This window comes from Arthrobacter sp. 9MFCol3.1, assembly GCF_000620385.1.
GTDB lineage: Bacteria > Actinomycetota > Actinomycetes > Actinomycetales > Micrococcaceae > Arthrobacter.
Genome location: NZ_JIBJ01000010.1, coordinates 115343 through 163467, shown reverse-complemented (window position 1 = coordinate 163467; position 48125 = coordinate 115343). Strand labels below are relative to the sequence as shown.

49 protein-coding genes, 1 other RNA gene and 1 riboswitch (1 of these 51 cut by a window edge) are annotated in these 48125 nt (G+C 67.4%); of the genes, 24 read left to right on the top strand and 26 right to left on the bottom strand.

Features of this window, described 5'->3' with window-relative positions; all coding sequences use genetic code 11:
- A partial coding sequence (locus C560_RS21710; protein ID WP_043423045.1) for an HNH endonuclease occupies positions 1–793 on the top strand: 793 nt, incomplete at its 5' end.
- Positions 794–860: 67 nt separating this feature from the next.
- Here C560_RS21710 and C560_RS21705 read toward each other — a convergent pair.
- Positions 861–1733, bottom strand: a complete 873-nt coding sequence (locus tag C560_RS21705) for a sulfurtransferase (RefSeq protein ID WP_043423043.1) — start codon at positions 1731–1733, stop codon at positions 861–863.
- Between the two features lie 48 nt (positions 1734–1781).
- Between C560_RS21705 and C560_RS0112500 the strand changes: the two genes are divergently transcribed.
- Complete coding sequence (locus C560_RS0112500) at positions 1782–2900, top strand: PLP-dependent cysteine synthase family protein (RefSeq protein WP_026538468.1); 1119 nt, start codon at positions 1782–1784, stop codon at positions 2898–2900.
- A 70-nt stretch (positions 2901–2970) separates the two neighbouring features.
- On the opposite strand, the gene C560_RS0112495 is transcribed toward C560_RS0112500, so the two are convergent.
- Positions 2971–3627 carry an MBL fold metallo-hydrolase gene (locus C560_RS0112495; RefSeq protein WP_026538467.1) on the bottom strand — a complete coding sequence of 219 codons (657 nt, stop codon included), beginning with the start codon at positions 3625–3627 and terminating at the stop codon, positions 2971–2973.
- A 114-nt stretch (positions 3628–3741) separates the two neighbouring features.
- On the opposite strand from C560_RS0112495, the gene C560_RS0112490 reads away from it, so the two are divergent.
- Complete coding sequence (locus tag C560_RS0112490) at positions 3742–4203, top strand: Fur family transcriptional regulator (RefSeq protein WP_026538466.1); 462 nt, start codon at positions 3742–3744, stop codon at positions 4201–4203.
- A 123-nt stretch (positions 4204–4326) separates the two neighbouring features.
- Here C560_RS0112490 and C560_RS0112485 read toward each other — a convergent pair whose 3' ends face one another.
- The 6 genes from C560_RS0112485 to C560_RS0112460 all read right to left on the bottom strand — a co-directional run bounded on the left by C560_RS0112485 (position 4327) and on the right by C560_RS0112460 (position 11381).
- Positions 4327–5214 carry a metal ABC transporter permease gene (locus tag C560_RS0112485; protein WP_026538465.1) on the bottom strand — a complete coding sequence of 296 codons (888 nt, stop codon included), beginning with the start codon at positions 5212–5214 and terminating at the stop codon, positions 4327–4329.
- Positions 5215–6030, bottom strand: coding sequence for a metal ABC transporter ATP-binding protein (locus tag C560_RS0112480; protein ID WP_081801694.1), 816 nt, complete (start codon positions 6028–6030; stop codon positions 5215–5217).
- A 49-nt stretch (positions 6031–6079) separates the two neighbouring features.
- Positions 6080–7039, bottom strand: coding sequence for a metal ABC transporter solute-binding protein, Zn/Mn family (locus tag C560_RS0112475; RefSeq protein ID WP_026538463.1), 960 nt, complete (start codon positions 7037–7039; stop codon positions 6080–6082).
- 147 nt (positions 7040–7186) lie between these two features.
- Positions 7187–8251, bottom strand: a complete 1065-nt coding sequence (locus C560_RS0112470) for a hemolysin family protein (protein WP_026538462.1) — start codon at positions 8249–8251, stop codon at positions 7187–7189.
- Complete coding sequence (locus C560_RS0112465; protein WP_026538461.1) at positions 8248–9585, bottom strand: hemolysin family protein; 1338 nt, start codon at positions 9583–9585, stop codon at positions 8248–8250. Before C560_RS0112465 ends, C560_RS0112470 begins: the two co-directional genes overlap by 4 nt.
- Before the next feature lie 317 nt (positions 9586–9902).
- Positions 9903–11381 (bottom strand): GuaB1 family IMP dehydrogenase-related protein, encoded by a 1479-nt coding sequence (locus C560_RS0112460; RefSeq protein ID WP_026538460.1) that lies wholly within the window; start codon positions 11379–11381, stop codon positions 9903–9905.
- A 376-nt stretch (positions 11382–11757) separates the two neighbouring features.
- On the opposite strand from C560_RS0112460, the gene C560_RS0112455 reads away from it, so the two are divergent.
- From C560_RS0112455 to C560_RS24095, 5 genes are all read left to right on the top strand, one after another.
- The gene (locus C560_RS0112455) at positions 11758–15570 is read left to right on the top strand and encodes a multifunctional oxoglutarate decarboxylase/oxoglutarate dehydrogenase thiamine pyrophosphate-binding subunit/dihydrolipoyllysine-residue succinyltransferase subunit (RefSeq protein WP_026538459.1); all 3813 of its coding nucleotides are present in this window, start codon (positions 11758–11760) and stop codon (positions 15568–15570) included.
- A 111-nt stretch (positions 15571–15681) separates the two neighbouring features.
- Positions 15682–16281, top strand: a complete 600-nt coding sequence (locus C560_RS0112450; protein WP_026538458.1) for a GDSL-type esterase/lipase family protein — start codon at positions 15682–15684, stop codon at positions 16279–16281.
- 153 nt (positions 16282–16434) lie between these two features.
- A complete protein-coding gene (locus C560_RS0112445; RefSeq protein ID WP_018775289.1) occupies positions 16435–17262 on the top strand; it encodes a DUF4097 family beta strand repeat-containing protein in 828 nt (275 codons plus the stop codon).
- Positions 17262–17900 carry a PadR family transcriptional regulator gene (locus tag C560_RS0112440; RefSeq protein ID WP_026538457.1) on the top strand — a complete coding sequence of 213 codons (639 nt, stop codon included), beginning with the start codon at positions 17262–17264 and terminating at the stop codon, positions 17898–17900. The genes C560_RS0112445 and C560_RS0112440 overlap by 1 nt, the downstream gene beginning before the upstream one ends.
- A 115-nt stretch (positions 17901–18015) precedes the next feature.
- Positions 18016–18090, top strand: coding sequence for a 50S ribosomal protein bL37 (locus C560_RS24095; protein ID WP_369299106.1), 75 nt, complete (start codon positions 18016–18018; stop codon positions 18088–18090).
- Between the two features lie 91 nt (positions 18091–18181).
- On the opposite strand, the gene rsrA is transcribed toward C560_RS24095, so the two are convergent.
- Positions 18182–18442 (bottom strand): mycothiol system anti-sigma-R factor, encoded by a 261-nt coding sequence (gene rsrA / locus C560_RS0112435; protein ID WP_018775287.1) that lies wholly within the window; start codon positions 18440–18442, stop codon positions 18182–18184.
- Positions 18439–19191: a sigma-70 family RNA polymerase sigma factor gene (locus tag C560_RS0112430; protein ID WP_018775286.1), complete on the bottom strand. Its 753-nt coding sequence runs from the start codon at positions 19189–19191 to the stop codon at positions 18439–18441. Before C560_RS0112430 ends, rsrA begins: the two co-directional genes overlap by 4 nt.
- 248 nt (positions 19192–19439) lie before the next feature.
- On the opposite strand from C560_RS0112430, the gene C560_RS0112425 reads away from it, so the two are divergent.
- The 14 genes from C560_RS0112425 to C560_RS0112360 all read left to right on the top strand — a co-directional run bounded on the left by C560_RS0112425 (position 19440) and on the right by C560_RS0112360 (position 30767).
- Entirely contained in the window at positions 19440–19988 is a 549-nt protein-coding gene (locus C560_RS0112425) for a DoxX family protein (RefSeq protein ID WP_018775285.1), read from the top strand.
- Positions 19989–19995: 7 nt separating this feature from the next.
- Entirely contained in the window at positions 19996–21399 is a 1404-nt protein-coding gene (gene aroA, locus C560_RS0112420) for a 3-phosphoshikimate 1-carboxyvinyltransferase (protein ID WP_026538455.1), read from the top strand.
- Complete coding sequence (gene rsgA / locus C560_RS0112415; RefSeq protein ID WP_018775283.1) at positions 21383–22498, top strand: ribosome small subunit-dependent GTPase A; 1116 nt, start codon at positions 21383–21385, stop codon at positions 22496–22498. The genes aroA and rsgA overlap by 17 nt, the downstream gene beginning before the upstream one ends.
- A gap of 76 nt (positions 22499–22574) precedes the next feature.
- Positions 22575–23405: a histidinol-phosphatase gene (gene hisN / locus C560_RS0112410; RefSeq protein WP_026538454.1), complete on the top strand. Its 831-nt coding sequence runs from the start codon at positions 22575–22577 to the stop codon at positions 23403–23405.
- A 77-nt stretch (positions 23406–23482) separates the two neighbouring features.
- A riboswitch (SAM riboswitch) is annotated at positions 23483–23596 on the top strand.
- 34 nt (positions 23597–23630) lie between these two features.
- A complete protein-coding gene (locus tag C560_RS0112405) occupies positions 23631–25094 on the top strand; it encodes an aminotransferase class V-fold PLP-dependent enzyme (protein ID WP_026538453.1) in 1464 nt (487 codons plus the stop codon).
- Positions 25095–25174: 80 nt separating this feature from the next.
- The gene (locus C560_RS0112400; protein ID WP_026538452.1) at positions 25175–25951 is read left to right on the top strand and encodes a class I SAM-dependent methyltransferase; all 777 of its coding nucleotides are present in this window, start codon (positions 25175–25177) and stop codon (positions 25949–25951) included.
- 166 nt (positions 25952–26117) lie between these two features.
- Positions 26118–27407 carry an Nramp family divalent metal transporter gene (locus C560_RS0112395; protein ID WP_026538451.1) on the top strand — a complete coding sequence of 430 codons (1290 nt, stop codon included), beginning with the start codon at positions 26118–26120 and terminating at the stop codon, positions 27405–27407.
- A gap of 16 nt (positions 27408–27423) precedes the next feature.
- On the top strand, positions 27424–28140 hold the full coding sequence (locus C560_RS0112390; protein WP_026538450.1) for a metal-dependent transcriptional regulator: 717 nt from the start codon (positions 27424–27426) through the stop codon (positions 28138–28140).
- Positions 28141–28152: 12 nt separating this feature from the next.
- Positions 28153–28602 (top strand): fluoride efflux transporter FluC, encoded by a 450-nt coding sequence (locus tag C560_RS0112385; RefSeq protein WP_051533133.1) that lies wholly within the window; start codon positions 28153–28155, stop codon positions 28600–28602.
- Positions 28602–28970 carry a fluoride efflux transporter FluC gene (locus tag C560_RS0112380; RefSeq protein WP_026538448.1) on the top strand — a complete coding sequence of 123 codons (369 nt, stop codon included), beginning with the start codon at positions 28602–28604 and terminating at the stop codon, positions 28968–28970. The genes C560_RS0112385 and C560_RS0112380 overlap by 1 nt, the downstream gene beginning before the upstream one ends.
- 87 nt (positions 28971–29057) lie before the next feature.
- Positions 29058–29429 (top strand): hypothetical protein, encoded by a 372-nt coding sequence (locus C560_RS0112375; RefSeq protein ID WP_018775275.1) that lies wholly within the window; start codon positions 29058–29060, stop codon positions 29427–29429.
- A 47-nt stretch (positions 29430–29476) separates the two neighbouring features.
- Positions 29477–29611 (top strand): hypothetical protein, encoded by a 135-nt coding sequence (locus C560_RS23965; RefSeq protein WP_018775274.1) that lies wholly within the window; start codon positions 29477–29479, stop codon positions 29609–29611.
- A 304-nt stretch (positions 29612–29915) separates the two neighbouring features.
- The gene (locus C560_RS0112365; protein WP_018775273.1) at positions 29916–30380 is read left to right on the top strand and encodes a DUF6325 family protein; all 465 of its coding nucleotides are present in this window, start codon (positions 29916–29918) and stop codon (positions 30378–30380) included.
- Between the two features lie 39 nt (positions 30381–30419).
- Complete coding sequence (locus C560_RS0112360; protein WP_197026151.1) at positions 30420–30767, top strand: SHOCT domain-containing protein; 348 nt, start codon at positions 30420–30422, stop codon at positions 30765–30767.
- A 98-nt stretch (positions 30768–30865) separates the two neighbouring features.
- On the opposite strand, the gene ssrA is transcribed toward C560_RS0112360, so the two are convergent.
- From ssrA to C560_RS0112295, 13 genes are all read right to left on the bottom strand, one after another.
- Positions 30866–31234, bottom strand: a transfer-messenger RNA (tmRNA) gene (ssrA, locus tag C560_RS23010).
- Between the two features lie 111 nt (positions 31235–31345).
- Positions 31346–31816 carry an SsrA-binding protein SmpB gene (gene smpB, locus C560_RS0112355; protein ID WP_026266743.1) on the bottom strand — a complete coding sequence of 157 codons (471 nt, stop codon included), beginning with the start codon at positions 31814–31816 and terminating at the stop codon, positions 31346–31348.
- A gap of 112 nt (positions 31817–31928) precedes the next feature.
- Positions 31929–33332, bottom strand: a complete 1404-nt coding sequence (locus C560_RS0112350; protein WP_026538446.1) for a M23 family metallopeptidase — start codon at positions 33330–33332, stop codon at positions 31929–31931.
- A gap of 26 nt (positions 33333–33358) precedes the next feature.
- The gene (gene ftsX / locus C560_RS0112345) at positions 33359–34273 is read right to left on the bottom strand and encodes a permease-like cell division protein FtsX (protein WP_018775246.1); all 915 of its coding nucleotides are present in this window, start codon (positions 34271–34273) and stop codon (positions 33359–33361) included.
- Entirely contained in the window at positions 34270–35091 is an 822-nt protein-coding gene (gene ftsE / locus C560_RS0112340) for a cell division ATP-binding protein FtsE (RefSeq protein WP_026538445.1), read from the bottom strand. The genes ftsX and ftsE overlap by 4 nt, the downstream gene beginning before the upstream one ends.
- Before the next feature lie 206 nt (positions 35092–35297).
- Entirely contained in the window at positions 35298–36413 is a 1116-nt protein-coding gene (prfB, locus tag C560_RS0112330; protein WP_018775243.1) for a peptide chain release factor 2, read from the bottom strand.
- 153 nt (positions 36414–36566) lie between these two features.
- The gene (locus C560_RS0112325; protein WP_026538444.1) at positions 36567–36980 is read right to left on the bottom strand and encodes a pilus assembly protein TadG-related protein; all 414 of its coding nucleotides are present in this window, start codon (positions 36978–36980) and stop codon (positions 36567–36569) included.
- 35 nt (positions 36981–37015) lie between these two features.
- Positions 37016–37468 (bottom strand): hypothetical protein, encoded by a 453-nt coding sequence (locus C560_RS0112320; protein WP_026538443.1) that lies wholly within the window; start codon positions 37466–37468, stop codon positions 37016–37018.
- A complete protein-coding gene (locus tag C560_RS0112315; protein WP_026538442.1) occupies positions 37449–37874 on the bottom strand; it encodes a TadE family protein in 426 nt (141 codons plus the stop codon). Before C560_RS0112315 ends, C560_RS0112320 begins: the two co-directional genes overlap by 20 nt.
- Positions 37875–37877: 3 nt before the next feature.
- Positions 37878–38129 (bottom strand): hypothetical protein, encoded by a 252-nt coding sequence (locus C560_RS0112310; RefSeq protein WP_026538441.1) that lies wholly within the window; start codon positions 38127–38129, stop codon positions 37878–37880.
- Between the two features lie 234 nt (positions 38130–38363).
- Positions 38364–39305 (bottom strand): type II secretion system F family protein, encoded by a 942-nt coding sequence (locus tag C560_RS0112305; protein WP_026538440.1) that lies wholly within the window; start codon positions 39303–39305, stop codon positions 38364–38366.
- Positions 39302–40156, bottom strand: a complete 855-nt coding sequence (locus C560_RS0112300) for a type II secretion system F family protein (protein ID WP_026538439.1) — start codon at positions 40154–40156, stop codon at positions 39302–39304. The genes C560_RS0112305 and C560_RS0112300 overlap by 4 nt, the downstream gene beginning before the upstream one ends.
- The gene (locus tag C560_RS0112295; RefSeq protein ID WP_026266742.1) at positions 40156–41379 is read right to left on the bottom strand and encodes a CpaF family protein; all 1224 of its coding nucleotides are present in this window, start codon (positions 41377–41379) and stop codon (positions 40156–40158) included. Before C560_RS0112295 ends, C560_RS0112300 begins: the two co-directional genes overlap by 1 nt.
- Before the next feature lie 291 nt (positions 41380–41670).
- On the opposite strand from C560_RS0112295, the gene C560_RS0112290 reads away from it, so the two are divergent.
- On the top strand, positions 41671–44172 hold the full coding sequence (locus tag C560_RS0112290) for a lysozyme (protein WP_026538438.1): 2502 nt from the start codon (positions 41671–41673) through the stop codon (positions 44170–44172).
- 136 nt (positions 44173–44308) lie between these two features.
- On the opposite strand, the gene C560_RS0112285 is transcribed toward C560_RS0112290, so the two are convergent.
- Genes C560_RS0112285 through C560_RS0112275 form a run of 3 tightly spaced genes read right to left on the bottom strand, consistent with a single transcriptional unit; the run spans position 44309 to position 47507 of the window.
- Positions 44309–45718: a sugar nucleotide-binding protein gene (locus tag C560_RS0112285; RefSeq protein WP_026538437.1), complete on the bottom strand. Its 1410-nt coding sequence runs from the start codon at positions 45716–45718 to the stop codon at positions 44309–44311.
- 3 nt (positions 45719–45721) lie between these two features.
- The gene (gene rfbB / locus C560_RS0112280) at positions 45722–46720 is read right to left on the bottom strand and encodes a dTDP-glucose 4,6-dehydratase (RefSeq protein WP_026538436.1); all 999 of its coding nucleotides are present in this window, start codon (positions 46718–46720) and stop codon (positions 45722–45724) included.
- 31 nt (positions 46721–46751) lie between these two features.
- Positions 46752–47507: a glycosyltransferase family 2 protein gene (locus C560_RS0112275; RefSeq protein ID WP_026538435.1), complete on the bottom strand. Its 756-nt coding sequence runs from the start codon at positions 47505–47507 to the stop codon at positions 46752–46754.
- Between the two features lie 95 nt (positions 47508–47602).
- Between C560_RS0112275 and C560_RS0112270 the strand changes: the two genes are divergently transcribed.
- Positions 47603–48125: the beginning of a hypothetical protein gene (locus C560_RS0112270; RefSeq protein ID WP_026538434.1), read on the top strand. It continues 728 nt past the right edge of the window; the window shows 523 of its 1251 coding nt (coding positions 1–523); its start codon is at positions 47603–47605; its stop codon lies beyond the right edge, outside the window.

Genomic DNA, 48125 nt, shown 5'->3' with positions numbered 1-48125 from the left:
CGGGCACGCCGACACCCTCCGCACGGCCGGGGATCCGAGGGGCCGCGGGCAGCTGATGGCCGATGCCCTGGTCGAACGCACCACCGGCACCCCCGGCGGGATCATCGGCGTCGAAATCCAGCTCATCATCACCGACCGCACCCTGTTCCAGGCCGACGCCGAACCCGCCCTGCTCCCCGGCTACGGCACCGTCCCCGCCGGCTGGGCCCGCACCCTCATCACCCCGGCCCCGGGCAGCCTGGCCGGCGGTCCACCAGGACCCGGCCATCCGCCTCACCCGGGCAGCACCGCCGGAGAGGTCGACGATCCCGCGTTCACCCTCTGGCTTCGCCGGCTCTATACCCACCCCGGCACCGGCGAGCTCGTCGGCATGGACTCCCGGGCCCGGATCTTCCCGCCCGGCCTGCGCCGCTTCATCCAAACCAGGGACGACACCTGCCGCACCCCCTACTGCGACGCACCCATCCGCCACCTGGACCACATCACCCCCTGGCACCACGGAGGAGAAACAACCGGCACCAACGGCGCCGGCCTCTGCGAAGCCTGCAACCACACCAAAGAAACCCCCGGCTGGAACGCACGCCCCGCACCCGGTCCCAGGCACACTATCGAGCTCACCACCCCCACCGGCCACACCTACCACTCCACCGCACCACCCCTGCCGGGGACACCGCTTCGCCCAACGGCCACAGACCAGCCAGGGCCCCAGCCGGGTTCCCGCCACCGCCGCCAGCTCCGGCACCAAGCCAAAACGCTGCGGCGCGGAAAGCCCAAAGTGGCGGCCGCAGCCTAGGAGTCATTGACTGCCGAGTAACTGGAGGCGCTCCGGCACCGCGGCCGTCCGGCGCTCCTGCTGGCGTTTAGCGTGAAGCCGTCTGCTCGCCGTACGGTTCCGGCCCGGTGACAACATCGTTCGAAGCAGCGTGACACCACTCCGAAAACGACCCGGGGTAGAGGGCAGCGGAAAAGCCGGCAATCTCGAGGGCGGCGATTTCATGGGCCGCCGTCACCCCGGATCCGCAGTACACGGCAGTCTGGACGCCGTCCCGGTAACCGAGCTGCTCGAAGCGCTCGCGCAGCTCGGCCGGGGCCAGGAAGCGCCCGTCCGCGTCCAGGTTCCCGGTGGTCGGGGCAGTGACGGCCCCGGGAATATGGCCGGCGCGGGGATCCACGGGCTCGATTTCCCCGCGGTACCGCTCCCCGGCCCGGGCGTCCAACAGCAACCCCCGCCGGCCCCAGGTGGCTGCCTGTCCGGCGTCGATCGCGGGCATGGCGCCGTCGGACAGGGTGACGTTTCCGGGTGCCGGCTGTTCGGGTCCCGCCGTCAGCTCGAACCCGGCTGCCCGCCAGGCGGCCAGGCCGCCGTCGAGCAGGTACACGGAACTGAAGCCGGCGTTGCGCAGCATCCACCACAGCCGGGCAGCGGCCATGTTGCCGCTGTCGTCGTACGCTACGACCGCATCGCCGTCGTTGATGCCCCAGCGGCGCGCGGACTCCTGGAACTGCTCAGGCGGCGGCAACGGGTGCCTTCCGCGTCGCGGTTCCGCCGGTCCGGCGAGTTCGGTGGCGAGGTCCACGAAGACGGCTCCGGGGATGTGTCCGCGCAGGTAGTGGTCGTGACCGTGGGGGTCCCCCAGCGCCCAGCGAACGTCGAGGAGCACTGTGCGCCGGCCGGTTTCGACGACGCCGTCCATCCGGTCCTTCAGGGCAGCAGCATTGAGAAGGGTGTCCATTTCCCCACTCTATCTTTGGCGTCCCGCCGCCCCCGGTAGGCTGTAGCGGTGAACACCACGCACCAGCAGGACCGGGCCTGGGCCGATGAAGCCGTCCGCCGGATCAATGCCGAAAACAACCGCTCTGCCGACACCCACCTGTATTCGGTACCGCTCCCGGAGCACTGGGATGTGCAGCTGTACCTGAAGGACGAATCCACCCACCGCACCGGCAGCCTCAAGCACCGGCTGGCGCGGTCACTGTTCCTTTTCGGCCTCGTCAACGGCTGGATCCGCGAAGGCACCACGATCGTCGAGGCATCCAGCGGCAGCACCGCCGTCTCGGAAGCCTATTTTGCGCAGCTGCTGGGGCTGCCCTTCATCGCCGTGATGACCCGGACCACCAGCCGCGAGAAGATCGCCCTGATAGAACAGTTCGGCGGCTCGTGCCACCTGGTGGACCACGCCTCGGAGGTCTACGAGGCCGCCGCGGATCTGGCCAGCAGCACGGGCGGGCACTACATGGACCAATTCACGTACGCCGAACGGGCCACGGACTGGCGCGGGAACAACAACATCGCCGAATCGATCTTCGGCCAGCTGGCGCTGGAGGAGCACCCGGTCCCCCGCTGGGTGGTGGTCGGAGCCGGCACTGGCGGGACCAGCGCCACGATTGGCCGGTACCTGCGGTACCACCGCTACGAGACGGGCCTCGCCGTCGTCGACCCGGAAAATTCCGCGTTCTATCCGGGTTGGCGGAACAGCCGGCCCGACGGCGGGACAGCCGCCGTCGGGACTGCCGCCGCCGCACCCGCGGCGGGATTGCCCTCCCGCATCGAGGGCATCGGCCGGCCGCGGATGGAGCCGAGTTTTGTGCCCGCCGTGATCGACCACATGATCCAGGTTCCCGACGCCGCGTCGGTAGCGGCCATGCGGCATCTGAGGGACCACGCCGGTCTGCACGCGGGCCCCTCCACCGGGACCAACCTCTGGGGTGCGTGGCAGCTCATCGCCGGGATGATCGCGGAGGGCCGCAGGGGCAGTGTTGTGACCCTGATGTGCGACGCCGGGGACCGCTACGCCGGGAACTACTACAACCCCGAGTGGCTTCACGCCCAAGGCCTGGATCCGGAGCCCCACGAGGCCGTGCTGCGCGAGTTCTTCCGGACCGGCGCCTGGCCGGCCTAAGCCGCCCGCCAGCCAACCGCCAAGCAGCCCGAGCCGCCAGGCAGCCCGCGCCGCTCGGAGTCCGCGGAGGCTAAACCTCGGCTGTGTCGCCGCTGGAGAGGTGCCGGTACTCGGTGCCGTACTTGGCGCCGATCCGGGTCACGTGACCCTCTACCAGGCCGCGGCCCAGCTCGTTCAGGAGCGCGTCGTGGATCGGGAAGGCCCGTGGTGCGCGGACACCGATGACAAAGTCCACCACTTCGCCCACCTTGTTCCACGGTGCATGGATGGGTACAAGGAGCGTCTTCACGTCGACGCCGTCGGGAATCGCGAAGGAGTCCCCCGGATGGTAAACGTTGCCGTCGACGAGGTAGCCGACGTTGGCCACCACGGGGATCTGCGGATGGATGAGGGCGTGCTGGCCGCCAAAGGTCCTGACCGCGAAGCCCGAAGTTTCAAATTCCTCACCAGCGGCCGCCGCATGGATGCGGCTTCCGGCGTCGGGCGCCTTGCCGCGGAGCGTCGCGGCCACCGCCTCCGGGGCGAACAGCTCAAGGGCGGTGTTCGACTGCAACGCCGCGGCGACGGCGTCGACGTCCACATGGTCAGCGTGCTCGTGCGTGATGAGCACGGCGTGCGCTCCGGCGAGGGCCCGGTCCGTCTCCGAAAAAGTGCCCGGGTCGAACACCAGCACCCGGCCGTCCTGCTCGAGACGGACACAGGCGTGAGTAAATTTGGTCAGCTTCATCCGGCCAGCCTAGGCACCAGCCGTCACAGTGTCCACGGACCCCTGCTGGTAATCTTGGACATTGCCACCCCAGCCAGTCCCACCCGCGAATTCTTTGACGAAGCGAGTTCCACGATGTCCCAAGGCGCCACCACCGGCAGCAGCCGGACTCCGGCCCCGGCACCCGTTCAGGGCAAGGAACAGCGCGTCACCAAGCAGCGACTCGCCGTCAGCGCAGCGCTGGACGACCTGGCGGACTTCGTCAGCACCCAGGAACTGCACCGCATCCTCCAGGAGCGAGGCACGGCGGTTTCCCTCGCCACCTCCTATCGGATCCTGCAGTCCCTCGCCGACGACGGGCTGGTGGATGTCCTGCGCAACGCCGACGGCGAAGCGGTGTACCGGCGCTGCGCCGTCACCGGGCACCACCATCACCTGCTGTGCCGGAACTGCGGCAAGGCCGTGGAAGTGGAAGCCCCGGCGGTCGAGGCCTGGGCTGCGCGGATCGCGAATGAGCACGGCTTCACCGCGGTGGAGCACACCGTGGAAATCTTTGGCCTGTGCCCCGAATGCACGGCCAGCCAGCCCGGCCAATAGCCAAAGCTGCTGAAATTCCCCACCATTGACCTCGTGACCCCGGAATTCTCCGGCGGGTCGCAGGGACCCGCCGGCGGCCGCCGGCAAACCTGGGGAAATTCCGCCGCAGCGGCGCGAGAGCGTCTAGGCCGCGGCTGCCGCGCTCCGCACCACCCGGCCGTTGAGCCCGCGCCTTGCCCGTGCGCCACCGATCATCCGGCAGGCCACATAGATCAGGAAGGACAACGTGGTCACATAGGGGCTGATCGGCAGCCGGCCGCCGAGGGCCAGCAGGATGCCTCCGACGGTCGCCGTCATCGCAAAGACGATGCTCAGGGTGACCACCAGCCGGGGCGAGGACGTGACGCGCATGGCGGCGGCCGCGGGCGTGATCAGCAGAGCCAGAACCAGCAGGGCGCCCACAATCTGGATGGACAGCGCCACGCTGATCCCCAGCAGCACCATGAAACCCAGGGCCAGGGCCCGCACCGGCACGCCGCGAGCGGTGGCGACGTCGGGGTCGACACTGGCAAAGGTCAACGGCCGCCAGATGGCGGCCAGCGCCAGCATCACCACGACGGCGGCGACCGCCAAAACCTGCAGCTGGACGGTTCCCACCGACACGATCTGGCCGGTGAGCAGGCCAAACTTGTTGGCGGCCCGGCCCTCGTACAGGGACAGGAAGAGGATGCCCAGGCCAAGCCCGAAGGGCATGATGACGCCGATGATCGAGTTCTTGTCCCGTGCGCGGACACCCATCACGCCCAGCACCAGGGCCGCCAGCACCGACCCTGCCAGCGAACCGAGGATGATGTCCGCGCCGATCAGCAGCGCGAACGCCGCACCGGCAAAGGAGAGCTCCGAGATACCGTGGACGGCGAAGGCGAGGTCGCGCTTCATCACGAAGGTGCCCATGATTCCGCCGAGCAGCCCGAGGACGGCGCCGGCCCAGATGGAGTTCTGCACCAGGACCAGCAGCTCGCCGTAGTTTTCGAAGTTGAAGATTGAGTGCAGCAGGTCGCCCAGATCCACTTAGCCCACCTCGCCCGCGACTGAGTGCGCGTCCAGATGGTGGTGCGTCGCGGCATCCGGCAGCCCGACGACGATCAGCCGGCCGTTGGCCTGGATGACTTCAACACGGCTGTCGTACAAATCCGAGAGCACCTCCGTGGTCATGACCTCTGCGGGTGTGCCCACCCGGAACTTTCCGCCGGCCAGGTACAGGACCCGGTCCACGTAGTCCATGATTGGGTTGATCTCGTGGGTCACGAACACCACGGCGCTGTCCGCCTCACGGCATTGCCTGTTGATCAGCGCGCTGACGCCCTGCTGGTGCTGAAGGTCAAGGGAGAGCAGCGGCTCGTCGCACAGCAGCACCTTGGGATCGGTCGCGAGGGCCTGGGCCACGCGCAGGCGCTGCTGCTCACCGCCGGAAAGCTGCCCCACCGGCACCTTGGCGTAGTCGGTGGCGCCCACGAGCTCCAGGAGTTCGTCGACCTTGCGGTTCACCTTGGCGCCGCCGAGGCGGATGCCCCAGCGGTGGCCGTCGACGCCGAGGGCCACGAGGTCGCGGGCGCGCAGGGGCGTATCGGGGTCGAATGATTTTTGCTGGGGCACGTAGCCGATCCGGCGGCTTCCCCGCTCGACGGGCTGGCCGGCGAGCACAGCCGTTCCCGTGGTCAGTTCCTGCAGTCCCAGCAGGACTTTCAGGAAGGTGGTCTTGCCGCTGCCGTTGGGACCGAGCACGGCAAAGAATTCACCCGGATTGATGTCCAGGTCCAGGCCCTCCCAGAGAGTCCGTTGGCCGAACGCCAGGGAGGCGCCGCGGAGGCTCACTACCGGTGTCAAATGCGGTTTCCTCGATTTTCCGCGGAGATTGCTGCTCCCGCTGTTGCGATCATCCTAGGGCCTTGCCGATGCTCTCCACGTTCCCGGTCATCCACTGCAGGTAGGACTGGCCGTCCGGGAGGGTTTCGCTGAAGTTCACGACCGGGACGCCGGCGGTCTGGGCGGCCTTTTTCAGCGCCAGAGTCTGCGGTCCCTCGGTCTGGGTATTGTAGGCCAGCAGCCGGACGCCGCGGGATGCCACGAGGTCGACAGCGGCTTTGAGCACGGCGGGCGGGACATCGGCGTCTTCCTCGATCGCCGCCGTGTACTCGGCGGGGGTCTCGTTCTCCAGTCCGGCGTCCTCGAGCAGATACAGCGGTACGGGCTCGGTGACGGCCACGGGCACGTGGCCCGCCGAGGACTTGATGGCGGCGAGCCTGGTTTCCAGGGTGCCGAGCGAGTCCTTGAAGGCCGCCGCGTTGGTCCGGAACGTCTGCGCCGAGCCCGGTTCCAGCGAGCCCAGCTTGTCGGCGACGGCGTCCGCGAGTCGGGACATGGCCGGCAGGCTGTACCAGACGTGTTCGTTCAGCCCGGTGTGCTCGTGGGTATGGCCGGCGGAGTCGGGGCTCGCCGCCGCCGGGCTTTCGGTGGCCAGGCCCGAGGCGTCCACGGCGTTGATGATGTTGCCGGGCTCAAGCCCGGTGTCGGTTGCCAGCGTGTCGATGAAGGCGTCGTATCCCCCGCCGTTCTCCACCACCAGCTCGGCCTTGGAGACGGCCAGCTTGTCCTGCGTGGTGGCCTCGTACGAGTGCGGGTCCTGGCTGGTGCGGCTGATGATCGAACTGACCCGGACCTTGTCGCCGCCGATGCTGGAGACGATGTCGCCGTAAACGCTGGTAGAAGCGACGACGTCGACCACGCCGTCGCCGGCGGTCCCCCGCGAGCTGCCCGCCGTCGGACTGCACGCGGTCAGCAGGAGGCCTAAGCCGGCAAGACCAGCCAGCATGGCTCGGGCAGCAGGACGACGCACGGGAAACCTCGGATCTGTTATTGAGAATCAGGAGCAATAGGAACAGCCCGAGTGTATCCCTAAATAGGAATCATTCCTATTTAGAGATACACGTCGTGCCGTACTGCCACCCGTCCGCTACTGGGCTGTCCGTTACTGGGCCGTGCGTTACTGGTCTTGGCCCAGCCTGCGGTAGCCGGTCGCCTGCGTAGCGTCCCGGATTTCGCCGACGAGCTGCTCGATCACGTCTTCGAGGAACAGCACCCCCTGGGTCAGCCCGTCGGGGCCGATCACGCGGGCCAGGTGCGAGCCCGTGCGCTGCATGACTGACATGGCCTGCTCGATTTCGTCGTCCATGGCCAGGTTCGCCAGCGACCGGATGCGGCTTTCGGCTATCGGCTGGTGGTACCCGGCGTCCGGGATGGACAGCACGTCCTTGATGTGGAGGTAGCCGGCCAGCATGCCGTCGTCGTCGAGCATCGGGAACCGCGAGAACCCGGTGCGGCTCACTGCCTTTTCGAATTCGACCGGCGTGGTGGCCGCCTTGAGCATGACAAGTTTGCCCAGCGGAACCATCACATGGGACGCGGTGTGTTCGGAAAACTCGAGCGCTCCGGTGATGAGTCCGGCGTCGTCGTCCACGAGTCCGTGCCGGGTGGATTCCTGCACGATCGACTGCACTTCTTCAAGGGTGAAGGTGGAGGTCACCTCGTCCTTCGGCTCAATCCGCATCAGCTTCAGGATGTGGTTCGCGGACCAGTTAAGCGCGGCAATGACGGGTTTGACGAGCCGCCCGATGAACATCAGCGGCGGCGCCAGCAGCAGCGCCGCCTTGTCCGCGACGGACACGGAGATGTTCTTGGGCACCATTTCACCGAAGGTGACGTGCAGGAACGTCACCAACAGTAGGGCGATGGCGAAGGCCACAATGTCGGCGACCTCCACGGGGACGCCCACCGCTTCCAGCGGCACGGCCAGGAGGTGGTGGATCGCGGGCTCGGCCACCTGCAGGATCAGCAGCGAGCAGACGGTGATGCCGAGCTGGGCGCAGGCGAGCATGAGGGAAACGTTTTCCATCGCCCGCAGCGTGGTCTGGGCGCGCTTGGAACCTGCCTCGGCCAGCGGCTCGATCTGGCTGCGGCGGGCCGACATGACGGCGAATTCGGCTGCCACGAAGAAGGCGTTGCCCACCAGGAGGAACACAAGCCACAGGATTCCTGCCCAGTCGCTCATGCGGCACCTGCCTGGCTGGCGGGCTGGCCGTCGCCGGACACCCGGAGGGGCCGGAAACAGATCCGGTCGATCCGGCGGCCGTCCATGCGTGTCACGCTGAGTGTCCCGCCGGCGACGTCGACCGTGTCGCCGACTGCCGCGATGCGGCCGAGCTGGCTCATAACGTAGCCTCCCACCGTTTCGTAGGCAGCCTCGTCGGGCACGGTCAAGCCCGGGATCTGTTCGGAGAGTTCATCGGGCCGGAGCAGGCCCGGGAAATACCAGTCCCCCGAGGCGCTTTGGAGCAGGCCCGGCCGGACCTTGTCATGCTCATCGGCCACTTCCCCGACGATTTCCTCCACGAGGTCCTCGAGCGTGGTGATGCCGGCGGTTCCGCCGTATTCATCCAGGACGACGGCCAGTTGCAGGTTGCCCTCGCGCAGTTCGGCGAGGAGGGCGTCCAGGTGGATGGTTTCGGGGACCCGGAGCACATCGGTCATGATGGCCCCCGCCTGCAGCTTGGCGCGGCGGTCCGCGGGCACGGCGATGGCCTTCTTGATGTGGACTACGCCGCGGACGTCATCGGAGGACTCGCCGATCACGGGGAACCGGGAGTATCCGGTGCGCTTGGCGGCCTCGACGATATCCGACACCGGCTGGTCGGCGTCGATGGTCTCCACGCGGATGCGAGGGGTCATGACGTCCGCGGCGGTCCGCCCGGAGAACTTCAGGGTCCGGGCGATGAAGTTGGCCGTTCCGGCGTCGAGGGTGCCCATGGCCGCGGAGCGGCGCACAAGCGAGGCCAGCTCGGCCGGGGTACGGGCGCCGGAGATTTCCTCCTTGGCCTCCAGGCCGAAGACGTTGAGGACCTTGTTGGAGAAGCCGTTGAGCACCACGATGGCGGGCTTGAAGACGGCGGTGAACACCAGCTGGGGCCGGGCCACGGCCTTGCCGATCTGAAAGGACAGCGCGATGGCCATGTTCTTGGGCACCAGCTCGCCGATCACCATGGAGAGCAAGGTGGCCACCGCCATCGCCAGGACCAGGGACAGCGAGGCGGCCGCCGCCGGCGGGACGCCGAGCGCGGTGAGGGGACCCTCGAGCAGCTTGCCCACGGAGGGTTCCATGACATAGCCGGTCAGCAGCGTTGTCATGGTGATGCCCAGCTGGCAGCTGGAGAGCTGGGTGGAGAGCGACTTGAGGCATTTGAGCAGAGGCTCGGCGGCGGTGTCGCCGGTGTCAACGGCGCGCTGCACGGTGGCCTGGTCCAAAGCGACCAGGGAGAATTCCACGGCAACAAAGAAGCCGGTGCCGAGGATGAGCAGGAGGCCTGCCGCGAGGAGTAGCCATTCCATCTAGCGGCCTGCTTCCGCAGCAGCGCATGGCGCGTGCCGCTGCAGGGGACGTAAGTGCTGGAAGGCCCTGCCTGGCGGAGGATGGTCGGCGGCGGCCGACCCTGTTTCCTGGAAAGCTCCGGAATGGCGTTCAGCCGGAGAATGATGGGCGCGTGAACGGGGTTTGCCGGCTCTGCGGGTGGACTGCGCGGGAACGGTTTCCGTGTTCCGCTGACAGCCCCCAGGCCGGCACCTAGATTTACTGTCCATAAGAATTTCAGTCTACAGGAGCAGCCGCCGCCAGCCCCCGACCGCCGGCGCCACCGGCCGCGCCGGATTCACCAGCTCTGCGGGACGGGCCGGCCCTCCTCGTACCCGGCCGCGGACTGGATGCCTGCCACGGCACGTTCCCGGAAAGCGGCGAGGTCGGCAGCGCCGGCGTAGCTCATGGAACTGCGCAGGCCCGCGGTGATCATGTCCAGCAGGTCCTCGACGCCGGGCCGCGCCGCGTCGACGTACATGCGGGAGGTGGAGATGCCCTCCTCGAACAGGGCCTTGCGGTCTTTTTCAAAGGCGCCCTCACGTTGGTTGCGGTTCTGCACCGCCCGGGCGGACGCCATGCCGAAGCTCTCCTTGTACTGCCGGCCCGAGGCGTCGAGCTGCAGGTCTCCGGGGCTCTCGTGCGTGCCGGCAAACCAGGAGCCGATCATGACCTGGCTGGCCCCGGCGGCGAGGGCCAGAGCGACGTCGCGCGGGTAGCGGACCCCGCCGTCGGCCCATACCCGGCCGCCGGCTTCCCTGGCTGCGGCGGAGCATTCCAGGACGGCGCTGAACTGGGGGCGGCCCACGGCCGTCATCATGCGCGTGGTGCACATGGCGCCGGGGCCCACCCCCACCTTGACGATGTCCGCCCCGGCCTCGATGAGCTCACGCGTGGCGTCACCGGTGACGACGTTGCCGGCGACCACCGGCACGCCGGGGTTGAGACCCTTCACGGCGGCCAGGGCATCGAACATTTTCTGCTGGTGGCCGTGTGCGGTGTCGAGGACCAGCACGTTCACGCCGGCCGCCAGCAGTTCGGCGGCCCGCCCGGCCACGTCACCGTTGATTCCGACGGCGGCGGCGACCTTCAGCCTGCCGTCGTCGTCCAGGGACGGCCGGTAGAGCGTGGAGCGCAGGGCGCCCTTACGGGTGAGCACGCCGGCCAGGACGCCGTCCTGTTGCACCGGCGCGTAGTCGGTCCCGGCGGCGTCCATCGCTTCAAAGGCGCGGCGGAGGGCCTGCGCAGCATCGGCCGCCGATCCGCCGCCAAACAAGCCGCCGGCGAGCGGTCCGGCGTCGAGCACCAGCGGCTGGTGGCGGATGACGGAGGCCAGCGACGCGAAACGGTCCTGGCCCTCGCAGTCGGTGGCGCGGACAACACCGGTGACCGCGCCGGAGTCGTCCACCACCACGACGGCCCCGTGCGGCCGCTTGCCCATCAGGTGGAGGGCATCAATGACTGTGTCCGTGGGCGCGAGCGTGACGGGGGTCTCGAGGACCGGGTGGCGTCCCTTGATCCAGGCCGTGACATCACGGATGACATCGAGCGGGACGTCCTGCGGCAGGACCCCAAGGCCGCCGCGGCGGGCCATGGTCTCGGCCATCCGCTTCCCCGTGACCGCCGTCATGTTCGCCGCCACCAGCGGGATCGCCGAGCCGGTCCCGTCGTCGGCCGCTAGGTCGACGTCCAGGCGCGAAGTGACATCGGACCGGGACGGGACCAGGAAGAGGTCCGAGTAGGTCAGATCGGTGGTGGGCTCATTCAGGAAACGCACTGCTGCTCCTTTGCTGGCACCCGCGGCTGGCACCGTCGGCGACATACGGGTTCTCTTTTGATTCTAGGGCGGAATCCGACGGGGCCGGCACCGCCTCCGGCACGGCCGCCGGCGCGGACTCCGACCCCGTGCAGGGCGCCGCGCAGGCCACCGCGTCCGGGCCGAATCCGGGCCGATTCTGCGACTCTTCTTCACTGCCTTTCAGTGGCTACCGGGGCCGATCATGATTTGGGTCACGCTTATTGGCGGTTTGGTAAGAATCGTCACTAGACTGGCATGGGTCTGGGTTCACTGGACGCAGAGACTGGCTCAATCGTTGTGCCGAGGCACCGTGGAAGCCAGAGGGAATCAAACTCATGGAAGAGGCGTATTTCAAGTGCCAGAGCAGCCTAGCCACCGTCTACCAGAGGAATTTGGCGGAAACGAGTGGCTCGTTGACGAACTGTATGAGCGTTACCAGCAGGACAAGAACACGGTCGACTCCAAGTGGTGGCCCCTGTTCGAATCCTTCGAAGCTAGTGACGCCTCTCCCGCCAACGGAACGTCCGGCACCGCGACAGCTGTGCATCCTGCCACCCGTGAACTTCCCGTAGTAGCGCCCGCCGCAGCTCCGGCAGCACCTGCGCCGGCAGCGCCCGCGGCCCCCGCAGCTCCCGCCGCCACGGCTGCGCCGGCACCGGCTGCGCCCGCAGCCAAGAAAGCCCCGGCCACCGTCGCCCGGGACGGCTCCAAGACTTCCGACGCCGGCCCCGGCACCGCGCCGATCCCGGCGCAGCTGCCCAAGAACCTCAAGGCCCCGACGGCGCCCGAAGAAGACGTCGTCTCGGTCCTGCGCGGCCCGGCCAAGGCCATCGCCTCGAACATGGTCACCAGCCTGGAAGTGCCGACCGCCACGAGCGTCCGCGCCATCCCGGCGAAGCTCCTGATCGACAACCGCGTGGTCATCAACTCCAACCTGGCCCGCGCCCGCGGCGGCAAGGTCTCCTTCACGCACCTGATCGGCTACGCCGTCATCCGGGCCCTGTCCCAGTTCCCGTCGATGAACGTCTACTACGACGAGATTGACGGCAAGCCGGTGGCTGTCCAGCCGGCGCATGTGAACTTCGGCATCGCGATCGACATGCCCAAGCCCGACGGCACCCGCCTGCTCATGGTCCCGAACATCAAGAAGGCGGAGACCCTCAACTTCTCCGAGTTCTGGCACACCTACGAGGACCTGATCAAGCGCGCCCGCAACGGCAAGCTGACCGCGGACGACCACTCCGGCACCACCGTGTCCCTGACCAACCCCGGCGGCATCGGCACCGTGCACTCGGTGCCGCGCCTGTCCAAGGGCCAGGCCGCCATCATCGGCGTCGGCGCGCTGGACTACCCGGCCGAGTTCCAGGGTGCCAGCGAGAAGATCATCGCGCAGAACGCGATCAGCAAGGTCCTCACGCTGACCTCCACCTATGACCACCGCGTCATCCAGGGTGCCGGCAGCGGCGAGTTCCTCAAGCTCGTGCACCAGCTTCTGCTGGGCGCGCAGAACTTCTACGACGAGATCTTCGAGTCCCTGCGTATCCCCTACGAGCCCGTGCGCTGGAGCCCGGACCTGCAGGTGGACCCGGCCGACGAGATCAACAAGGTTGCCCGGATCCAGCAGCTGATCCACGCCTACCGCGTGCGCGGCCACCTCATGGCTGACACCGACCCGCTCGAGTACGTCCAGCGCAAGCACCCGGACCTCGATGTCCTGACCTACGGCCTGACCCTGTGGGACCTCGACCGCGAGTGGCCCACCGGCGGCTTCGGCGGCAAGCCGATGCTCAAGTTCCGCGACATCCTCGGCGTCCTCCGTGATGCCTACTGCCGCACCGCCGGCATCGAATACATGCACATCCAGGACCCGGCCGAGCGCAAGTGGTTCCAGGACCAGCTGGAGCACCCGTACTCGAAGCCGAGCCGCGACGAGCAGCTGCGCATCGTCTCCAAGCTCAACGCTGCCGAGGCCTTCGAGACCTTCCTGCAGACGAAGTTCGTCGGCCAGAAGCGCTTCTCGCTCGAAGGCGGCGAGTCCCTGATTCCGCTGCTGGACGCGATCATCTCCGACGCCGCCGACGACGAACTCGACGAAGTGGCGATCGGCATGGCCCACCGTGGCCGGCTCAACGTGCTGACCAACATCGCGGGCAAGACCTACGCGCAAGTCTTCCGCGAATTCGAGGGCACCCAGGACCCGCGCTCCGTGCAGGGCTCCGGCGACGTCAAGTACCACCTGGGCACCGAGGGCACCTTCACCTCGGACAACGGCAAGGAGACCAAGGTCTACCTCGCCGCGAACCCGTCCCACCTCGAGGCCGTCGACTCCGTCCTCGAAGGCATCGTCCGCGCCAAGCAGGACCGCCTGGACCAGGGCGAGGCGTTCCCCGTGCTGCCGATCATGGTGCACGGCGACGCCGCCTTCGCAGGCCAGGGCGTCGTCGCGGAAACGCTCAACCTCTCCCAGCTACGCGGCTACCGCACCGGCGGCACCATCCACATCGTGGTCAACAACCAGGTCGGCTTCACCACCGCGCCGTCGTCCTCGCGTTCCTCCACGTACTCCACGGACGTCGCCAAGATGATCCAGGCACCGGTGTTCCACGTGAACGGCGATGACCCGGAGGCCGTGGTCCGCATCGGGCAGCTTGCCTACGAGTTCCGTCAGCGTTTCCACAAGGACGTTGTCATCGACATGGTCTGCTACCGCCGCCGCGGCCACAACGAGGGCGACGACCCCTCGATGACCCAGCCGCTGATGTACAACCTGATCGAGGCCAAGCGCTCGGTCCGCAAGCTGTACACCGAATCGCTGATCGGCCGCGGTGACATCACCGAGGAAGAAGCCGAGCAGCTGCTGCGGGACTACCAGGAACGCCTGGAACGCGTCTTCGCGGAAACGCACGCGGCCCAGACGTCCCCGATCCCGATCATCACGGCCGATTCGGCCGCGGTATCGGACCTCGAACGCCCCATGGCCCAGCAGTCCGATTCCGGCGTCAGCGCGCCGGTCTCCACCGCGATCTCCGCGGAGACCCTGGCCCGCATCGGCAAGGCACACACCGATATCCCGGACGGCTTCACCGTCCACGCCAAGCTCAAGCAGCTGCTGGAGAAGCGTGAGGCGATGTCCCGCGAAGGCGGCATCGACTGGGGCTTTGGTGAACTGGCCGCGTTCGGCTCGCTCATCATGGAAGGCGTCCCCGTCCGGCTCGCCGGCCAGGACTCGCGCCGCGGCACTTTCGTGCAGCGCCACGCCGTCTTCCACGACCGCGCCAACGGCGACGAGTGGCTGCCCCTGGCGCACCTGTCGGACAACCAGGCGAAGCTGTGGATCTACGACTCCCTGCTCTCCGAATACGCCGCCATGGGCTTTGAATACGGTTACTCGGTGGAGCGCCCGGATGCCCTGGTGCTCTGGGAAGCGCAGTTCGGTGACTTCGTCAACGGCGCGCAGACCATCATCGATGAGTTCATCTCCTCGGCCGAGCAGAAATGGGGCCAGCGGTCCTCGCTGGTTCTCATGCTGCCGCACGGCTACGAGGGCCAGGGTCCGGACCACTCCTCCGCCCGCATCGAGCGTTTCCTGCAGATGTGCGCCGAAGAGAACATGATCGTGGCCAACCCCACGACGTCGGCCTCGCACTTCCACCTGCTGCGCCGCCAGGCGTACAGCAGGCCGCGCAAGCCGCTCATCATCTTCACGCCCAAGCAACTGCTCCGTCTGAAGGCCGCCGCGTCCTCCGTGGAGGACTTCACCACCGGCTCGTTCCGCCCGGTCATTCCGGAGCACGCGCAGCTGCAGGCCGACGCCGTCGAACGCGTGCTGCTGGTCTCCGGACGCCTGTACTACGATCTGCTGTCCACCCGGCAGAAGACCGAGAACAAGACCACGGCGATCGTCCGCGTCGAGCAGCTGTACCCGCTGCCGGCCGACGAGATCGCCGCCGAGCTGGCCAAGTACCCGAACGCCGAAGTGGTCTGGGCACAGGACGAACCGGCCAACCAGGGTCCGTGGCCGTTCATCGGCCTGAACCTGCCGGATGCCCTGGACCGCCGGGTCCGCCTCATCTCCCGCCCCGCCTCGGCCTCCACCGCGGCAGGGTCGATGAAGCGCCACGCGGCAGAACAGGACGCCCTGCTGAAGCAGGCATTCGCTCGTAAATAGTGGCATTGCTGCCCGGCCGGAGACTGAAACACAACACTCCGGCCGGGCGGTTCTGTTTAATGGACTATTAGTGGTCAGCTTGTTGGACAGCGTTGAAGTGAAGAGGTAGTCGTGGAAGATCGGAAGCTGCGGATCGCAGCCGTTGGGGACGAGCTGTTGGCCGGGCTTGGTGATCCGCGCGCCTTGGGTTGGTTGGGCCGGGTCCTGGCCCGCACGCCGCAGGACAGTGTTGCCCTGGAGTGCTACTCCCTGCCATGCCCGGAAGAGGGCACCGAGGGCATCGCAGCCCGCTGGCTCGAGGAAGCGGGCCGGCGCTTCGGGAACCACCACGAAAACCGCCTGGTGATCGGCCTGTCAGGACGCGACATCGAGTTCGGCCTGTCCACGGCCCGCAGCCGCCTGAACCTGGCCAACATCCTGGACTCCGCCTCCCAGAACAAGATCGAGGTCTTCGTCGTGGGCCCGCCGCCCACACTTGACCCCGCACAGAACCGCAGGCTCGGCGAACTCAACACCGCCTTCGCCGACGTCACGACGCGCCGGAAACACCTCTATGTCGACACGTTCTCGCCGCTGCTGAACCACGAGCAGTGGCGCCAGGACCTCGCGGCCAACGGCGGCACGCCCGGCCAGGCCGGCTATGGGCTCATGGCCTGGCTCGTGCTGCACCGCGGCTGGTTCCAGTGGCTGGGCCTGGACGCCCCGGAGTAGGCGGACAAGCAGGGGCAAGCAGCAACCGGCCGGGCCCACCCTCCTCGGAATTTCGCGATATATCTTGACCTGGCGGCAAGCGCGATATATCGTGACTCCATAGTCGCGATATATCGTTAGTTGTCCAGCCCCTTTCGCCTTTCCGGAGGAACCATGTCAGAGAACACGTGGACTGTGACCGGCCCGCAGACCATCGACGTCGACGGCGTCCACTCCCTCAAACTCGGGATTGTCCGCGGCCGCTTCGACATCGTCACCCATGAGGAGGACGTTGCCAGGATCGAGGTCTCCGAAATCGAAGGCGATCCCCTGTCGGTTTCGGTCGTCAACGGCCGCCTGGAAGTCCGCCACCAGCTGCACGGCCCGCAGGGGTGGTTCAAGAACCTGATGAGCACCGTCAACAACGGCAGCAGCAACTCGGTGGTCATCAGCATCGCCCTGCCGGCCGGCGTCGAGGTCGAGGCCGGGACGGTGAGCGGCGACGGCATGGTTTCCGGGCTCAGCGGCCACACCCGGCTCAACACCGTCTCGGGATCCGTGCTGGCCGACGGCACCTCCGGGAACCTGTCAGTCAACACGGTCAGCGGCGAGGTGATTGCCCGCAACCACCGCGGCGTCCTGACCGCCAAGAGCGTCTCCGGCGAAGTGACGGCCTCGGGGGAATTCAGCAACATCCGCGCGAACACCGTCAGCGGCGACCTGAACTTCGACCTGCACGGCTTCACCCATGACTTCGGTGCCAATTCGGTCTCCGGCGACGTCACCATCCGGCTTCCGCACGACATCGGGGTGGACATCGTTGCCAAGTCCGCCAGCGGCGCGGTGGTCATCGACGACACGAGGTACGTCCAGCCCGGCGGCACCGTGCAGACCATCGCGGGACCGGACGCCAAGCTGATGCTGGTCCGGACCAACTCGGTCTCGGGAAAAACTTCGCTCTTCCACGGCCAGCCCAGCCCGGACACCGAAACGGCCCTCTGATGCCTCCCGTCTTCGCCCACGGGGCGCTGCGGCTGTACCTGCTCGCCCTGCTCGAAACGGGCCCCAAGCACGGCTACGAGCTGATCAAGGCGCTCAGCGAGCGTTTCGGCGGCACGTACTCCCCCAGTGCCGGGACCATCTACCCGCGCCTGGGCAAGCTTGAAGAGGAAGGGCTCGTGGCCACCCGCACCGAGGGCCGCCGCACCAACTACAGCATCACCCCGGCCGGTCTCACGGAACTGAACAGCCGGCGGGACGAACTCGCCGGCGTCGAGAACGACATCTCGGCGTCAGTACGCCGGCTTGCCGACAACCTGCGCCAGGACATCCGCGTCAACATGCGCGGCCTCCGGGCCGACCTTGCGGCGACGGCGGAGGCGGCCCGGACCTCGGCCCGCGCCGCGAGTTCTGCCGGCGGGACAGGCACTGCCGGCGGCGCGGGCAGCCCGTGGTACTCCCCGGAGGGCGAACGGCGGCTGAAGGAGGCGGAAATGCTGGTGCAGGCGTTCCGCGACGACATGCGGGTGGAACTGCGGCGCCACGCCGGGAGCCGTCCCGTCACCGCCGTCACGCTCGAAACAGTCAGGACCGTGCTGGACCAGGCCAGGATCTCGATCCGCAATTCGTTGGACGGCTGAGATCGGGCCCAACCCCTCACGGCCCGTAGCGCGGGTTCCCCGGTTCGCGGCGGGTGCCGCGATGTGGGAGACTTGAGGGCAGCTCTTTTGAGTACCAAGATTAAGGAGGCCAGCTATGAGCAAACGTGCACGTAAACGTCGTGACCGTAAGCGTGGCGGCGCGAACCACGGTAAGCGCCCCAACACCTAAGCTACGGCTAGGATTGACAGCTTTAAGCAAGAGACCCCGGAAACCTCACGGTTCCGGGGTCTTTTGTTTTGTTCGGATTCTTCGCTACGGCTCAGGCTTCCACGGTCCGGATCGAGTGAATCCGGTCCAGGATGGAGTTCTTGAGGTTTTCCGGAGCCGCTTCGGTGCACGAACGCTTGACCATCACGCGGATGACACATTCGAGGTCGTACTGCTCCAGGCACTCCGGGCAACTGTCCAGGTGGTCCTTGATCTCTGCGATGTCCGCACGCGTGAGCGCCCCATCCAGATATTCATAGATACGTTGCATCCGGGCGTCATCGCAATCGCCCAGTCCCTGGCAGTCGCTCATTTCCTGTTCTCCTGTTTGTTGCTGTCGGCCGCGGCGCTTGACTCGGTGGCGGCCCTGAATCCTCGTTCGGCGGCATAGTCCGCCAGCATGTCCCTCAGCATCTTCCGGCCGCGGTGCAGCCGGGACATGACGGTCCCGATGGGGGTGTTCATGATGTCTGAAATTTCCTTGTACGCGAAGCCCTCGACGTCGGCGAAGTACACGGCCAGCCGGAACTCCTCCGGAATCGACTGGAGGGCGCGCTTCACATCCGAATCGGGCAGGTGGTCGAGGGCCTCTGCCTCAGCCGAACGCAGTCCCGAGGACGTATGCGACTCGGCGCGGGCCAGCTGCCAGTCCTCGATGGTGTCCGAATTCGACTGCAGCGGCTCGCGCTGACGCTTCCGGTACAGGTTGATGTACGTGTTGGTGAGGATGCGGTACAGCCAGGCCTTCAGGTTGGTTCCGGGCTTGTACTGGTGGAACGCGGAGAACGCCTTTGTATAAGCCTCCTGGACCAGGTCCTCGGCGTCGGAGGGGTTCCTGGCCATCCTCATGGCCGCCGAATACAGCTGGTCCACGTACTGCATCGCGTCGCGTTCAAAACGCACCCGGCGCTCTTCCGCGGACTCGGTGGAGACATCAAGGGGCTTCCCGTCCACCTCGGTCTCCAAGGCGGCGGACGCGCCGGCATCAGGTGTCTTGGTGGGCGTGGCGTCGTTTCCGGCAACCTCGTGCATGGCCGCAACGGCCGGGTCCATGGTGCTCATTGCGTTCAAGTCTACTGTCACCTTCTGCCGGGCACCCGGAACCGCCGGAAGCGCGAGGGTCCATGATTGCCCGGAACCGGCTTCCGGTTCCGCACTGTCTTTGACCAGAGTCAAATCTCCGCCTTCGTTAGCCTGCTGGGATCTGCCTTTCACAACCACGTCCTGCGGGCAAATATTCCGCAAAAGTGCAAGACTAGAACCGGTTCTCCCGCAGTGAAGCCGCTGTTCGTCCATCCAGGAGGAAATTCATGTCGTTTGTCCGCTTTCTCGCCCGGCCCATGCTCGCTTCCAGTTTCGTCCTCGCCGGCATGGACAAGCTCAAGAACGCGGATGACACAGCGGCCCAGCTGTCCCCCCTGTTGCGCCGCACGGCCGACGCGCTGCCGTTCCAGCCGAATGAAAAAGTCGTGGCACGCGTGATCGGCGGCACCCAGATCGGTGCCGGCCTCTGCTTCGCCCTCGGCAAGTCCGCCCGGCTGGCTGCCACCCTGCTCGCCGTCATTTCGATCCTGAACGGCTACGTCGAATGGCGCAGCGCGGACATCTCCTCGAAGGAAGCCCGCGACGCCCGCCGCAAACAGCTCCTGAAAAACGTCTCCCTCACCGGCGGCGTGCTCCTCGCCGCGGTCGATACCGCCGGCAAGCCCAGCCTGGCCTGGCGCGCCGGGCACCTGGCCGCGGATGCCAAGAAGAGCGCCGGACACCTCGCCGCCGATGCCCGCAAGACCACCAACAAGCAGCTGAAGAAGGCCGACAAAGTCGTCCGCAAGGCCGTAGACCACTCTGCCGGAGCCTAAGACGGTAATGACTGGCGCCACCCCCTCAGCAGCTGCCCCGTCCCACCCTGCCAACGGCGGTCCGCACTGGTCCGCCCCCTTCGCCGCACGGCCCGTCGATGCCACGGTCACCGTTCCGGGATCCAAGTCCCTGACCAACCGGTACCTCGTGCTCGCCGCCCTCGCGGACGGGCCGTCCCGGCTGCGGGCCCCACTCCACTCCCGGGATTCCGCGCTGATGATTGAGGCCCTGCGGCAGTTGGGGGCCACCGTTACGGAGGTTCCCGGCGACGGCGCCTTCGGCCCCGACCTGGAAATCGTCCCGATCAGCATGGACGCCGCCGCGGAGGACACGGCGATCGACTGCGGCTTGGCCGGCACGGTCATGCGCTTTGTGCCTCCGGTGGCGGCGCTGCGCCGCGGTGAGGCCCGTTTCGACGGCGACCCGCACGCCCGCAAACGCCCCATGGGCACCATCATCGAGGCCCTGGCCGGCCTGGGTGTGGCAGTGACCGCGCCCGACGGCGGTCCGGCGTCGTCATTGCCGTTCACCGTCCACGGCACGGGCGAGGTGCGCGGCGGCCACCTGATCATCGATGCCAGCGCTTCGTCCCAGTTCGTCTCCGCCCTGCTGCTGGCCGGGGCACGCTTCACCGAGGGACTCCACCTGGAACATCAAAGCAGGGAACATGTCGGCAAGCCCGTGCCGAGCCTGGACCACATCAACATGACCGTGGCCGTGCTGCGCGGCGTGGGCGTGGCGGTTGATGACTCGGTGCCGAACCACTGGGTTGTCTCCCCCGGCCCGATCCGCGCCTTCGACGTCCGGATCGAGCAGGATCTCTCGAACGCCGGCCCGTTCCTCGCGGCGGCCCTGGCCACCGGCGGCACCGTGCGGATCCCGAACTGGCCCGCGGAGACCACCCAGGTCGGTGATCTCTGGCGCGGCATCCTGACCGCCATGGGCGCCACCGTGACTGTGGACGGCGGCACCCTGACCGTCAGCGGAGGGCCGGAGATCAAGGGCGGCGACTTCGACGAGACCAGCGAACTCGCCCCCACCGTGGCCGCACTCTGCGCCCTCGCCGCCGGCCCCTCGCGGCTCAGCGGCATCGCCCACCTCCGCGGCCACGAAACGGACCGGCTCGCCGCCCTCGTCGCCGAAATCAACCGCCTCGGCGGCGACGCCGAAGAGACCGCCGACGGCCTCATCATCCGCCCGGCCGCGCTGCACGGCGGTGTGGTCCACAGCTACGCGGACCACCGCATGGCAACCGCCGGCGCCATCCTCGGCCTTGCCGTACCCGGCGTGGAGGTCGAGGACATCGCAACCACGGCCAAGACCATGCCCGATTTCCCGCAACTCTGGGAAGCGATGCTGGCACAGGGACCCGCCGCAGATGAGGACACCGCCGGTGGCACGCAGCACTGATTCATGGGACGAGTCCGACGTCCGGATCCGGCCGAACAAGAAGGGAACCCGCCCCCGCACCAAGGACCGGCCCAGCTACGATGACGCCGTCACCGGACGCATCATCACCGTTGACCGCGGCCGCTACACCGCCGTCGTCGGCGAAGGAACCCCCGACGAACGCAAGATCATCGCTGCCCGCGCCCGGGAGCTGCGCCGCAACCCCGTGGTTGCCGGCGACTTCGTCTCCCTGGTCGGCGACGTCACCGGCGAGCCCGACACCCTCGCGCGGCTGGTCAAGATCCAGGACCGCAAGACACTGTTGCGCCGCAGCGCCGACGACACGGACCCGATCGAACGCGCCGTCGTGGCCAACGCCGACCAGCTGGTGGTGGTGGTCGCCGCCGCCAACCCCGAGCCGCGGACCGGTTTCATCGACCGCGCACTGGTGGCCGCGTACGACGCCGGCATCGAGCCGCTGCTGCTCGTCACCAAGGCCGACGTCAAGGATCCCGCCGAACTGCTGTCCAACTACCAGCACCTCGATTTTCCCGTCATCATCTCCAAGACCGCGGACTCCGCCGCTTCCGGCATCGACGCCCGCTCCGACGACGGGCTCTCCGCCCGGCTCGACAAGGACGCGGTGTCCCAGCTGCGCGACTACCTCGACGGCAAGGTCACCGTGATGCTGGGCCATTCCGGCGTCGGCAAGTCCACCATGGTCAACGCCCTGACCGGGGCCGAGCGGGCCACGGGAGGCGTGAACGCGGTAACCGGCCGCGGCCGCCACACGTCCTCCTCGGCACTGGCGCTGAAGGTCAACGATGCCCCGGCGGGCAGCTGGATCATCGACACCCCCGGCATCCGGTCCTTCGGCCTGGCCCACGTGGACCCGGACCGGATCCTGCGTTCCTTCCCGGACCTGGAACCGGGCACCGATGACTGCGAACGCGGCTGCAAGCATGACTCCACCGCCGTCAACTGCGGCGTCGACAAGTGGGTGGCGGCCGGGCACGCGGGGCCCTCGGGACCGGCGAGGCTCGCGTCCCTGCGCCGGCTGCTGGGCACGGACCCGCGGATGGAAGCACAGGAAACCAAGGAACTGGGCACCGTCTCCTAGCCGGCCCGGCAACCGGGCTGCGGCGCCGTGCCGCGGCCTCCCGCCCGGCAGCCCGGTTTGACGGTAGTTTGGAACCATGAGCCAACCCGCTTCGAGCTACAACGATGACCTGCGCCTTGCCCATGTACTGGCAGATTCGGTCGATTCCCAGACCATGAGCCGCTTCAAGGCGCTCGACCTTCGGATCGAGACGAAGCCCGACCTCACACCCGTCACCGATGCCGACAAGTCCGCGGAAGAGGCCATCCGCGGCCAGCTCTCCCGGTCACGTCCGCGGGACGCGGTCCTCGGCGAGGAATTCGGCAGCTCGGGCCACGGTTCCCGCCGGTGGATCATCGACCCGATCGACGGCACCAAGAACTTTGTCCGCGGCGTCCCGGTCTGGGCCACCCTGATCGCCCTTGTCGATGAGGGCGAACCGGTGGTCGGCGTCGTCAGCGCGCCGGCACTGGGCAAGCGCTGGTGGGCCGCCAAGGGTGCGGGCGCCTATATGGGCCGCTCGCTCGCCGCCGCCACACGGTTGAAGGTATCCAATGTCTCCAATCTCGAGGACGCCTCGCTGTCCTACTCCAGCCTTGGCGGCTGGAAGGAACGCGGGAACCTGGATGAGTTCCTGGGCCTGACCGAGGAAGTGTGGCGGACCCGCGCCTACGGTGACTTCTGGTCCTACTGCCTCGTGGCCGAGGGTGCCGTGGACATCGCCTGCGAGCCCGAGCTGAACCTCTACGACATGGCCGCCCTGGTGCCGATCGTGACCGAGGCCGGCGGCCGCTTCACCTCGCTCGAGGGCGAGGACGGACCCTTCGGCGGCAATGCCCTGGCCACCAATTCGATCTTGCACTCGGAAGTCCTCAAGCGGCTCAACCCCGGTCTCGACGACCTCTTCCCGGCCCACCCCAACAACTGAACCGCGCCCGTAATAATCCGCTTCACAATCGGCGGCCGCCTTTTCCCGGGCTGCGTGGATGTCCTACGCTCGATGCAGGTCACGAGTGCCAGCGCTAAACCCCGGTTTGCTGGCCGGCAACCCTCCAGTCGCGGTGGGGTGCCCCGGGTGACGACCTGGCCGGTCCGGAACGGACCCGGCAAGCGCGGATTCCCACGGTGTGGGGTCCTGTTCGAGTGAGGTCCCATGACAACTGCCATTTTCCCCGTTGCCCCCGAATTCCATGCCGCCGGCGCAGAACAGTCTGCAGGGCAGGCTGATGGCCGCCTCGCCCTCGCGGCCCGCCCGCTGGCCGCCGTTACCGGGGCGGAAATCCAGGCGCCGCTGATCACCGGCGGCCACACCCGCTACGCCAACCTCGACTACGGCGCCTCCGCCCCGGCCCTGTCCGTGGTCTCGGCCTACCTGAACGAAATCCTGCCGTACTACGCCAGCGTGCACCGCGGCGCCGGCTACGCATCGCAGATCAGCACGTCTGTCTACGAGAACGCCCGGGACATCGTGCGGGACTTCGTGGGCGGCCGGCCGGACGATTCCGTGATCTTCACCCGCAACACCACCGATTCCCTGAACCTGCTGGCGGGCTGCCTGCCGCTGCGCGACGGGCGCCCCGCGGGCGAGGTCGTCTACCTCGACATCGAGCACCACGCCAACCTCCTGCCCTGGCAGAATGTCCCGCACCGCAGCGTCGTGGCCGCCCCCACCCTCGCGGCCACGGTGGACCGCCTGCGCGAGGAGCTGGCGCGCGGCGATGTCAGCCTGCTGGCCGTCACCGGCGCTTCCAACGTCACCGGGGAGATCCTGCCGATCCGGACCTTGGCCGCGCTGGCACACGAATACGGCGCCAGGATCGCTGTCGACGCCGCGCAGCTGGCCCCGCACCGGCGGATTAACATCGCCGCGGACGGCGTCGACTACCTCGCCTTCTCTGGGCACAAGCTGTACGCCCCGTTCGGCGCGGGCGTGCTGGTGGGCCGGACGGACTGGCTCGACGCCGGCACCCCGCACCTGGCCGGCGGCGGCGCGGTCCGCGACGCCCGGCTCGACTCCGTCAGCTGGACCACGGGACCTGCCCGGCACGAGGGCGGCTCGCCGAACGTCCTTGGCGCGGCGGCCCTCGCCCGTGCCACCCAGGTCATTGCGGCCCTGGACCAGGAGCAGTGGCAGGCCCACGAGGACGCCATCCGGTCCTTCCTCGTCGAAGGCCTCCAGGGCATCGACGGAGTAACCGTGCACCGGATCTTTGCCGATTCGCCTTCCGCTTCTTCCCCCGAAGGCGGCCAGGCAGGCCCCGGCACGATCGGCGTCGTGAACTTTTCCGTGGAAGGCTTCGACGCCGGACTCGTGGCCGCCTACCTGTCGGCCGAACACGGCATTGGCCTGCGCGACGGCCGATTCTGCGCCCACCCGCTGCTCAAGCGGCTCGGCCTGCCCGCCGGCTCCCTGCGGGCCAGCTTCGGGCTGGGCTCGCGGCTGGAGGATGCCGAACGCCTGCTGGCCGGCCTGCAGCAGCTGCGGCAGAACGGACTCGGCTGGGATTACGTGGTGGACGCCGGCCGCTGGGTGCCGGCCAACGACACCCGCAGCTACCCCCACTGGGCGCCGAACACCCCGGGCACCGCCGGCGCAGCGCCCTGCACCCTGGACTAGCGCAGGATCAGGGCCCGGCGCGGGTGCGGTAAATTCGAAAGGTACCTGAAACCAGCAGGACCTTCCGAAGGAGATCGCACGTGGCAAGCGCCGGCCCCAGGCTGCACAGTGGACCTAAGCTGCACAGCGGGCGGCGCCAGGAACTCGGGCAAAGCTTCCAGGACGGCGGGGAACACTATGAACGCGTCCGTCCCGGCTATCCGCAGGAGTCGGCCGGCTGGCTGGTCCCGGCGGGGGCCAAGGACGCCGCGGACATTGGCGCCGGCACCGGGAAGTTCACTGCGCTCCTGGCAGAACGCGGACTGGACACGGTGGCTGTGGACCCCTCCGCCGACATGCTCGAGCAGTTGCGCCGGACCCTGCCGGACGTCGTCGCCATCGGGGGCAGCGCCGAGGACACCGGTCTCGAGCCGGAATCCTTCGACCTCGTCACGGTCGCCCAGGCGTGGCACTGGTGCGATCCTGGCCTGGCCAGCACCGAGATTGCCCGGATCCTGCGGCCGCACGGAGTGCTGGGCCTGATCTGGAACCAGCTGGACACCAGCGTGCCCTGGGTGCACCGCCTCTCCCGGATCATGCACGCGGGGGACGTCCTCAAACCACACTTCCGCCCCGCTGTCGGCCCCGAGTTCACCGGGCTGGAGAGCCACGTGACGCGGTGGGAGGATTCCGTCACCACGGAGGACATCCAGGAGCTGACCAAGTCCCGCAGCTACTACCTCGCGGCATCGGACTCCACCCGGGCCAAGGTCATGGCCAACCTCGACTGGTACCTGCACGAGCACCTGGGGCACGTCCCAGGCGACGTGCTCCGGCTGCCTTACCTCACCCAGACGTGGCGGGCATTCCGGGCCTGATGCCCGCTCCCCACGGATTCCCGGATTGCATGCAAGGCCCCGCCGGGCTTATTGTTTCGGTATGCCTAATAATTACTTGTAGGCGTATGGAACTTTGACGCCGGCTGTTTTCCAGCCGGCGCCGATCATCGCGTCAACGCGGACGCGCCAATCACAGGAGCTGGCAGTGCTGGAGGTAAAAGGACACGGGCAACCGGCGCAGGACGTCGCCCCCACCTACAAACACCCGGGTGCCCGCAGGGCGCTGATCGGCCTGTTGGGGCCGGCGTTCGTGGCATCGATCGCCTACGTGGACCCCGGAAACGTGGCCGCCAACCTGACCGCCGGCGCGCAGTACGGCTACCTGCTGGTGTGGGTCCTCGTGGCCGCCAACGTCATGGCCGTCCTCGTCCAGTACCAGTCCGCCAAGCTCGGGATCGTCACGGGCAAGAGCCTTCCGGAGATCCTTGGTGAACGGCTCAAGCCGTTCTGGCGCCGCGCTTTCTGGGTGCAGGCCGAAGTCGTCGCCGCCGCCACCGACCTCGCTGAGGTAGTGGGCGGCGCTATCGCCCTGTACCTGCTTTTCGGCCTCCCGCTCCCCCTTGGCGCCTTGATTGTCGGCGCCGTTTCCATGCTCCTGCTCGCCGTCCAGGCCCGGCAGAAACAGCGGCCGTTCGAATTCATCATCATGTTCCTGCTCGGCATCATCACTATCGGCTTCCTGGCCGGGCTGTTCATCAGCCCGCCAGATCCGGGGGCCGCCCTGGCCGGGCTCATGCCCGGCTTCCAGGGCCCGGACACTGTCCTGCTGGCCGCCAGCATGCTCGGGGCCACCGTCATGCCGCACGCCATCTACGTCCACTCTGCCCTGTCCCGGGACCGGCACCGGCCGGACGAACACCTGCATGTTCCCCCGGCGGCCATCGCGCGCCTGGTCCGGGCCACCCGGTTCGACGTCGTTGCCGCACTCGCGATCGCCGGACTGGTCAACATCGGCATGCTGCTCCTGGCCGCCTCCACCCTCGGCGGCGAAGAGGGCACGGACACAATCGAGGGCGCGCACGCCGCCATCACCGCCAACCTCGGCCCGATCGTCGGCGTGGTCTTTGCTGTCGGGCTGCTCGCCTCCGGCCTGGCATCGACCTCGGTGGGCTGCTATGCCGGCGGCTCCATCATGCAGGGCCTGCTCAAGATCCGGATTCCCGTCATGGCCCGGCGCGTCGTGACCCTCATTCCCGCCGTCGTGCTGCTGGCGGTGGGCTTCGACCCCACCTGGGCACTTGTCCTGAGCCAGGTCGTCCTCAGCTTCGGGATTCCCTTTGTCCTGGTCCCGCTGGTGATGCTGACCAGCAACAAGGCCCTCATGGGCCGGTTTGCCGACGGCCCTGCCCTCCGAATCGCAGCCATCATCAGCGTGGTACTCGTCGTGGCACTCAACCTGGTCCTGCTGTGGCTCACTTTCTCCGGAGGCAGCTGACGGTAGGCTTAGGTCTGTGAAGACCAGTACGCCCTCCTCCTCGATCGAGGACTACGTCAAGGTCATCTATTCGTTCACCGAGTGGCAGCACAAGCCCATCACCTCCACGCAGCTGGCGCAGCGCCTGGGCGTCGCCAACTCCTCGGTTTCGGAAATGGTCCGCAAACTCAAGGACCAAGGCCTCGTAGACCACAAGCCCTACAGCGCCGTCACGCTCACCAGCGATGGAGTCCGGCTCGCCCTGTCCATGGTCCGGCGGCACCGGCTGATAGAGACCTTCCTCGTCCGGGAGCTCGGGTACCGCTGGGACGAGGTCCACGACGAAGCCGAGCTCCTGGAGCACGCCGTCTCTGACACCTTCATTGAACGGATGGCGGCCAAGCTGGGGAACCCTACCCGGGACCCACACGGCGACCCCATCCCGGCAGCGGACGGCTCGGTGCTGATGCCCGCCGCCCACCGCCTGAGCGAACTCGACGACGGCCACACCGGCCGGATCACCCGGATCAGCGACGAGAACCCTGAACTCCTGCGTTATCTCGCCGCCGAGGACATCGACCTCGACGCCGAAGTGGAGGTGGTGGGCCGGCGGCCCTTCGGCGGCCCCATGGTGGTGCGGATCGGTTCCGCCGCGGCACCGCGCGAATTCGATTTCGCCGACGAAGTCGCCTCGGCCCTCTGGGTCCACAGCGAAGCCGCGCACGCCGGCTGCAGCGTCCCCGGCCATGAGTGAAAAGGGGGCTGAGTGAAGGGTGCGCTGGACGAGCGCCGGGCCGTGCCGCGCCCCGGTGTCCCGGGCTGGAAGGCCTGGTCCGCCGTCGCCGTCGGCGGGCTGATCGGAACCGAGCTGCGTTTCGGCGCCGGCCTGATTTTTCCGGAAAGCGCCGGCGCGGTGCCGTGGACCACATTGGCGATCAATGTGTCCGGGAGTTTCATCCTGGCCACGCTGACCACTCTCTGGATCGCGCGGCCGCAAACGGCCTTCTGGCTGCGGGCCGGCATCGGCCCCGGCCTTCTGGGGTCCTTCACCACCTTTTCGGCGCTGGTGATAGCCGTTGACCAGCAGATCCGCGGCGGCTTCCACGCCACGTGGCTGGCTTACCTCGGGCTCTCGCTCGTCCTGGGCCTGGGGGCGGCGGCGGCCGGCTGGAAAACCGGCAAGGCGATTGCCGACCTCCGCGGAGGTGCCCGATGATGACCGCGCTCGTGGTCGGGGCGTGCGGGGTGGCGGGCGCACTCCTGCGGTTCGCCGTCGACTCCTGGTTTGCGCACCATCAGGGCTCCCGACCGCACTGGCCCTGGGCGACTTTTACGGTCAACGTCGTCGGATCCTTCATCATCGGCTGGTCCGTCGGCCTGACCGGCCACCTGGAGCTGGGCGCCGACTGGCACGCCGCGATCGCAACCGGTCTCGCCGGGGGCCTGACCACCTTCAGCTCATGGACCACCGCGACGGTCCGCCTGGTCAGCGAAGAGCGGTACCGGGCGGCGGCGCTCAACATCGGCTCGAACCTCCTCGCGGGGCTCGCGGCCGCGGCGCTGGGACTTGCCCTCGCGGGCTGAAAACCTCAGCCAGCCGTCGGTGTGTCGAGCGTTACACCGGGGCGTTCGGGTGGCTTCGGGCCGCCGTCGTTCCCGTATCGTTGAAGGATGGTTACCCGACGCGAAGCAGCCCAGATCCTCGACATTCCCCTGGAAATGGCGCATCGCCACGGCATCCCGCCCCGGCTGTCCGAGGCTGAGCTCGGCGAGCTACTGGACAACCCGCCGGCGTGGCTGGTCCAGTCCAAAGCAAACCGCACCGGCAAGCGGCCCGTCTGGGTCCAGCTCACCTGCGCCGTCTGCGGATTCTCCGAAGCGGCCCGGCCCAAAAAATGGTGGCCGGACTTCACCTATGTCTGCTGCGCGCACCACGAGGAACGCGACATCCCGGTGCTCGGGCCCGGGCTCGTGCGCAGCGTGTACGACGGCGTCGGCAGCCGTTTCGCAGGGATCGTGGACGCCGCGGTTCCGGAGGCGTAGCTTAAAAGTCGGGGCTACTCCTGGCCCCTGCCGTGAGGGAGAGCACCATGCCTGACAAGACGCCGCACCAGAGCGTGTCGAAGAAGTCGGTTAAAACCATCAAGGAAAAACGGGCAGAGAAAAAGGCGAAACACATCGTTGATGCCCACACCGACCCAGTGGCACACATCAAGAAGCGCTGAAAAATCGAGAGGCCGGAAGCCGTTGCTTCCGGCCTCTTGTTGTGTGGCCCTGACACATGCCGGAGCGTTGGGGGGCTCACCCGAAATGGATGATGTGACAATCTCCGGTTGGCGCTTTAGTGGGTCTTGGGATCCAACCGCGAGGTCCGGTTCCAGCCCATGTCCGCGGGCCAGTTCCAACCGTTGAGCGGGTGCGGGCCGCCATCGGAATCATTCGACGCGGGTGGTGACGGCCCGGCGGGGACCGCCCACACTAAGACCAGTGCGCCAGACAGCGTGCTCGACACAGACCGGAGGAATACCAGTGACAACCACACCGGAGACTGAGGCCCACGGGCCGGTCGACTTCGTACTCCTGGAGTTCCCCGTATCGGGGTTAACGGGACAGGCGAGTGAGGAACTCGTTAAGCTCGTCGAGCAGGGCGTGATCCGCCTCTTCGATCTCCTCGTCGTCATGAAGAATGACGACGGATCTGTCGAGGTGCTCGAACTGACCGACCCAGGCGGTCCCGCGGCGGGGTTCTCCTACTTCGAGGGAGCCCGGACCGGGCTTTTGGGCGACGATGACATCGCCGAGGCATCGGCCGCACTGCTCCCCGGGACGGTGGCCGCGCTGATCGTCTACGAGAACACCTGGGCCGCCCCATTCGTGGCGGCTGTTCGGGACAGCGGCGGCGAACTCATCGCGAGCACGCGGATCCCTGCGCCGGACGTGATGGAAGCACTTGATGCCCTTGACGCCGCCGCACCTCCGGTAGCCGACGCCTAAGACCTGACGCAGAACAAGAGATGTGAGAGGAGAAGAATCATGGGACTTCTTAGGGGTGTGGCACGGACGGCAGTCGTTGCCGGGACGGCCAGTGCAGTCAGCGGCCGGGTCCAGCGCCGCCAGGCCAACAAGTTTGCCGAGAAGGACGCCGCGACGGCGGCCAAGCAGCAGGAGGCCTACGATGCGCAGATGGCCCAGCAGCAGCCACCGCCACAGGAATACCAGCAGCCTGTCTACCAGCAAGCGCCGCCCCCTCCTCCCCCGGCCGCCGGCGGCATATCCAACGAAGCGCTCGAGCAGCTCAAGCAGCTCGGGGCGCTGAAGGAGCAGGGGATCCTCACCGAAGAGGAGTTTGCGGCCCAGAAGGCGAAAGTCCTCGGCACCTGACGTTGGCGTGTCGCGTAAGCACAAAACTCCCCGCCGGCAGAAGCCGGCAGGGAGTTTTGTGAACCCAATACGGGGTGGAGCACCGTTGCCGGGCCCCTATGTGGAGATGGGGGGAATTGAACCCCCGTCCGATGTCGTGTTGTCAGGGCTTCTCCGGGCGCAGTTTGCGTTGGATTTTCTCGGCCCCAGCCATGCTGCAAACAGCTGGCTGATCCGGGCCCAGTCATCTAAGAGTCCCGTTTACCCCGATGACGGAGGTAAACAGCAGTGGCTATCTAAATGACGCCAGGATCCGGGGCAATAGCAACCTCGGGCTGACGGACTGTCTTACTGCTTAGGCAGCGAGAGCGAAGTCAGTGCGTTTTGATTCGGCACTTATTGGTTTGCAGACAGCGTTTACGAGATAATTCTGCATCCTCGGCCCGCTTCACCTGTCGCGACTAACATCGTCGAAACCGATCATCCCCGTATTTTTTTATCAAACCCGGACCGGACACTTTCGAATCCTTCCCGGACTACCAATCATAACGCACCGCCTCCGGGAAACATTCCCGGAGGCGGTGACAGCCTGCGCCGCGCTAGCGGCGGTTGCGTTCGCGCATGACGCGCTGGGCCTCGCGCTTGTCCTGCTGTTCGCGCAGCGTCTGGCGCTTGTCGTATTCCTTCTTGCCGCGGGCGACGCCGATTTCGACCTTCGCGCGGCCGTCCACGAAGTACAGCTGCAGCGGCACGATCGTGAAACCCGACTCGCGGATCTTGTGCGAGATCTTCGTGAGCTCTTCGCGGTGCAGCAGCAGCTTGCGGCGGCGGCGTGCGGCGTGGTTCGTCCAGCTCCCCTGGTGGTACTCGGGGATGTGGATGCCCTCCATCCACAGCTCGTCGTTGTAGAACGTGCAGAAGCCGTCCACCATCGAGGCATGGCCCTCGCGCAGGGACTTCACTTCCGTGCCCATCAGCGCGATGCCGGCTTCATAGGTGTCTAGGACGTGGTAGTCGTGCCGGGCCTTGCGGTTGGTGGCCACTACCTTACGGCCACTTTCTTTGGGCACGGTAGGACTCCTCGGTTTGTTGGTGGTTCACTCCGGCCTGGTGGTGCGGAGTCTTTCCAGTTTACGGCAGGGCGCCCGCCTCAGCGGATGGCCCGCCGGACGGCCCGCCGGACTACAGCAGGTTCATCGGGTCCACGGCCCGTCCGTTAAGCCAGGTCTCGAAGTGCGAGTGGCAGCCGGTGGAGTTGCCGGTGGTGCCTGAATAGGCGATCAGCTGCCCCCGGTTGACGTGCTGGCCGACCGAGACCGCCACGGAGGTGTTGTGGTAGTAAATCGTGGTCAGCGAGTTGCCTTGGACCACCCCGTGGGAGATCTTCACGTTGTTGCCGCCGCCGTCGTTGGCCCAGCCGGCCGAGAAGACGGTGCCGGCGGCCGCGGCGTAGACCGGGGTGCCGCAGGCGGCGCCGAAGTCGATGCCGGTGTGCATGTAGCCGCCCTGGCCGTAGAAGTCGATGGTGCCCGGCGGCGTGGCACGCCAGCCGAACCCGGAGGTGATCGGAATATTGCCGGGGAACGGGTGCTGCAGCCCGAAGGCCGACGGTGAGCCCTGGGCCGGCGGGACATACGGCTGGACGGCCTGGCCCTGGGCCCGGGCGGCGGCCGCCGCGGCCTCTGCAATGCGCCGCTGCTCGGCCAACCAGGCCTCCCGCAGCTTCCGGTCACGTTCGACGATTTCGGCGGCCACGGCGTCCTGCTGCGCCTTGACCTTGGCGAGCTGGCTCTGGATGCCGGGCTTGGCGGCCTGGAGCTGGGCGTCGAGCCGGGTGGTGTCGGCGATCAGCTTGTCCACGGCGGCCTTCTTGGCTGCGGCTTCGTCCCGGGCGGCCTTTTCCCGGGCCAGCGCGGCGTCGGCTTTGGCCTTGAGGTCGGTGATTTCAGCTTCGACGGCGGCCAGCCGGGCCTGCGCGTTGACGTTGGTGGCGCTCTGCTGGGTGAGCTTGTCCATCGCGGAGTTCTGGCTGCGCAGGGCCTGGTCCGCGAGGTCGATGGTGTCCGTGAGGCTGCTGCCCTGGTTCGATCCGAAGAACAGGGAAAGGTTGGACGGGACGCCGCCGGACTTGTAGGCCTGCGTGGCGATCTGTCCGATCAGTTTCCGGGTGTCCGCGATCTTCTGCTTGTCCGCTTCCAGCTGCTGCGTGATTTTTGCCTTGTTCTGCTGTGCCAGGTCCACGCGGGCCGCGAGGGCCTGCACTTCCTGGACCGCGCCGGCCACGCGGCCCTGGGCGTCCGTGAGGGCCTGCTGGGCGCCGGGGAGCTGGCCCTGGTACAGGACCAGGTCTGCCGCGGCCTGGGCGATCCGGCCGTCCACGAATTCGAGGGAGTGCTGGACCCGTGCGGCCTCCTCGCGCAGCGCGGCCTGCTGGTCCTCGAGGTCGTCGGCGAATGCCGCCGGGCCCGAGGCCCCAATGGTCCCGGCCAGGACCAGCGCCAGGGTGGCGCTGATCATCCGGCTGCGGCGCCCCACCAGGCGGTGCCGGAGGGACTGCCGGAGGGGGCGGCGGGCCATCGGTGTCATAAGCATTCCCTTTTCGTTGCGCAAAGCTAGACCCGCAAGTACCGGCGGAGGGTCAGCAGGGAGGAAATTCCGGCCAGGACGACGCCCAGGCCAATCAGGGCAGGCACCAGGATCAGCGTCTGCCCGGGCGAGATGAACGCGGTGTCCGGATACTGCTTGGACATCACGCCTTCGAGGAAGAAGTGGGCCACGGCCCACAGGGTGCCGGAGGCCAGGGCCGCACCGATCACCGCGGCGATGACGCCTTCGAGGATGAACGGCAGCTGGATGACCATCTTGGACGCGCCCACCAGGCGCATGATGCCTGTTTCCCGGCGGCGGCTGAACGCGGAGAGCCGGATGGTGGTCGCGATCAGCAGGATGGCGCAAATGATCATGACGCCGGCGATGCTCACGGCCACCAGCGACGCCGCGTTCATGGCCGAGAACAGCCGCTCCAGCAGCTGCCGCTGGTCGATCACGGTCTCCACGCCGGCCTGGGAGGAGAAGGTCTCGGAAATGATCTCGTACTTTTCCGGGTCCTTCATGTTGATCCGGAAGGACGCCGGCAGCTGGTCCGGGGTTACGGAGTCAACGATCGGGGAATTGGAGAACTGTTCCTTGAAGTGCTTGTAGGCGTCGTCCTTGGACTCGTACTGGAAGTCGTTGACGTACTGCGCCACTGCGGGAGACTGCAGCAGCGTGCGCAGGTTGTCCTCCTGCTCCGGCGTCGCGGGCCCGGTGGCGCAGCCGGGCGCCGTCGAACCGTCACTGCAGAGGAAGATGGCCACCTGGACTTTGTCGTACCAGTAGCCCTTCATCTGGTTGATCTGCAGCTGCAGCATGCCGGCGGCACCGACGAAGGTCAGCGACACGAAGGTCACCAGGATCACGGAGATCACCATGGACAGGTTGCGGCGCAGGCCGCTGCCGATCTCGCCCAGGACGAATGCAAGCCTCACGCCTGGCCCTCCCCTGCGGTGCGGAATTCGGCGCGGGCTTCGGCGCGTGACCCGGCCCGGGGCGGGAGAACTTGCGGCTGTTCGTCCCGTCCGCTGGCGTCGCGCAGGCGCCGCGACTGGCCCACGACGGGAATCATGGAGGTGTAGAGGGCCTTGGCCTCGTCGCGGATGACGACCCCGTTCTTCAGTTCCACCACCCGTTTGCGCATTTCGTTGACGATGTCGTCGTCGTGCGTGGCCATCACCACGGTGGTGCCGTTCTGGTTGATCTTGTCCAGCACGCCCATGATGCCCATCGAGGTGGTGGGATCCAGGTTTCCGGTCGGCTCGTCGGCCAGCAGGATGCCGGGTCGGTTCACGACGGCGCGGGCGATCGCCACGCGCTGCTGCTCGCCGCCGGAGAGCTCGTGCGGGAGCCGGTTTTCCTTGCCTTCCAGGCCGACGGTCTTCAGGACCTCGGGGACGGTGTCGCGGATGACGCTGCGGCTCTTGCCGATGACCTGCATGGCGAAGGCGACGTTGGCGAAGACGGTCTTCTGCGGCAGCAGGCGGAAGTCCTGGAAGACGACGCCGATTCCGCGGCGCAGGCGCGGTACCCGCCAGCTGGAGATGTTCGCGACGTTCTGGCCGGCGACATAGACGGCGCCGGAGGAGGCGCGGTCCTCTTTGAGGACCAGGCGCAGGAAGGTCGATTTGCCGGAGCCGGAAGCTCCGACGAGGAAGGCGAATTCGCCACGGTCGATCTCAAGGTTGATCGAATCCAGCGCCGGCCGCGCCTTCTGGTCATAGACCTTGGTGACATTTTCGAAACGGATCATGGCCCTTAGTACCCTGCAGGACGAGGCCGCGGGGGCCCGGTTCTGCTGCCGGCGCAAGGGCTTTCGTTTGGGGGAAGTAGAGCTCCGGCCCCTCGACTATACGCACGGGTAACGGCGGATCGGCCGGAACGGCGGGGCGTGTCGCGCGATTGTCAGGGACCTCCCAGCGGTGGCTCCCAGCCGGGCGCTCAGTCGATGCGGCAGGCCTATTTCTCGGCGTTGCGGTTGTCCGTCCGCCAGCGGATCCCGGCGTCGATGAAGTCGTCGATTTCGCCGTCGAACACGGCCGAGGTGTTGCCGACCTCGTGCTCGGTGCGGAGGTCCTTGACCATCTGGTACGGGTTGAGGACGTAGGAGCGCATCTGGTCGCCCCAAGAGGCTTTGACGTCGCCGGCGAACGCCTTCTTCTCGGCGTCCTCCTGTTCCTTCTTCAGCAGCAGGAGCCGGGACTGCAGCACCCGCAGGGCGGCGGCGCGGTTCTGCAGCTGCGATTTCTCGTTCTGCATGGACACCACGGTGCCGGTGGGGATGTGGGTCAGGCGCACGGCGGAGTCGGTGGTGTTGACCGACTGGCCGCCGGGGCCGGAGGAGCGGAAGACGTCCACGCGGATCTCGTTGTCCGGGATGTCGATGGAGTCCGTCTGCTCGATCAGCGGAATCACTTCCACGGCGGCGAAGGAGGTCTGGCGCCGGCCCTGGTTGTCGAAGGGGCTGATCCGGACCAGGCGGTGGGTGCCGGCCTCGACGCTGAGCGTGCCGAAGGCGTACGGCGCCTTGACCTCGAACGTGGCGGACTTCAGCCCGGCTTCTTCGGCGTAGGACGTGTCCATGATGGTGGTCGGGTAGCCGTGGCGTTCGGCCCAGCGCAGGTACATGCGCAGCAGCATCTCGGCGAAGTCCGCCGCGTCCACGCCACCGGCGCCGGCGCGGATGGTCACCACGGCTTCGCGCTCGTCGAATTCGCCGGAGAGCAGGGTGACGACTTCGAGGTCGGCGAGCGCCTTGCGGACCGATTCGAGTTCCGCGGCGGCCTCGCCCATGGAGTCGGCGTCGTCCTCGTCCTGGCCGAGTTCCACAAGGACCTCGAGGTCGTCGATCCTGGCCACGAGCTTGTTGAGCCGTTCGAGCTCGGTCTGCTTGTGCGAGAGCTTCGAGGTGATGACCTGGGCGGCGGCGGGGTCGTCCCACAGATTGGGTTCACCGGCCCGTTCGCTGAGCTCGGCGATGTCTTCCTTGAGCGCCTCGACGTTCGAGACGTTCTCGATGGACGCATAGGTGGCCCGCAGCGCGCGGATTTCAGCGGGAAAATCAATGTTTGCCATGGTTTTTTAAGCCTACGCTATGTGTCCTAGCCCCCTGACCCGCCCCTGACCCGCCCGCTTGCCCTACAGCCGGTTGCCCTATCATTTTGGGTTGCCTGCAGGCCTGGTTGGCAGCATCTAGTAATAGGGCAACCGGAGTGATGGGCCAGAAGCTCAGCGGCTGAGGCGGGAGCGCGCCGTCGACGTCGCCTCGATCCGGATGCCGTCCGGCACCAGGAAGTTCACCACCGGCGGGTGGACAGCTGCGCTCAGCACCACGACGGCGGTGGCACCGTCCGGGCTGCCGGTGGACGGCGCCACGGCCAGGGCGCTGAAACGGCCGAATGCGCCGTTGCGGCCCAGATAGTCGACGGCGGCGCTGCGCACCCTCGCCCCGCTGAGGACGGCGGACGGTGTACCGCCGGCGTTGCCCAGCTGTCCGAGCGTGAAACTGTCCGCGGCGGCCACCGAGGCGCCGTCCGCGACGGAGAGCAGTTTCTTGTGTTCGAGGTAGACGCTGGAGGCCGCCATCACGACGGTGGCGACCAGCAGGGCAATCAGCATGAAGCCGATGCTCAGCACCAGCACCTGCCCCTCCTGCCGGCGGGCCCGGGGCCGGGCTCTCACCGGAACCTGCCCACCAGCTGGGTTGCCGACGCGCTGAGCTGGCTCGCGTTCAGTTGCAGTGCGTCGCTGAACGGCACATACGGCAGGGGCACTGAGAGGTGGACGGTGACTGTCACCGCCGAACCGGGAGCCAGGCAGTCGGCGGGCTCGCAGCGGGTGTCGACGCTGGCGTTTTCCGCCGGTTGGCCGTAGTCGGCGAGCGCCAGCAGCACGGCTTGCTCGGCGGCGGCCCGTCCACTGGCCGCGTCCGGCTGGGCAACGTAGACCTTGGCGGCCTGGTCAGCGGCGCCGACCACCGCGAACGACCCGCCCTGGATCTGAGCCACGGTGATGATGAAGTACACCAGCGGCACCATCAGCAGCGCGGACAGGAAGACGAACTCGACCACGGCGCTCCCCTCTTCCGCCGAGGTGCCGGGCTCCGGCCATTCAACGCTGGATTGCCGCATGGCCCTTCACCTCCAAGAGCGCCCGGGGACCGATGAAGCCGATGACCGGCAGGGGTGCCCGGACGGTCACCTCCAGTGTGCGGATGCCCTGGAACGTCGATTCGCTCGTGGCCACGTCCCGGGCGAAATCCGGGTTGAGCGCCGCGGTGATCAGCTGGACAGTCCGGTCCCTGGCGTCCCCGTCGTTGCGGTCGGCCAGCGTGCCGTATCTGGCGCCCGAGGCGGCGGCGTCGATCAGCGTATTCCGGACGTGAAGTACCAGGGTGAGCTGGACGATCGCGAGGAAGAGCAAGGTGAGCATGGCACCGATCAGCACGAAGTCCACCACGGCGGCGCCGCGCTGAACATCCTTGCGGTCCTGCCGGTCGGTACTGTGGCGCCCGGTCCCCCCGCCCTGGGCCGCCATTGCTTACTGTCCGACCTTGTCCATGGCCTGGTTGAAGAGTCCCTCCAGAGCAGGACCGGCAAGGGCGAGCAGGGCGGCCACGAGGACAGCCGACATGAGGGTGATCATGACCCAGCCAGGGACGTCGCCGCGCTGGGGATGGGCGACTCCCGCGTCAGGATGGTCCCCCACCCGCAGTCGCGACGGAGCAGACCACCAGGTCAACATGCTGAGCGCGCAGGCTGCCAATGCCGCCCGGGTTCCGAAGTTCTTCACCGTGTCCTCTTTCCTGGTTTTGGTTTTTTGGTTTTTCTGTCTTTCCGGAGTCCTGTTTTGGATCTGATGGTTCATGGTGTGTCGCCGGCGGGTCGTGCTGCACGCCAGGCTGGCCGGCGGACTGCAGGGCGATCTTCGTATCCTGTTCCCTCCTCGTATGACTTTTCTTGGGTCCTGCCCGTGCCGGCCGGGTGGGCCGCCGCCGGCTGTTGGTCGTCGTCGTGCGCCAGGCGCCTAGAGTCCGAGACTGATGGCGGCCAGACCGGGGAAGACGGCGAAGATGACCGTGAGCGGAAGGACGCCAAAGACAAGCGGCACCATCATGCCGATTTCCTTCTTGCCGGCAGATTCCATGAGCTCCCTCTTGGCTGTGTCCCGGACATCCTGTGCCTGCGCCCGGAGGACGTCGGCGAGGGGTGTTCCACGTTCGACGGCCACGATCATCCCGTCCACGAAACGGAGCAGCGGCCCTTGATCGGTCCTGGACGAGAACTCGTGGAGGGCTTCCACGAGGGGCTTGCCGGACCGGGTCTCGGCGAGGACACGGCCGAATTCCTGCGAGAGCTCACCCCGTGCGCTGCGGCAGACCCTGTCCAGGGCACCGGTGGCACTTTCGCCGGCGCTGACAGCCAGGGCCATGAGTTCGGCGATGCTCGGAAACTCCGCCATCATCCGCGCCTCCCGTTTCTTGATGTGCGCGCCCAACAGGTAGTCCCGGAGCAGGAATCCGCCGATGGCGCTCCCCACGACGGCCACGACGGCGACGAACGGACTGAAGCGGCCGACCGAGCCGGCGAGCGCCACGACTCCTATCGCCAGGACGAAGCCGCCCGCCGCCCAGAGGAGCTGTTCAGCCCGGAAGTCCACGGCTGTTTTGGCGCTGCCGGCGCGGGCAAGCCTGCGGTTCAATGCTGTGGCGCCAAGGTTGATCCGGCCCAGGGACCTGGCACCGTCCCGGATCGCCGGGCGGAGGATTCGTTCCAGCGGCCCAAACGGCGTGACATTCCGCGGGGCGGTGCGTAGAAGCCTGGATTCCAGGTTGTGGGTTCGCAGTTGCGGTTCGATACGTTCCACGAACGTCGTTGGGCGCATGAAGGGCAGCCGGACGAGGAACAGCCAGAGTCCGGCCCCGAGCACAGCCCCGCACACCGTGGCGCCAGCCATCAGTCCGGTCATCGGAGGACCCGCTGTTCTTCCGGCAGCGCCCCGATGCGCAGCATGAGGGCGTAGGACACCAGGGAGACGGCAAGGCCGCCCAAAAGGACGGCAGCGCCGACCGGGGTGTTGTACGCCATCACGGCCTCAGGACGACTGGCCAGCAACACCAGGACAATCCAGGGCGCAGCGACCGCGAGGCGTGCGGCGTTGACGGTCCACGACTGCCTTGCCTCCAGTTCACTCCGGGTCCTGGCACTCTCCCGCAAGAACTCCGCGAGGGTGCCCAGCAGCCTCCCGAGGTCCGAGCCGCCCACCTCCCGGGTGAGCCGGAGGGCCTCGACAATCCGGTCCGCCACGGGATCGGCCAGACGGTCCTTGAGCCGGGTGAGTGAGGGATCGAATTGGCCTCCCGACCGGTAGTCGGAGCCAAAGTCCACAAACACGTGGCGAAGCTCCACAGGGCCCTTGTCGCCCAGCTGGATAAGGGCCTCCGGCAGTGACAGGCCGGCCCTGATGGCTGAGCGCAAATGATCAACGACGTCGGGCCAGAGCTGGCGGAGGACAGCCATGCGCTTTCTGGCACGCCACCGGACCATCGCCATTGGCAGCCAGCCGCCAAACAGGCCAAAGCATCCCGAGATCGGCCAGGACCCGGTGACTGCGAAGAACGCGAGCGTTGTGAAAGCACCGAGCCCAAGGCACGAGGCGAGCAGCCCTGTTGCGCTGACCTTTTCGATGCCCGCCGATCGCAGGAGGTCCTCAAGCCGGCTGGTCCGGGGCTTGCGCGGCACGCTCTCAGGCTTCTCCCATGCGGACCACCAGATCAGCAGGAGGCCGGCGCCGCCCAGCATCCCCACCAGCGGCGCCATCACCGCTGCTCCAGCAGCGCTGCGACGTCGTAGCCGGAGCGGGCAAACTTTTCCGCGGCGGGCATGGAGTTGGCCTTGGGCAGAAGCTGCCCGTCCGACATCGTGAACACCATGGAAGACTCGATGATCCCGTTTTCCACCCGCCGGCCCAGGGACAGGATCTCGGTGACCTGCCGGCGCCCGCTGGCGTGCCTGCTGCAATGGACCACCAGGTCGATGCAGGACGCGACAGTGGGAACTACGAACGCACTCGAGATGTTGTCGCCGGCGAGCAATGGCAGGGTACAGATTTTTGTCACGGCGTCGTGGGCGGAGTTCGCATGTACGGTGCACATCCCGGGAAGCCCGGAATTCAAAGCGATGAGCATGTCCAGGCTCTCGGCCTCCCGGACCTCCCCGACCACCAGCCGGTCCGGCCGCATGCGCAGGGCCTCCTTGACCAGGCGGCGCAGCGGAATCTCGCCCTGCCCCTCCAAATTCGGCTGACGGCACTGTAGACCGACGACGTCGCGGAGCGGCAACTGCAGCTCAAAGATTTCCTCCACCGTTATGACCCGCTCGCGGGTACCGATGCTGGCGGCGAGACAATTGAGCATGGTGGTTTTGCCCGCCTGGGTGGCGCCCGAGACCAGGATGTTGAGGCCGCTGGCGACGGCCGCACCGAGGAACCTGGCCGCCTGCGGGGTCAGCGTGCCCAGCTCCACCAGGTGCTCGAGCCGGCTGGCTTTGACCACGAACTTGCGGATATTGATGGCCCAGTGACGCCGGGTGACGTCCGGGATCACGACGTGCAGCCTGGAGCCGTCCGGGAGCGCCGCATCCACAAACGGGGAGGACATGTCCAGGCGCCGGCCCGAGCTCTTCAGCATCCGTTCCACAAGGTCCCGGACCTGCTGGTCCGTCAGCGAAACAGAGGTCAGCTCCGATTCGCCATTGCGCGCCACATAGATTTCATTCGGGGCGTTGAGCCAGATTTCCTCGATGCCCGGGTCGTCCAGGAGTGGCTGGAGCGCGCCGAAGCCCGCCACAGCGTCGAAGACAAATCTCCGGGCCGACTCCAACGGGCCCAGCGGGGGCAGCGGCGCCAGGAGGGCCCGTTCGTCGTAGTCGCTGACCGCCGCCTCGACCAGGCGCCGGACTTCCCCGGACTCCCGCAGGGGGTCAAGGCCCCGCCGGCGGATCAGTTCACGGACCTCGTCCTCAACAATGCGTACAGCCTCCACGCGGACCCCCATATGACTGCCGCCCCTGTGCCGGGGCGATGGGGTTAAAACTAGGGGCGGGCCACCGGCCCGACAAGGGGTGCCGGGCGCCCATGTGGATAACCGGCAGGTTTCAACATGACAACTTTCACTTTGGCAACACTTGAATCACTGGTCTCGGATGTCGGCCGGTGTTAGGGTGAGCGCGTTAAGTCAGACATTCTCTCAGCCCGGCCAGCTCTCCTCGTAGCCCCTCGGGCGCGAGACCGTGTGGCGCGGCTCCCACAGCGTGCCATTGCCCCGGAGCGGAACATGAAGCGCACCCCACATCCCCCCACCAGCCACCGATGCCGCCGGCCCGGGGCCATTCTCCTCGCCGCCACCCTGCTGGCCATCACCGGTGTTCCGGCGCCTGCAACCGCCGTCGAGCCGCCGGCCCCGCCCTCGGCGTCTGCCACCGCGTCCGCCACGCCGGCTGCCACCCCGACGCCGACGGTCACGAGCACCGTTCCGGCGCCATCCGCAACGGCCCGCCCGGCCGCCACGACCGCCCCGGCCCCCTCAGCGTCACCGACCGCAACGCAGGCAGCGGCACAGTCCGCGGCGGCGCCGGACGCCATCAAGGACCGGGCGGCCATGGCCGCCGCGGTCGGCCCCGGTGGTGCCGAGATGGGCCAGCGCTCCGCCCGGGTCAGCGCTCCCTCGCCACTGCTGAAGGCGACCACCCAGTCCGCCGCGATTGAATCGCTCACCACGCAGGGCACGTGGTCGCCGTCGTACGGGGTCAAAGGCCTGGACGTCAGCGGCCACCAGACCAGCGTCAACTGGCAGAGCCAGTGGAACATGGGCGCCCGCTTCGCCTACGTCAAAGCCAGCGAAGGCAACTACTTCACCAACGACTCCTTCGCCGCCCAGTACGGCGGCGCCCGCAGCGTCGGCATGATCCGGGGCGCCTACCACTTCGCGATCCCGAACTGGTCCTCGGGAGCGGACCAGGCACGCTTCTTCGTCCAGAACGGCGGCGGCTGGAGTGCCGACGGGCGGACCATGCCCCCGGTCCTCGACTTCGAATTCAACCCCTACGCCGGCCGCACCATCAACGGCTTCTACTTCGGCAACACCTGCTACGGCATGTCCCCCTCGCAGCTGACGTCCTGGGTGCGCGACTTCGGGAACACCATGCGGGCCCTCACGGGCCGCCTTCCCGTTATCTACACCAACACGTCGTGGTGGAACCAGTGCACGGCCAACGCGCCGGGCTTCGGCGACTACCCGCTGTGGGTCGCGTCCTACCCGCTCTCCGCCACAGACAACGCCGGGCCCGTCCCCTCCAGCTGGAGCGTTTTCAGCATGTGGCAATACAGCAGCACCGGGCCGTTCGTGGGCGACTCCAATATCTGGAATGGCGACTATGCCTCGCTCCAGCGCTTCGCCGGGACGCCGCTGCCCACCGGCTCCTTCGACGATGTCTCCGTGACCCGCGACGGCGCCGCGGTCTCCCTGCGCGCCCGCGGCTGGTCGGCAGACCTGGCCAGGACGTCGTCCTCGATCCAGACCCACATTTACGTCACTGATCCGTCCGGAACCACCAAGGGCTACGCCTGGCAGGCCAACCAGCCCCGGCCGGACGTTGACCAGGCACTCGGTTACGGTCCGTTGCACGGCTTCGACGGCACGGTCCGGATCACAGCTTCGGGTACCTACAAGGTCTGCGCCTACGCCATCGGTTCCTTCGGCAACACACTCCTGGACTGCAAGTCACTCCGGGCCACCGGCGTGGAGGCACCGACGGGGTCCTTCGACAGTTTCGGCCAGGTCCGCACGGCCGACAAGGTCACGCTGCAGCTCAAGGGCTGGGCGGCCGACCTCGCCAACCCCTCGGCCTCCAGCTACGCCGACGCCTACGTCACCGACCCGGCCGGGAAAACCACCGGGTACCGGATGACGGCCAACGTCGCCCGGAAGGATGTCGCGGACGCGACCGGCCTGGGGCTGGCCCACGGCTTCGACTACCAGGTCAAAGCCACCGTTCCGGGATCGTACCGTGCGTGCGTCTACGGGATCGGGCGAAACGCCAACGTGCTGCTGACCTGCAGGACCACAAATGTCCAGGCCAACCCGGCACCGTTCGGCTCCTACGATTCGGTGTCCCTCACCCAGGCGCCCAACGCGGCGAACTTCCAGGTGAGCGGATGGGCACTGGATCCGGTGCAGCCGGGGAAGAGCGTGCCCGTGCACGTCTACGTCCAGTCGCCCAACGGAACCAATCCCGGCTACGCCTTCACCGCAAACCGCCAGCGCCCGGACGTCAATGCCGCGCTCCAAACAGTCGGCGACCACGGTTTCCAGGTCTCGGTCCCGCTGACCCGGGCCGGGAAGTACACCGTGTGCGCCTACGCCATCGGCATCGCCCCGGTCACGGCCGGCAATACGCTGCTGGGCTGCAAGTCCATCAGCGCAAGCCCAACCCCGGCCACCATGGGTTACCTGGATTCGGCCTCGATCCAGGTCGCCAGCGGCAAAGCCTCCATCAGGGCCTCGGGCTGGACCCTGGATCCGTCCTTCCCGGCCTCATCGATCCCGGACCACGTCTACGTGACTTCGCCTGACGGCGTCCGGAAGGGGTACGCCTTCATGGCCGACCAGAAGCGCCCGGACGTCAACCGGGCCCTCGACACGGTCGGAAACCACGGCTTCACGTCATCGGTCCCCATCACCCAGCGCGGCCAGTACCGGGTGTGCGCCTACGGCGTCGCAGTCTCGATGCTGAGCCTGAACAACTCCCTGCTGGGGTGCCAAACGCTCACCTATTAGCCGCGCTGGAAATAGCCGCCCTGGTATTAGCGCCCTGGCTGACGCCGCACCACGCAAAAACACAGACCGGCCCCCGCACATGCGGGGGCCGGTCTGCGTTGTGGTGCCCGGGGGCTGACCGTTAAAGGCCAATAAATCAGGAACCGAGGTAGTCGCTCAGCCGATCCGCCGCGGAGGGAACGGTGAACCCGGTCGCCTTGATCTTGTCCAGCGTGAGGGCGCTGTTCAGCGGCCGCGGCGAGACGGCCTTGCCCTTGAAGTACTCCTCGGTGCTCACACCGGTCACGGCCTCCCGCGGTTTGCCGGAGAGTTCGTAGACGTCCGCGGCGATGTCCGCCCAGGACTGCTGCTCGCCGTCGTTGCTGAGGTTGTAGACGCCGTACTCGGCGCCCGATTCCAGCAGGTGCCGGATGCCGGCGGCGATGTCTTCGGTGAAGCTCAGCCGCCCGATCTGGTCGTCAACCACTGACGGTTCGATGCCGCGCTCGGCCAGTGAGGCCATGGTGCGGACAAAGTTGTTGCCCTCACCGATCACCCAGCTGGTGCGCACAATGTAATGCCGGGGCACCACGCTGACGACGGCGTCGCCTGCGGCTTTGGTCTGGCCGTAGACGCCCAGCGGCGCCACCGGCTCCGATTCGTCGTGCGTGGCGCGCGTGCCGTCGAAGACATAGTCCGAGGACACGTGCACCAGGGTGAGGTCGTGTTCGACGGCGGTGCGGGCCAGCCGCGCCACGGCCGTGACGTTGACCGCCCAGGCGGCCGCGCGGCCCTCGGCCGACTCGGCGGCATCCACGGCGGTGTAGGCCGCGGCGTTGATGATCGTGGAGTAGTTCTTCCAGTTCCGTCCGGCGAAGGCGTCCTCGCTGCCGAGGTCAAACTCGTCCCGGCCGGCAAACTCAACGGACGGGTCGCCGTCGTACTGCCGGCGCAGCGCCTTGCCGAGCTGGCCGTTGGCGCCGACCACGAGGACCTTCTTCGGCGGCATCGGCGTGACGTCCGCCAGGCGCGGGTGCGCCTTGTCCTTGTCCGAGAGCTCGGCCTTCTCCAGCGGCACCGGCCAGCTGATGGCCGCGGTTTCGTCGGCGAGGTTCAGGAACGTGTACTGGCCCTGGGCGTCGGCGGACCAGTGGTCGTTGACGAGGTAGGTGTAGGCGGTGTTGTCCTCCAGCGTCTGGAAGGCGTTCCCCACCCCGCGGGGAATGAAGATGGCCTGGCTGGGGTCCATCTCGGCGGTGAACACGGCGCCGAAGGTCGGGCCTTCGCGCAGGTCCACCCAGGCGCCGAAAATCCTGCCGGTGGCCACGGAGATGAACTTGTCCCACGGCTCGGCATGGATGCCGCGGGTGGTGCCGGCGGACTCGTTGAACGAGATGTTGTTCTGCACCGGACGGAAGTCGGGCAGGCCAAGCGCCACCATCTTTTCCCGCTGCCAGTTCTCCTTGAACCAGCCCCGGTTGTCACCGTGGACGGGAAGGTCGTAGAGGACGACGCCGGGGATCGGGGTTTCGTGCGCTGTGAGCTTCTTCGAGAACTCGATCGACATAATCTACTGGCCTTGTTCCTTGTACTTCGCTTCCGTGGCGGCCTTCTGGGGCCGCCACCAGTCCTCGTTGTTCCGGTACCAGGCGATGGTGTCTTCGATGCCGGCCTCGAAGTTGGAGAACTGCGGCTCCCAGCCGAGTTCCTCGCGCAGCTTGGAGGAGTCGATGGCGTACCGCATGTCGTGGCCGGGCCGGTCCACCACGTGCTCGTACGCGTCCGGCGACTGGCCCATGTGCTTGAGGATCAGTTCGACGACGTCCTTGTTGTTCTTCTCGCCGTCGGCGCCGATCAGGTAGGTCTCCCCGATCCGGCCCTTGGCGATGATCGCCAGGACAGCGGACGAGTGGTCGTTGGCGTGGATCCAGTCGCGGACGTTCTCGCCTTTGCCGTACAGCTTGGGACGGATGCCGTCGATCACGTTGGTGATCTGGCGCGGGATGAACTTCTCCACGTGCTGGTACGGGCCGTAGTTGTTGGAGCAGTTGCTGATGGTCGCCTGCAGGCCGAAGGACCGCACCCAGGCGCGGACCAGCAGATCCGAGCCCGCTTTGGTGGAGGAGTACGGGCTGGAGGGGTTGTAGGGCGTGCTCTCGGTGAACCGCTCCGGGTCATCGAGCTCGAGGTCGCCGTAGACCTCGTCGGTGGAGATGTGGTGGAAGCGCTTGTCGTGCTTCCGCGCGGCCTCGATCAGGGTGTAGGTCCCGATGATGTTGGTGTCCAGGAACGGGCGCGGATCGTGCAGCGAGTTGTCGTTGTGGGATTCGGCGGCGTAGTGCACCACGACGTCGGACCCGGCAACCAGGCGCTCCACCACGGCGGCGTCGCAGATGTCGCCCTGCACCAGCGTGAACCGGTCCGCCGGCAGGCCCGCCAGCGACTCCACATTGCCCGCGTAGGTGAGCTTGTCGAGGACCGTGACGTGGTGGTCGGTGTTCTGCAATACGTAGTGGACGAAATTGGAGCCGATGAATCCGGCGCCGCCGGTGACGAGGAGTTTCTGCATGAGGCCAGCTTACCGAAAGGCCGTTGCCGGCTCAGACCCGCCGGCGGGTCCTCCGGAGGGCTTCGACCATGAGCCGGACCAGCATCACGCGGGCCGCGACGATCTTGGGCAGGGACCGCAGGCCGGCAGGCGTCTGGTTCGATTCGTGGATCCGGCGGTAAATGGTCGACTCGTCGAGGTGGGTTATCGATCCGGCGACATTGCCGCAGATGGCCAGCCAGAGATCGTGTGATTCCCGGACGTAAGCGGGAATGGGGGTGAAGTAGCGGGCAGCCTCCCGGCGGAAGGCCATGCCGCAGCCGTAGTACGCCCGGTACCCGATCAGGATGGCGAACAAGTTTGCCAGGTGCCGCCGCGAGTCCGCGGACTTCAGCCGCGGAATCCAGGGCCGGCTCCCGCCGCCCAACATGTCGAAATTGCTTGCGACCACCAAGGAACCGGACAGGGCAGCGAGCATCAGCTCCAGCCGTCCCGGAATCCAGACATCGTCCTGGTCGGACAGGAACACGTACTCGCCCCGGCTCAGCCGGATCGCTTCCTCGAAGCTGCGCACGTACCCCCGGTTGACAGGCGAGCGGACGAGGTGGATCCGCGGATCATCGATGCCCTCCACGATCGCGGCAGTCTCATCGGGGGACGCATCATCGACCACGACGAGCTCGTCGTCGGGACCCAGCTCGGCGAGGATGGACGCTATCTGCTCCCGGACAAAGGCCGCACCCTTGTAGGTGGCCATGCACACACTGGCCCTGATCTTCGGCGCGCCGGGGCCATTCTCGTCGTTCATGCGAACCACTCTAGGCGACTCCTGGGCCAGGGGCCGGTGCGGGGCAATCGCGTATCATCGTTAGGTCAAGCCCCCCAGCACGAGGACCGTACCGCATGAGACCCGTTCTGTTCAGGCTTGCAGGCTTCACCCTGTTGCCGCTGCTGGCGCTGGTCCTGCCGTTCCTGCTCCTGCCGGTCGTTTCGCGCGTCGTGGGGGCCGCCGGCTGGTCCAGCATCACCTCCGGACAGGCCATTGGCATCTTTGCGTCCACCATCATTCTCTGGAGCTGGAACATCTCCGGCCCGGTCGAGATTGCCCGCGCCGGCGCCTTCCCGCTGCGGGCGGCCCTGTATTCCAGGAGCGTCCGTTCGCGGATCCTGCTCGCGGTGATCGTCCTGCCCGTCATGAGCGTGATCGTCGCGCTCGTGGCCCGTGAAGGTTTCCGCCTCGATGCCATCACCATGGCCTGGGCCACGGCGCTGACCGGATTCTCGCCCGCCTGGTACGGCATCGGCACCGGCCAGCCCCGGATCCTTGCCGTCTACGACACGCTCCCCCGTTTCTTCGCGGCCGTCATCAGCGCCCCGGTCATCCTTCTCACCGGACAGGTCTGGACGTACGGGCTGGTCTCGGTCC

What these genes read in the sequence shown, in the direction of transcription:
- C560_RS21705 (WP_043423043.1), bottom strand. Translation starts at nt 1,733, where the DNA reads ATGGACACCCTTCTCAATGCTGCTGCCCTGAAGGACCGGATGGACGGC.
- C560_RS0112495 (WP_026538467.1), bottom strand. Translation starts at nt 3,627, where the DNA reads ATGAAGCTGACCAAATTTACTCACGCCTGTGTCCGTCTCGAGCAGGAC.
- C560_RS0112490 (WP_026538466.1), top strand. Translation starts at nt 3,742, where the DNA reads ATGTCCCAAGGCGCCACCACCGGCAGCAGCCGGACTCCGGCCCCGGCA.
- C560_RS0112470 (WP_026538462.1), bottom strand. Translation starts at nt 8,251, where the DNA reads ATGAGCGACTGGGCAGGAATCCTGTGGCTTGTGTTCCTCCTGGTGGGC.
- C560_RS0112465 (WP_026538461.1), bottom strand. Translation starts at nt 9,585, where the DNA reads ATGGAATGGCTACTCCTCGCGGCAGGCCTCCTGCTCATCCTCGGCACC.
- C560_RS0112445 (WP_018775289.1), top strand. Translation starts at nt 16,435, where the DNA reads ATGTCAGAGAACACGTGGACTGTGACCGGCCCGCAGACCATCGACGTC.
- C560_RS0112440 (WP_026538457.1), top strand. Translation starts at nt 17,262, where the DNA reads ATGCCTCCCGTCTTCGCCCACGGGGCGCTGCGGCTGTACCTGCTCGCC.
- rsrA (WP_018775287.1), bottom strand. Translation starts at nt 18,442, where the DNA reads ATGAGCGACTGCCAGGGACTGGGCGATTGCGATGACGCCCGGATGCAA.
- C560_RS0112430 (WP_018775286.1), bottom strand. Translation starts at nt 19,191, where the DNA reads ATGAGCACCATGGACCCGGCCGTTGCGGCCATGCACGAGGTTGCCGGA.
- C560_RS0112425 (WP_018775285.1), top strand. Translation starts at nt 19,440, where the DNA reads ATGTCGTTTGTCCGCTTTCTCGCCCGGCCCATGCTCGCTTCCAGTTTC.
- aroA (WP_026538455.1), top strand. Translation starts at nt 19,996, where the DNA reads ATGACTGGCGCCACCCCCTCAGCAGCTGCCCCGTCCCACCCTGCCAAC.
- hisN (WP_026538454.1), top strand. Translation starts at nt 22,575, where the DNA reads ATGAGCCAACCCGCTTCGAGCTACAACGATGACCTGCGCCTTGCCCAT.
- C560_RS0112405 (WP_026538453.1), top strand. Translation starts at nt 23,631, where the DNA reads ATGACAACTGCCATTTTCCCCGTTGCCCCCGAATTCCATGCCGCCGGC.
- C560_RS0112380 (WP_026538448.1), top strand. Translation starts at nt 28,602, where the DNA reads ATGACCGCGCTCGTGGTCGGGGCGTGCGGGGTGGCGGGCGCACTCCTG.
- C560_RS0112375 (WP_018775275.1), top strand. Translation starts at nt 29,058, where the DNA reads ATGGTTACCCGACGCGAAGCAGCCCAGATCCTCGACATTCCCCTGGAA.
- C560_RS23965 (WP_018775274.1), top strand. Translation starts at nt 29,477, where the DNA reads ATGCCTGACAAGACGCCGCACCAGAGCGTGTCGAAGAAGTCGGTTAAA.
- C560_RS0112360 (WP_197026151.1), top strand. Translation starts at nt 30,420, where the DNA reads ATGGGACTTCTTAGGGGTGTGGCACGGACGGCAGTCGTTGCCGGGACG.
- C560_RS0112350 (WP_026538446.1), bottom strand. Translation starts at nt 33,332, where the DNA reads ATGACACCGATGGCCCGCCGCCCCCTCCGGCAGTCCCTCCGGCACCGC.
- ftsE (WP_026538445.1), bottom strand. Translation starts at nt 35,091, where the DNA reads ATGATCCGTTTCGAAAATGTCACCAAGGTCTATGACCAGAAGGCGCGG.
- prfB (WP_018775243.1), bottom strand. Translation starts at nt 36,413, where the DNA reads ATGGCAAACATTGATTTTCCCGCTGAAATCCGCGCGCTGCGGGCCACC.
- C560_RS0112320 (WP_026538443.1), bottom strand. Translation starts at nt 37,468, where the DNA reads ATGCGGCAATCCAGCGTTGAATGGCCGGAGCCCGGCACCTCGGCGGAA.
- C560_RS0112315 (WP_026538442.1), bottom strand. Translation starts at nt 37,874, where the DNA reads ATGGCGGCCCAGGGCGGGGGGACCGGGCGCCACAGTACCGACCGGCAG.
- C560_RS0112305 (WP_026538440.1), bottom strand. Translation starts at nt 39,305, where the DNA reads ATGACCGGACTGATGGCTGGCGCCACGGTGTGCGGGGCTGTGCTCGGG.
- C560_RS0112300 (WP_026538439.1), bottom strand. Translation starts at nt 40,156, where the DNA reads ATGGCGCCGCTGGTGGGGATGCTGGGCGGCGCCGGCCTCCTGCTGATC.
- C560_RS0112290 (WP_026538438.1), top strand. Translation starts at nt 41,671, where the DNA reads ATGAAGCGCACCCCACATCCCCCCACCAGCCACCGATGCCGCCGGCCC.
- C560_RS0112285 (WP_026538437.1), bottom strand. Translation starts at nt 45,718, where the DNA reads ATGTCGATCGAGTTCTCGAAGAAGCTCACAGCGCACGAAACCCCGATC.
- rfbB (WP_026538436.1), bottom strand. Translation starts at nt 46,720, where the DNA reads ATGCAGAAACTCCTCGTCACCGGCGGCGCCGGATTCATCGGCTCCAAT.
- C560_RS0112275 (WP_026538435.1), bottom strand. Translation starts at nt 47,507, where the DNA reads ATGAACGACGAGAATGGCCCCGGCGCGCCGAAGATCAGGGCCAGTGTG.